This window comes from Acidovorax sp. (assembly GCF_046291265.1).
Lineage (GTDB): Bacteria > Pseudomonadota > Gammaproteobacteria > Burkholderiales > Burkholderiaceae_C > Acidovorax.
Genome location: NZ_JBKBTV010000027.1, coordinates 10949 through 60840 on the forward strand (window position 1 = coordinate 10949; position 49892 = coordinate 60840).

General features: G+C 60.4%; 44 protein-coding genes. 37 read left to right on the forward strand and 7 right to left on the reverse strand.

Annotated elements, in window-relative coordinates; all coding sequences use genetic code 11:
• Positions 1 to 147: 147 nt before the first annotated feature.
• The 3 genes from lnt (at position 148) to fabB (ending at position 3692) form a co-directional block, all read left to right on the forward strand.
• Complete coding sequence (lnt, locus tag ACK41V_RS12150; protein WP_409782593.1) at positions 148 to 1779, forward strand: apolipoprotein N-acyltransferase; 1632 nt, start codon at positions 148 to 150, stop codon at positions 1777 to 1779.
• A gap of 159 nt (positions 1780 to 1938) precedes the next feature.
• Positions 1939 to 2481, forward strand: a complete 543-nt coding sequence (fabA, locus tag ACK41V_RS12155) for a 3-hydroxyacyl-[acyl-carrier-protein] dehydratase FabA (protein ID WP_409782595.1) — start codon at positions 1939 to 1941, stop codon at positions 2479 to 2481.
• Positions 2478 to 3692, forward strand: coding sequence for a beta-ketoacyl-ACP synthase I (fabB, locus tag ACK41V_RS12160; RefSeq protein ID WP_409782598.1), 1215 nt, complete (start codon positions 2478 to 2480; stop codon positions 3690 to 3692). Before fabA ends, fabB begins: the two co-directional genes overlap by 4 nt.
• Positions 3693 to 3781: 89 nt before the next feature.
• Here the strand turns inward: fabB and ACK41V_RS12165 are convergent, their stop codons facing one another.
• On the reverse strand, positions 3782 to 4702 hold the full coding sequence (locus ACK41V_RS12165) for a LysR family transcriptional regulator (RefSeq protein WP_409782601.1): 921 nt from the start codon (positions 4700 to 4702) through the stop codon (positions 3782 to 3784).
• A gap of 186 nt (positions 4703 to 4888) precedes the next feature.
• Between ACK41V_RS12165 and ACK41V_RS12170 the strand changes: the two genes are divergently transcribed.
• From ACK41V_RS12170 to ACK41V_RS12200, 7 genes are all read left to right on the forward strand, one after another.
• A complete protein-coding gene (locus ACK41V_RS12170; protein WP_409782604.1) occupies positions 4889 to 5959 on the forward strand; it encodes a type II asparaginase in 1071 nt (356 codons plus the stop codon).
• 554 nt (positions 5960 to 6513) lie between these two features.
• Positions 6514 to 7419, forward strand: a complete 906-nt coding sequence (gene glyQ, locus ACK41V_RS12175; protein ID WP_409782608.1) for a glycine--tRNA ligase subunit alpha — start codon at positions 6514 to 6516, stop codon at positions 7417 to 7419.
• 11 nt (positions 7420 to 7430) lie between these two features.
• Positions 7431 to 9647 (forward strand): glycine--tRNA ligase subunit beta, encoded by a 2217-nt coding sequence (gene glyS, locus ACK41V_RS12180; RefSeq protein WP_409782611.1) that lies wholly within the window; start codon positions 7431 to 7433, stop codon positions 9645 to 9647.
• 52 nt (positions 9648 to 9699) lie between these two features.
• A complete protein-coding gene (gene gmhB / locus ACK41V_RS12185) occupies positions 9700 to 10314 on the forward strand; it encodes a D-glycero-beta-D-manno-heptose 1,7-bisphosphate 7-phosphatase (RefSeq protein WP_409782614.1) in 615 nt (204 codons plus the stop codon).
• Positions 10315 to 10389: 75 nt separating this feature from the next.
• Positions 10390 to 11175 (forward strand): lysophospholipid acyltransferase family protein, encoded by a 786-nt coding sequence (locus ACK41V_RS12190; RefSeq protein WP_409782617.1) that lies wholly within the window; start codon positions 10390 to 10392, stop codon positions 11173 to 11175.
• A 9-nt stretch (positions 11176 to 11184) separates the two neighbouring features.
• On the forward strand, positions 11185 to 12180 hold the full coding sequence (locus tag ACK41V_RS12195; RefSeq protein WP_409782707.1) for a M48 family metallopeptidase: 996 nt from the start codon (positions 11185 to 11187) through the stop codon (positions 12178 to 12180).
• A gap of 69 nt (positions 12181 to 12249) precedes the next feature.
• The gene (locus tag ACK41V_RS12200) at positions 12250 to 12669 is read left to right on the forward strand and encodes a rhodanese-like domain-containing protein (RefSeq protein WP_409782620.1); all 420 of its coding nucleotides are present in this window, start codon (positions 12250 to 12252) and stop codon (positions 12667 to 12669) included.
• A gap of 209 nt (positions 12670 to 12878) precedes the next feature.
• Here the strand turns inward: ACK41V_RS12200 and lysM are convergent, their stop codons facing one another.
• The gene (gene lysM / locus ACK41V_RS12205; protein WP_409782623.1) at positions 12879 to 13364 is read right to left on the reverse strand and encodes a peptidoglycan-binding protein LysM; all 486 of its coding nucleotides are present in this window, start codon (positions 13362 to 13364) and stop codon (positions 12879 to 12881) included.
• 179 nt (positions 13365 to 13543) lie between these two features.
• On the opposite strand from lysM, the gene ACK41V_RS12210 reads away from it, so the two are divergent.
• Complete coding sequence (locus ACK41V_RS12210; protein ID WP_409782626.1) at positions 13544 to 14332, forward strand: type III pantothenate kinase; 789 nt, start codon at positions 13544 to 13546, stop codon at positions 14330 to 14332.
• Between the two features lie 46 nt (positions 14333 to 14378).
• Here ACK41V_RS12210 and ACK41V_RS12215 read toward each other — a convergent pair whose 3' ends face one another.
• The 3 genes from ACK41V_RS12215 to ACK41V_RS12225 all read right to left on the reverse strand — a co-directional run bounded on the left by ACK41V_RS12215 (position 14379) and on the right by ACK41V_RS12225 (position 16748).
• The gene (locus tag ACK41V_RS12215) at positions 14379 to 15155 is read right to left on the reverse strand and encodes a tetratricopeptide repeat protein (RefSeq protein ID WP_409782629.1); all 777 of its coding nucleotides are present in this window, start codon (positions 15153 to 15155) and stop codon (positions 14379 to 14381) included.
• A 62-nt stretch (positions 15156 to 15217) separates the two neighbouring features.
• On the reverse strand, positions 15218 to 15880 hold the full coding sequence (locus ACK41V_RS12220) for a TetR/AcrR family transcriptional regulator (protein ID WP_409782632.1): 663 nt from the start codon (positions 15878 to 15880) through the stop codon (positions 15218 to 15220).
• A 277-nt stretch (positions 15881 to 16157) separates the two neighbouring features.
• Complete coding sequence (locus ACK41V_RS12225; RefSeq protein WP_409782635.1) at positions 16158 to 16748, reverse strand: phasin family protein; 591 nt, start codon at positions 16746 to 16748, stop codon at positions 16158 to 16160.
• A 225-nt stretch (positions 16749 to 16973) separates the two neighbouring features.
• Here ACK41V_RS12225 and ACK41V_RS12230 point away from each other — a divergent pair, with 225 nt between their 5' ends.
• The 5 genes from ACK41V_RS12230 (at position 16974) to rfbC (ending at position 22494) form a co-directional block, all read left to right on the forward strand.
• Positions 16974 to 18959, forward strand: coding sequence for an SDR family oxidoreductase (locus ACK41V_RS12230; RefSeq protein WP_409782638.1), 1986 nt, complete (start codon positions 16974 to 16976; stop codon positions 18957 to 18959).
• A gap of 109 nt (positions 18960 to 19068) precedes the next feature.
• The gene (gene rfbB, locus ACK41V_RS12235) at positions 19069 to 20157 is read left to right on the forward strand and encodes a dTDP-glucose 4,6-dehydratase (protein WP_409782641.1); all 1089 of its coding nucleotides are present in this window, start codon (positions 19069 to 19071) and stop codon (positions 20155 to 20157) included.
• Positions 20154 to 21044 (forward strand): dTDP-4-dehydrorhamnose reductase, encoded by an 891-nt coding sequence (gene rfbD / locus ACK41V_RS12240; RefSeq protein WP_409782644.1) that lies wholly within the window; start codon positions 20154 to 20156, stop codon positions 21042 to 21044. The genes rfbB and rfbD overlap by 4 nt, the downstream gene beginning before the upstream one ends.
• Before the next feature lie 12 nt (positions 21045 to 21056).
• Positions 21057 to 21941: a glucose-1-phosphate thymidylyltransferase RfbA gene (gene rfbA, locus ACK41V_RS12245; protein WP_409782647.1), complete on the forward strand. Its 885-nt coding sequence runs from the start codon at positions 21057 to 21059 to the stop codon at positions 21939 to 21941.
• Between the two features lie 7 nt (positions 21942 to 21948).
• Positions 21949 to 22494 (forward strand): dTDP-4-dehydrorhamnose 3,5-epimerase, encoded by a 546-nt coding sequence (rfbC, locus tag ACK41V_RS12250; protein WP_409782649.1) that lies wholly within the window; start codon positions 21949 to 21951, stop codon positions 22492 to 22494.
• A gap of 26 nt (positions 22495 to 22520) precedes the next feature.
• Here the strand turns inward: rfbC and ACK41V_RS12255 are convergent, their stop codons facing one another.
• Positions 22521 to 24425 carry a hypothetical protein gene (locus ACK41V_RS12255; protein ID WP_409782652.1) on the reverse strand — a complete coding sequence of 635 codons (1905 nt, stop codon included), beginning with the start codon at positions 24423 to 24425 and terminating at the stop codon, positions 22521 to 22523.
• Positions 24426 to 24666: 241 nt separating this feature from the next.
• On the opposite strand from ACK41V_RS12255, the gene gspE reads away from it, so the two are divergent.
• From gspE to ACK41V_RS12355, 20 genes are all read left to right on the forward strand, one after another.
• Positions 24667 to 26397 (forward strand): type II secretion system ATPase GspE, encoded by a 1731-nt coding sequence (gene gspE, locus ACK41V_RS12260; protein ID WP_409782655.1) that lies wholly within the window; start codon positions 24667 to 24669, stop codon positions 26395 to 26397.
• Positions 26390 to 27646, forward strand: a complete 1257-nt coding sequence (locus ACK41V_RS12265) for a type II secretion system F family protein (protein ID WP_409782658.1) — start codon at positions 26390 to 26392, stop codon at positions 27644 to 27646. The genes gspE and ACK41V_RS12265 overlap by 8 nt, the downstream gene beginning before the upstream one ends.
• A gap of 23 nt (positions 27647 to 27669) precedes the next feature.
• Positions 27670 to 28134, forward strand: a complete 465-nt coding sequence (gene gspG, locus ACK41V_RS12270) for a type II secretion system major pseudopilin GspG (RefSeq protein WP_409782661.1) — start codon at positions 27670 to 27672, stop codon at positions 28132 to 28134.
• An 85-nt stretch (positions 28135 to 28219) separates the two neighbouring features.
• Complete coding sequence (locus tag ACK41V_RS12275; RefSeq protein WP_409782664.1) at positions 28220 to 28663, forward strand: Tfp pilus assembly protein FimT/FimU; 444 nt, start codon at positions 28220 to 28222, stop codon at positions 28661 to 28663.
• Entirely contained in the window at positions 28660 to 29112 is a 453-nt protein-coding gene (locus ACK41V_RS12280; RefSeq protein WP_409782667.1) for a type II secretion system protein J, read from the forward strand. The genes ACK41V_RS12275 and ACK41V_RS12280 overlap by 4 nt, the downstream gene beginning before the upstream one ends.
• Before the next feature lie 32 nt (positions 29113 to 29144).
• Positions 29145 to 29828, forward strand: coding sequence for a type II secretion system protein J (locus tag ACK41V_RS12285; protein WP_409782709.1), 684 nt, complete (start codon positions 29145 to 29147; stop codon positions 29826 to 29828).
• 95 nt (positions 29829 to 29923) lie between these two features.
• The gene (locus ACK41V_RS12290; RefSeq protein WP_409782670.1) at positions 29924 to 30739 is read left to right on the forward strand and encodes a type II secretion system protein GspK; all 816 of its coding nucleotides are present in this window, start codon (positions 29924 to 29926) and stop codon (positions 30737 to 30739) included.
• Between the two features lie 15 nt (positions 30740 to 30754).
• A complete protein-coding gene (locus ACK41V_RS12295) occupies positions 30755 to 31942 on the forward strand; it encodes a PilN domain-containing protein (RefSeq protein WP_409782673.1) in 1188 nt (395 codons plus the stop codon).
• Entirely contained in the window at positions 31939 to 32502 is a 564-nt protein-coding gene (gene gspM, locus ACK41V_RS12300) for a type II secretion system protein GspM (protein WP_409782676.1), read from the forward strand. The genes ACK41V_RS12295 and gspM overlap by 4 nt, the downstream gene beginning before the upstream one ends.
• Entirely contained in the window at positions 32499 to 33140 is a 642-nt protein-coding gene (locus ACK41V_RS12305) for a hypothetical protein (protein ID WP_409782678.1), read from the forward strand. The genes gspM and ACK41V_RS12305 overlap by 4 nt, the downstream gene beginning before the upstream one ends.
• A gap of 51 nt (positions 33141 to 33191) precedes the next feature.
• A complete protein-coding gene (gene gspD, locus ACK41V_RS12310; protein WP_409782681.1) occupies positions 33192 to 35582 on the forward strand; it encodes a type II secretion system secretin GspD in 2391 nt (796 codons plus the stop codon).
• 80 nt (positions 35583 to 35662) lie between these two features.
• The gene (locus ACK41V_RS12315; RefSeq protein ID WP_409782684.1) at positions 35663 to 36067 is read left to right on the forward strand and encodes a hypothetical protein; all 405 of its coding nucleotides are present in this window, start codon (positions 35663 to 35665) and stop codon (positions 36065 to 36067) included.
• Between the two features lie 263 nt (positions 36068 to 36330).
• On the forward strand, positions 36331 to 38109 hold the full coding sequence (locus ACK41V_RS12320; protein WP_409782687.1) for a cell surface protein: 1779 nt from the start codon (positions 36331 to 36333) through the stop codon (positions 38107 to 38109).
• Between the two features lie 211 nt (positions 38110 to 38320).
• The gene (locus tag ACK41V_RS12325) at positions 38321 to 39208 is read left to right on the forward strand and encodes a peptidylprolyl isomerase (protein ID WP_409782713.1); all 888 of its coding nucleotides are present in this window, start codon (positions 38321 to 38323) and stop codon (positions 39206 to 39208) included.
• Positions 39209 to 39378: 170 nt separating this feature from the next.
• Positions 39379 to 40182, forward strand: a complete 804-nt coding sequence (locus tag ACK41V_RS12330; RefSeq protein ID WP_409782689.1) for an ABC transporter permease — start codon at positions 39379 to 39381, stop codon at positions 40180 to 40182.
• The gene (locus tag ACK41V_RS12335; protein ID WP_409782716.1) at positions 40179 to 41462 is read left to right on the forward strand and encodes an ABC transporter ATP-binding protein; all 1284 of its coding nucleotides are present in this window, start codon (positions 40179 to 40181) and stop codon (positions 41460 to 41462) included. The genes ACK41V_RS12330 and ACK41V_RS12335 overlap by 4 nt, the downstream gene beginning before the upstream one ends.
• Positions 41463 to 41524: 62 nt before the next feature.
• Positions 41525 to 42415: a class I SAM-dependent methyltransferase gene (locus tag ACK41V_RS12340; RefSeq protein ID WP_409782692.1), complete on the forward strand. Its 891-nt coding sequence runs from the start codon at positions 41525 to 41527 to the stop codon at positions 42413 to 42415.
• Between the two features lie 57 nt (positions 42416 to 42472).
• Positions 42473 to 43333, forward strand: coding sequence for an SAM-dependent methyltransferase (locus ACK41V_RS12345; protein WP_409782694.1), 861 nt, complete (start codon positions 42473 to 42475; stop codon positions 43331 to 43333).
• A 5-nt stretch (positions 43334 to 43338) separates the two neighbouring features.
• On the forward strand, positions 43339 to 44394 hold the full coding sequence (locus tag ACK41V_RS12350) for an acyltransferase family protein (RefSeq protein ID WP_409782697.1): 1056 nt from the start codon (positions 43339 to 43341) through the stop codon (positions 44392 to 44394).
• A 185-nt stretch (positions 44395 to 44579) separates the two neighbouring features.
• Entirely contained in the window at positions 44580 to 45671 is a 1092-nt protein-coding gene (locus ACK41V_RS12355) for an acyltransferase family protein (RefSeq protein WP_409782700.1), read from the forward strand.
• A gap of 53 nt (positions 45672 to 45724) precedes the next feature.
• Here ACK41V_RS12355 and ACK41V_RS12360 read toward each other — a convergent pair whose 3' ends face one another.
• Positions 45725 to 49522 carry a methyltransferase domain-containing protein gene (locus ACK41V_RS12360; RefSeq protein WP_409782702.1) on the reverse strand — a complete coding sequence of 1266 codons (3798 nt, stop codon included), beginning with the start codon at positions 49520 to 49522 and terminating at the stop codon, positions 45725 to 45727.
• A 63-nt stretch (positions 49523 to 49585) separates the two neighbouring features.
• Here ACK41V_RS12360 and ACK41V_RS12365 point away from each other — a divergent pair.
• Positions 49586 to 49892, forward strand: a 307-nt coding sequence (locus ACK41V_RS12365; RefSeq protein WP_409782704.1) for a glycosyltransferase family 2 protein, incomplete at its 3' end; no start/stop codon positions are given.

The following is a 49892-nucleotide window of genomic DNA, read 5'->3' on the forward strand; positions in this document are numbered from 1 at the left end:
TAGTGTCGTGTTTCATGTTATCTGGCACATAAAAAGGCGTCTTTTCGCCTCTGGCTGCGTTGCAAATCCTCGCGATACACCCGGTATCGCTCCGGTTTTCGCCTTGCCAAAGCCAAAAATCCAACCTTTTTATTTGTGCCATCAAGCGTGAAACACTGCACTAGAACCCTGGCAGGGCCGCGGCTTGCCCTGCAGGTGCCGCTGGCCGTGGTCGCCGGTTTGGCGCAGGCCGCATCGCTGGCTTGGCCGTTTAATGGACAACCCCTGTGGTGGCTGCAGCTGGTCTCGATGGCGGTACTGGCGTGGCTGGTGCGGCCGCGTGCGGACGAGGCCGTGGGCTGGCGGCGCGGCGCGCTGGTCGGTGGCGTGTTTGCCACGGCATGGCTGGCGAGCACCTTCTGGTGGCTGTTCATCTCCATGCACAACTACGGCGGCTTGCCCGCGCCGCTGGCCGTGGCGGCGGTGTTGGGGCTTGCCGCCTTTTTGGGCAGCTATTACGCCTTCGTAATAGGGCTATTTTGCCGTCTGGCGCCCGCCAATAAAGCACTGACTGCTCTGCTTTTCGGAGCGCTCTGGTTGCTAGCCGAGCTGGCGCGTGGTACCTTGTGGACGGGATTTCCGTGGGGTGCGGGTGGCTATGCGCATGTGGAAGGGCCGCTGTCTGTGCTCGCCCGCAGCGTGGGCGTGTATGGATTAGGCGCTGTGGCAGCCATCTTGGCCATGGGGGCGGTGCAGCTGCGAAGTGCCGATCTGCGCAGTGGGCGCACCTGGGCGCTCGCGCTGGTGGGCTGTGCCGTGCTGGTGATGGCCTCGCTGCAGCGCATGTGTGCCGTCGATCTGTGCCATACGCCGTCGCAGCGCCCGGCGCCCGCGCTGACTTTGGAGCTGCTTCAGGGCAATATCCCGCAAGACGAAAAATTTCAGGCCGGCAGTGGCGTGCCGATGGCGCTGCAGTGGTATGCCCAGGCCCTGCGGGATGCCAAGGCCGATCTGGTCGTCGCGCCCGAGACGGCGATTCCGCTGCTGCCCCAGCAACTGATACCGGGCTACCTGGAAGGCATCCAGACCCGTTACACCCAAGGGGCCCAGGCCGCGATGCTGGGCATTCCGATGGGTGATGAGGCATTGGGCTACACCAATTCGGTACTGGGCATGGCGCCGGGGAGTGGCGTGGAGCGGTATCGCTACGACAAGCACCACCTGGTCCCGTTTGGCGAGTTCATCCCGCCGTTCTTCAAGTGGTTCACCGCCATGATGAACATCCCGCTGGGCGACTTCAACCGGGGCGCCGTCGGGCAGGCCTCGTTTGCCTGGGCGGGGCAGCGCATTGCACCCAACATCTGCTACGAAGATCTTTTTGGCGAAGAACTGGGCGCACGGTTTGCCGACCCGGCCCAGGCGCCCACCGTGTTCGTCAACTTCAGCAACATTGGCTGGTTTGGCAACACCATCGCGATTGACCAGCATCTACACATCAGCCGCATGCGCGCGCTGGAGTTCGAGCGGCCCATGGTGCGTGCCACCAACACCGGCGCCACGGCCATCATTGACCACCGGGGGGTGGTCACGCACCAGCTGGAGCGCCACACCCGTGGTGTGCTCAAGGGCGAGGTGCATGGCCGGGGGCTGGATACGCAAAGCGGCTGGGCAATCACTCCTTATGCGTGGTGGGTGTCCCGCTGGGGCCTCTGGCCGCTGTGGATATTGGCGGGGTTGACGTTGTCGGCCGCCCTGTGGGCCAAGGTTGCTCAGAGGGGCGGCAGGGGCGGCCTCTCTTGATCCAGGTCACGCATCTCTGGACCCGCGCAGGGGGCTTGGGGCCACATTGTTTAGAGTTGACTCCCTATGCCTTGATAATGGAGCCCCGCAACCGGGGCTTGTGTTGCGTACAACGATGATTTGCAGCGGGCCCACCGCTGTTCTGGAGCACGACTGAAAATGGCAGATTCCTTTTCCTACGAACAACTGATCGCTTCGGGCGAGGGCCGGCTGTTCGGCGCTGACAGCGGGCGCCTGCCGCTGCCGCCCATGCTGATGTTCGACCGCATCACCCACATCGACAGCGATGGTGGTGCGCACGGACTGGGAAAGATCCGTGCCGAACTGGATGTGCGTCCCGACCTCTGGTTTTTTGACTGCCACTTCCAGGGCGACCCGGTCATGCCCGGCTGCCTGGGGCTCGATGCCATGTGGCAGCTCATCGGTTTTTACCTGACTTGGCTGCGCTTGCCGGGCAAAGGCCGCGCGCTGGGTGCGGGCGAGGTCAAGTTCACGGGCGAAGTGGGCCCCAACGTGAAGCTGGTGACGTACGAAATCGACATCAAGCGTGTGATCAAGCGCAAGCTGGTCATGGCCATTGGCGATGCGCGTCTGCTGGCCGACGGCCAGGAGATCTATGTGGCCAGTGACCTGCGCGTCGGCTTGTTCAAGCGCGAAGAGGTCGCCGCACCTGCCGGAGCCGAACAAGGAGCAGCAGCATGAAACGCGTGGTGATCACCGGCACGGGCATTGTTTCGTGCATTGGCAACGACATGGCCACCGTGTCGCAATCTCTGCGCGAAAGCCGCTCCGGCATCCGCGCGATGCCGCAGTTTGCCGAGCTGGGCATGCGCAGCCAGGTGGCGGGCGTGCCGCAGATCAACCTCGAAGAACTGATCGACCGCAAACAACTGCGCTTTATGGGCGATGCCGCGGCCTACGCCCACATCTCGCTGGCCAACGCGATTGCCGAAGCGGGCTTGACGCCCGAACAGGTGTCGCACCCGCGCACCGGCCTGATCATGGGCTCGGGCGGCGGCTCACCCGCCAACCAGATCGAAGCGGCCGACATTCTGCGCAGCAAGGGCATTCGCCGCGTGGGGCCGTACCAGGTCACGCGCTGCATGAGCTCCACCGTGTCTGCCTGCCTGTCGACCAACTTTGGCATCAAGGGCATCAACTATTCCATCACCTCGGCCTGCAGCACGTCGGCGCATTGCATTGGTGCAGCCGCCCAGCAGATCGCCTGGGGCATGCAGGACGTGATGTTTGCCGGTGGCGGCGAAGAAGTCACCTGGGGCATGGGCCTGCTGTTTGACGCCATGGGTGCCATGTCCAGCGCGTACAACGACACGCCCGAGAAGGCATCCCGTGCCTATGACGCCCACCGTGACGGCTTTGTGCTGTCCGGCGGCGGCGGCGCTGTGGTACTCGAAAGCCTGGAACACGCCCAGGCGCGCGGCGCCACCATTCTGGGTGAAGTGATCGGTTTTGGCGCCACGTCCGATGGCGCCGACATGGTCGCTCCGTCGGGCGACGGCGCGATTGCCTGCATGCGCCAGGCGATTTCGACGGTGACCGAACCCATCGACTACATCAACACCCACGGCACCTCCACCCCCGTGGGTGACGTGCCCGAACTGCGCGCCATTCGCGAAGTGTTTGGCGACGCGATTCCTCGCTTCTCCTCCACCAAGTCGCTCACCGGCCACTCGCTGGGCGCCACGGGTGTGCAGGAGGCCATCTATTGCCTGCTGATGCTGCGCGAGGGCTTCATCGCGGGTTCGGCCCACATCGAAACACTGGAACCCGCTGCCGAGGGCATGCCCCTGGTGCGCGAAACGGTGGATGCGCCCATTCGCACGGCACTGTCCAACAGCTTTGGTTTTGGCGGCACCAACGCCAGTTTGGTGCTCCGCCGTTGGGACAACTGATCCCACATTGACGCCTTGTGCGGCCCGCTGCCCTTTGGGTGGCGGGCCGTTTCTTTTTGCGCGGTGGGCGCTGGGGGCGCTCTGGGCGCTCAACGCAACGGTTGCCCGCCCGCGCGGGGCGACAACGCCTCGTGCAACAGCCCCGGCAACATCGCCAGCATGCGCGTGGCTTGCAGCCCCGGCGGCGACGATCGCGCGTGGTAGCTGTACAGCGAAATGGGTGGCAGCTCATGCAGCTCCAACGTCACCATGGTCGCGGGGTCCAGGTGCGTGGCGGTCAAGAAGTCCACCACGGTCCAGCCCATGCCCAGCCGCACCAGCTCCAGCGCCAGTTGGGACGTCTGCACCTGCATGCCGGGCCCTGCGGGCGTGCCCAGGCGCTGGGCGATGTCATCAATGGACTGCCGCATGGGGTCGTCCCCCACCAGCCGGATCACCGGCACCTGTGCCAACCGCGCGCTGCGCGAGCTGGCACGCGGCTGGCGCATCCACACCGACTGCGCCACGGCCAGGTACATGCGCCCACTCACCAGCAGATCACTGCCGATTTGCGGATGCGGGTGTTTGTAGAAACCCAGGCAAAAATCCACGCTGCGGGTGAGTAGAGCCTGTGTCATCTGATCTTGGTGGATGGTGCGTACTTCAATGCCTACCTGGGGGTAGCGCAGCGCATGTTGCTGCAGCAGGTGCGGCAGAAACTCGTGGCTCACCGCCGGTATGGCGGCCAGGCGCACATCGCCTGTGTCTGCCGCCGCCAGGTTGCGCGCGGTGCGGCGCAGTGCATCCAGCTGGCGGTGAATGCCGGTGGACTCTGCCGCCAGCACCTGAGCCTCTGGCGTGGGGGTCAGGCCTGCCGGGGTGCGCATGAACAGGCGGTAACCCAGCTGCAGTTCGGTGTGGGCCATCGCCTTGCTCACGGCGGACGGGGTGATGCACAGCAGGCGCCCTGCAGCGCTCATGTTGCCGGTCTGCAGCACTGCTTGAAAGACTTCGAGCTGTCGCAGGTTCATAGCCGATTCCTTCAAAACAATGGTGTGAGTGAAATTCACAAGGGATGGTTAATTATTCCGCATTGATGTGCATTGATCTCTCATAGGATGCCGCACCGCCGACAACAGGGCGGGCGCAGGATAAGCAAAAAAATGCGGGCCATCCGCCCCTGCGAAATTCAAAACACCTTTCAGGAGACTTCTTCCATGCGAATTTCACAACCTGCCCACCGCTGGCTCGCCGGCCTGCTGCTGTCCGCAGCCTCCGCCGTCGCCATGGCCCAGGCGGCCAAGCCCCACGTGGTAGTGCTGGCCACCGGTGGCACCATTGCCGGTGCGGGCGCATCGGCCGCCAACAGCGCCACCTATGCCGCTGCCAAGGTGCCCGTCGACAAGCTGCTGGCGGGTCTGCCAGAGTTGGCCAATGTGGCCAAGGTGTCTGGCGAACAGGTGTTCCAGATCGCATCGGAGAGTTTTACCAACGAGCATCTCTTCAAGCTGGGCCAGCGCGTCTCGGCCCTGTCCAAGCAGGCCGATGTGGACGGCATCGTCATCACCCACGGCACCGACACGCTGGAAGAAACCGCGTACTTCCTGAACTTGGTCGTGCGCACGAACAAGCCCATCGTGGTGGTCGGCTCCATGCGCCCCGGCACGGCCCTGTCGGCCGACGGCGCGCTGAACCTGTACGACGCCGTGAGCGTGGCGGCCAGCAAGGACGCCGTGGGCAAAGGCGTACTCGTCACCATGAACGACGAGATTCAGAGCGGCCGCGATGTGAGCAAGACCATCAACATCAAGACCGAGGCTTTCAAGAGCCAGTGGGGCCCGCTGGGCATGGTGGTCGAAGGCAAGAACTACTGGTTCCGCGCGCCGGTCAAGCGCCACACCGCCAATTCCGAGTTCAACATCGACGACATCCAGTCCCTGCCTGCGGTGGACATCGTCTACGGCTACAGCAACATGAACACCACGGGCATCGAAGCCTACGGCAAGGCGGGCGTCAAGGCTCTGATCCATGCCGGCACGGGCAATGGCTCGGTAGCAGCACAGGCGGTGGATTCGCTCAAGGCGCTGCGTGCCGCAGGCGTGCAGATCGTTTGCTCGGCCCGTGTGCCGGATGGTTTTGTGCTGCGCAATGCCGAGCAGCCCGACGACAAGTACGACTGGGTCGTGGCCCATGACCTGCGCCCGCAAAAGGCGCGCATCCTGGCCATGGTGGCCCTCACCAAGACCAACGACAGCAAAGAGCTGCAACGCATCTTCTGGGAATATTGAGCGCCCCCTGAGTCGCTTCGCGCCTTCCCCCTGAGGGGGACGCACCCGGTGGACTGGCGGAGCCAGATCCACGGGTGCACTGGTGGAAGATGCGCCCCGTGGAGGCGCAACGGGCGCGAACCGGGTGTGATCCGTGCAATGAACAACTGAAACGAGACTTGGCGCACGACACATGCGCCGACGGGCTGCCCGCAAAGGTGGTCACCGGTACGCACCGGCTTATAGCTCGCGTGACTGGTTGGGAAGGCTGGGGCTCCAAAAGGGCTCCGGCCTTTTTTCATCGCCGGGCCGCCCCAAGATGAAAAGCACCCCCTTGGGGGGCAGCGACCACACGAAGTGGGGAGCGTGGGGGCCTTTTTTCATGGGCTTGAGGGCCTGTTGCACCGTTTCCAGGGCGCCCCGCCGCAGCGCCGTAAAATGACCGGTTGCGCGCGCGATGCCCGCCCTGGTTGCCTTTGTGGGCTGCGGGCGCCGGGCTTGGCACGCACACCGCCTTTTTCTTTCCCCCTTTACTTGCCCGGCCCTGGCTTGCCAGTGCCTCAGCCACAGACGCCATGTTGACATTCCAGCAAATCATTTTGAAGCTGCAGTCCTATTGGGACGCGCAGGGTTGCGCCCTTTTGCAACCCTATGACATGGAAGTGGGCGCAGGCACCTCGCACACCGCCACCTTCCTGCGCGCCATTGGCCCTGAGCCGTGGAAGGCCGCCTACGTGCAGCCCAGCCGCCGCCCCAAGGACGGCCGATACGGCGAGAACCCCAACCGCCTGCAGCACTACTATCAGTACCAGGTGGTCCTGAAGCCCGCTCCTGCCAACATCTTGGAGCTGTACCTGGGCAGCCTCGAAGCGCTGGGCTTTGACCTGAAAAAGAACGACATCCGCTTTGTGGAAGACGACTGGGAGAACCCCACACTCGGCGCCTGGGGCCTGGGCTGGGAGGTGTGGCTCAACGGCATGGAAGTCACGCAGTTCACCTACTTCCAGCAGGTCGGCGGCATCGACTGCAAGCCTGCCACGGGCGAGATCACCTACGGCCTGGAGCGCCTGGCCATGTACCTGCAGGGCGTGGACAACGTCTACAACCTCAAGTGGACCGACACCCTGAGCTATGGCGATGTGTACAAGCAAAACGAGGTGGAGCAGTCCACCTACAACTTCGAGCACAGCGACGCCGACTTTTTGTTCACCGCCTTCAATGCGCACGAAAAGCAGGCGAAGTACCTGATGGAGCAGCAGCTGGCCTTGCCCGCGTATGAACAAGTGCTCAAAGGTGCGCACAGCTTCAACCTGCTGGATGCACGCGGCGCCATCAGCGTGACCGAGCGGGCCGCCTACATCGGCCGCATCCGCAACCTGGCCCGCGCCGTGGCGCAAAGCTACTACGAGAGCCGTGAGCGCTTGGGCTTCCCCATGGCGCCGCGCGAGTGGGTGGAACAGATGACGAAGAAGGCTGCTTGAGAAAAATGACGATGACCACCCAAAACCTCCTCGTTGAACTGTTTGTTGAAGAGCTGCCGCCTAAGGCGCTCCAGAAGCTGGGCGATGCCTTTGCCACCGTGTTGGCCGACCAGCTCAAGGCCCTGGGCCTGGCGTCCGCCGCGTCAGTGGTCACGCCCTTTGCATCGCCCCGCCGCCTGGCCGCGCATGTGACCGCCGTGGCCGACAAAGCGGCCGACAAGGCCGTGCAGCAAAAGCTCATGCCTGTGACGGTGGGCCTCGACGCCAGCGGCAACGCATCGCCCGCGCTGCTGAAAAAGCTGCAGGCGCTGGGCGCTGACGTGTCCGACCCGGCAGCCGCCGTCGCCGCACTCAAGCGCGCTCAGGACGGCAAGGCCGAAGCCCTGTTCTACGACAGCGTGGTGCCCGGCGCCACGCTGCAGGAAGGCCTGCAAAAGGCCTTGCTCGAAGCCCTGGCCAAGCTACCCATCCCCAAGGTGATGAGCTACCAGCTCGAAACCGACTGCGAACTGCCTGGCTGGAGCAGCGTGAACTTTGTGCGCCCCGCACACGGCTTGGTCGCGCTGCACGGCAGCACCGTCGTGCCGGTGAAGGCGCTCGGCCTCACGGCGGGCAACAGCACACAAGGCCACCGTTTTGAAGCCGCCGTGTCGCCCGTGGTGCTGGCGGATGCCGACAGCTACGCCGCCACGCTCAAGAAGGACGGCGCCGTGATCGCCTCCTTTGCCGAGCGCAAGGCCGAGATCGCCCGCCAGCTGGCCGCTGCCGCCGCCCAGGTGGGCAACGGCGCGCGCCCCATCGAAGACGAGGCATTGCTCGATGAAGTGACCGCGCTGGTGGAACGCCCCAACGTGGTCACCTGCTCGTTCGAGACCGAGTTCCTCGGCGTGCCGCAGGAATGCCTCATCCTCACGATGAAGGCCAACCAGAAGTACTTCCCGCTGCTGGACGCCGCGGGCAAGCTGACCAACAAGTTCCTGGTGGTCAGCAACATCAGCCCCGAAGACACGAGCTTTGTGACCGGCGGCAACGAGCGCGTGGTGCGCCCGCGCCTGGCCGATGCCAAGTTCTTCTTTGACCAAGACCGCAAAAAGACCCTGGCATCGCGCGTAGAAGGCCTCGGCAAGGTGGTCTATCACAACAAGCTGGGCACCCAGGGTGAACGCGTGGAGCGCGTTAGGTCAATAGCCAAAGCCATTGCCACGCAATTGGGCGACGCTGCCTTGGTCGCAGATGCCGACAAAGCCGCGCAACTGGCCAAGACCGACCTCGTGACCGACATGGTGGGCGAGTTCCCGGAGCTGCAGGGCATCATGGGCGGCTACTACGCGCTCAACGACGGTCTGGGCGAGACCGTGGCGCACGCCATCGAAGACCACTACAAGCCCCGTTTTGCGGGTGACACGTTGCCGCGCAACACCGCCGGCGTGGTGGTGGCGCTGGCCGACAAGCTCGAAACCCTGGTGGGCATGTTCGGCATCGGCAACCTGCCCACCGGCGACCGCGATCCGTTTGCGCTGCGCCGCCATGCGCTGGGCGTGATTCGGATGCTGGTCGAGAAGGACTTGTCTCTGGACCTCGGTGTGCTGGTGCAACTTGCTATCGGATCTTCGGACCAACTGGGACTGAAGGTAGGCGGGTCCGACGCAATTTTGGTGCGCGGTACAGGAGCGGTTGTCAGTGACATCATTCCTCTGCGACCAGATACCGCATCGCTCCTTGCGGATTTCATCTACGACCGCCTGGCCGGCAGCCTGCGCGAGCAGGGTTACAGCGCCCAGGAAGTCGACGCCGTGCTGGCCCTGCGCCCGCAGCGCCTGGCCTTGGTCGAAAAGCAACTCGCCGCCGTGCGCGCCTTCGCCGCACTGCCCGAAAGCCCGGCCCTGGCCGCTGCCAATAAGCGCGTGGGCAACATCCTCAAGAAGGCCGAGGTCGAAGGCGCCGTGGACGCCCACGTGAACCCCGATCTACTGCAGGAAAAAGCCGAGCAGGACCTGTACGCCGCGCTGCAGCGCTTTGTGCCCGAGGCCAATGCCCAGTTCGACGCGGGCGATTACACCGCCAGCCTGCAGACGCTGGCCGTGCTGCGCGCCCCGGTGGACGCATTCTTCGACGACGTCATGGTCAACGCCGAGCAGCTGGATGTGCGGATGAATCGCCTGGGCTTGCTCAAGATGCTGCACAACGCCATGAACCGCGTGGCCGACCTCTCGCGCCTGGCGGTTTGACCGGTTTGCACAAGCTGATAGGCTGGCGCTTCTCACAAGGCACACCGACCCTATGAAACTCGTCATCCTTGGCCGCGACGGCACCCTCAATCCGGTGGCGGACGACTACATCACCTCGCCGGACGAGTGGAGCGCCATGCCGGGCGCACTCGAAGCCGTGGCGCGGCTCAACCACGCGGGCTGGCATGTGGTGGTGGCCACTAACCAGCCGGGGCTGGGGCGGGGTTTGTTTGATGTGATGGCGCTCAACGCCATTCATACCAAGATGCACCGCCAGGTGGCAGCCGTGGGCGGGCGCATTGATGCGGTGTTTTATTGCCCCCATGCCGCTGACGAAGACTGCACCTGCCGCAAGCCTTTGCCCGGTTTGCTGGAGCAGATTTGCGATCGCTACGGGGTGGAGCGCCATGATGTGCAGGTGGTGGGCAGTAGCTCAGCACATTTGCAGGCGGGGGCCGCGATAGGTGCACGTCTGCACCTGGTGTGCACGGGTCAGTCGGCGCAGGTGGTGCCAGGGGGCGCGCTGCCCGCCGGGTTGCCGCCAGGTACCCGGGTGCATGCCAGCCTGGGCGATTTTGTGGACCAGTTGTTGCCCGTGGTGCTGGCGTCGGCCACCCCTGCGCCCGTGCATGCATCGGTGCCTGTGCCTGGCGCCGTCATCGTCTGATGTTTGGCGTCGCTATTTAATTGATAGCTGTTGGCGCTTAATATATAAGCGCTAGCGGCCAAAAACACTATAAAAATGGCTTTTCTCCGCTCTGTCATTCACTTTCTCTGGATGGGCATCACCGTGGTGCCCTACACCTTGGCCATCATGCTGGGCTCGTTGTTCGGCATGCGCGGCCGGCCGCTGTACCGCATTGCGCGGGCGTGGCTGTCGCTGTGCATCAGCAGCGCCCGGATGCTTCTGGGCGTGCGCGCCAACGTGATGGGCATGGAAAACCTGCCCCAGGGCGAGAACGCGGGGGCCGTGCTGCTGGTCAAGCACCAGTCCACGTACGAGACCTTTTTGATGCCCGCGATCATGCCGCACCCCCTGGCGTACGTGTTCAAGAAGGAACTGCTGCACGTACCGTTTTTTGGCTGGTCCATCGGGCGGCTGGACATGATCCACATCGACCGTGACCAGCGCACCCAGGCTTTCCACAAGGTGGTGCAGCAGGGCAAGGACCTGCTGGCCAAAGGCGTCTGGATCATCATGTTCCCCGAAGGCACACGCATCGAGCGCGGGCAAAAGGGCAATTACAAGACCGGCGGCACGCGCCTGGCCATCGACACCGGCGCGCCGGTGGTGCCGATTGCCGTGACGTCTGCCAAAGTCTGGCCGCGCAAGGCTTTCATCAAGCGCCCGGGCGTGGTGGATGTGTCCATCGGCAAACCCATCTCCAGCGTGGGCCGCAAGCCCGATGAGCTGATGCGCGAGGTGGAAGCCTGGATCGAGGCCGAGATGCGCCGCCTGGACCCGGATGCGTACCCCGCCGTGGTCATCCCGGCCGCCAGAAACACCGAAGCGCCCCACGGAAAGTAGCCCATCGTGATGCAGCGGCTTGTGCAGTTGGCGCTGGACCTTTTCGATCCGCCTCCCTCACCGGCGGCGGCATCGGCACCCGCCCCTGCACCCGTTGTAGTGCCGGGGGGCAATGTTGCAGATTTCAAGCCAAAAGTGCCTCTAGCGCTTGATGGTCAAGCGCTGGTAGCTCCTAAAACCGTAGTGAATCGACCCACGGCACCCGCCGTGCCGTTGCCATCGCTGCTGTCCCCCGCCGAGTTCCGCCACCCGCAAGCCAGCCGCGAAGTGTTGCTGGGCGATGCCGTGGTGGCCTACGCACTGCAGCGCGCACGGCGCCGCACCATCGGCTTCACCGTCGGTGCCGATGGACTCGCGGTGCGCGCGCCCAGCTGGGTCACGCTGGGGGCTGTGGACGCCGCACTGCGCGAGAAGTCCGACTGGATTCTGCGCAAGCTGTCAGAAGCGCGCGACCGCCAGCAGCGCATGGAAGGTGGCCGCATTGTCTGGGCCAATGGCGCCGTGCTGCCCTATCTGGGCGAACCGTTGACTGTGGTGCTGGACCCCAGCCACGGGTTCGCTGGCAAGGGCGGGGCGCTGGTCGCAGCGGTGGAGCAGGGCAGTGGCTCTACTACACGCAGCTTGCACATTGGCCTGCCCCACAGCGCCAACCCCGCCCAAATCCGCGACGCCGTGCAAGCCTGGCTGATGCGCGACGCGCGCCGCCACTTCACCACGCGGCTGGACCACTTTGCCCCGCTGCTCGGCGTGCGCTGGGCCAGCCTGCGCCTGTCGAGCGCCCAAACCCGCTGGGGCAGCGCCAAGGCCGATGGCTCCATCCGCCTGAACTGGCGCCTGCTGCACTACCGCCCGGCCGTCATCGACTACGTGGTGGCGCACGAGCTGGCCCACCTGCGCGTGATGGACCACAGCCCGCGCTTTTGGGACACCGTGGCCACGGTGGTGCCGGACTATGCGGAACTACGCAGCCGCTTGCGTGAAGAGCCCGCCCCGCTGTGGGAGTAGGCGCCCCGCAGCGAACGCGCGGCGCGCTGAGTGACCGACTGGATGCGAAATGACAAAGAGGAGACTGGAATGAACACCCCCCAACCCGTGACCCCCGCCGAAGGCTATGCAGGAGACATCACGCCCCAACAGGCCTGGCAATGGGTACAGGCCGGCCAAGCCGTGCTGGTGGACGTGCGCACCGATGCCGAACGTGAATGGGTCGGTCACGTACCTGGCGCTGTGCCCGTGGCGTGGAAACAGTGGCCGGGCATGGCCATGAACGCGGAGTTTGATGCGCAGATGCGTACGGCTGTGCCTGACGGCGCGCGCGCTGTACTGCTGTGCCGCAGTGGCGTGCGCTCCATTGCCGCTGCACGCCGTGCCACCGAGCTCGGCATCACGGCGTACAACATCCTCGAAGGTTTTGAAGGCGACGCCGACGCGACGGGCCAGCGCGGCAAGAAGGGCGGCTGGCGGTTTCACGGCCTGCCGTGGAAGCAGGGTTGATGCTCACAAAAAATAGCTGCTAGCGCTTATTGGGTAAGCGATAGCAGCCGATTTGTTCAAAATTTTTCCTCCCCGCGCGGGCCCTGTGTCCAGTTCGTCGCGGTCCTTGCACCTCCACGGCCCAAGTCAGTGCACCCGTGGAACCGGCTTCGCCGGGCCGCCGGGTGCGTCCCCCTCTTGTGGGATGGCGCCGCAGGCGACTCAGGGGGTTACTTAGCCTGCGGAATGCGGAGTTTCTGGCCTGGGTAGATCTTGTCAGGGTGCGACAACATGGGCTTGTTGGCCTCAAAGATCGCGGGGTACTTGTTGGCATCGCCGTAGAACTTTTTGGCGATGGCGCTCAGTGTGTCGCCGCGCACCACGTCGTGGTACTGGGCTTCGGGCTCGGGGTTGGTCACGTCCATCTGGTTGTCGACGCTGGTCACGCTGGCCACGTTGCCGCAACACAAGGTGATTTTTTCCTTGGCGCCCTGCGTGGGGGCTGTGCCCTTCACGGTGACCTTGCCTTCAGGGCCTTCAAAGGCAACCTGCACGTTGCTGGCGCCCAGGTTCTGCGCCGTGATGTAGGTCTCGATGGCTTTGGCGGCCTTGGCGTTGAGTTCGTCTTGCGTGGGGGCTGCGGCAGTGGCTGCCTGTGCCTCTTTGCCGCCGAACAGCTTCTCGCCGGCTTCCTTGATAAAACTGAAAAGACCCATGTCATACCTCCTGATGTTGCAGAAACAAGGAAGACCACTGTAGCGGCAAAGCCTGTCGACGACGTGTCGGACAGGCGCGCGAAACGATTTTTCACAATGTTGGGGCGTGTGCCTGCTGTGGGGCCTGGCTTGTCGCCGCCGATTCAGTCCCTTGAACAAAACTCGGGATAATCCGCCGCATGACTTTCTTGGCCATCGACGTCGGTAACACCCGTCTCAAATGGGCGTTGTACGACGCTCCCCGCCCCGGGGCTGCGCTCATTGCGCATGGCGCCGAGTTTCTCGACCACATTGACCGGCTGGCCGAAGGCAGCTGGGCGTCGCTGCCCCACCCGGAGCGCATGTTGGGCTGCGTGGTGGCGGGCGATGCCGTCAAACGCCGCGTGCAAGAGCAGATGGAACTCTGGGATGTCACCCCCTCGTGGGTGGTGTCATCGGCGCAGGAGGCGGGGCTGACCAACGGCTACGACCACCCCTCGCGCCTCGGTTCGGACAGATGGGTGGCCATGATCGGCGCGCGCCACCATGTGCTGGCTCAAGGCCCCGCACGGCCGCTGGTGGTGGTGATGGTGGGCACGGCGGTCACGGTGGAGTGCATTGACGTGGATGGACGCTTTATGGGCGGGCTCATCCTGCCGGGCCACGGCATCATGCTGCGCGCCCTCGAGTCCGGCACCGCGGGCCTGCATGTGCCCACGGGCGAAGTGCGCATGTTCCCCACCAACACCAGTGATGCGCTGACCAGTGGCGGCACCTACGCCATTGCGGGCGCTGTGGAGCGCATGGTGCAGCACGTCATCCAGCACTGCGGCGAAGAGCCCGCGTGCCTGATGACCGGCGGCGCGGGCTGGAAGATGGCGCCCAGCATGACACGGCCGTTTGAGTTGATGGACAACCTGATTTTTGACGGCCTGCTAGAGATTGCATCGCGGCGCTTTGCTGACACGCCAGCCGCTGCGGCCACCTAGAAAACAAGGTTTAGGCCGAGCCAGGCGGCGGTAGCCCGAGGGCGTGTTACTCCTCTTCGAGTTCGGCACGCGCCATTTCTACGTCGAGCCGCTCCATGGCGTCGGCGGGCTCGCTGGATGCAGCTTTTTCGTACAGTACGGTGGCCTCCTGCATCTTCTTGTCGCCTTCGAGCATGACGAGGGCATTGGCGTACTCGATCATGCCAATGGCCGAGCCCGGGTTGAGTTTCAGCGCCTCCTGGAACAGCTTGAGGCCGGTGTCCTTCTTGGCGCCGTATGTCATGCCACCAATCAGCGAGCCCACCTTGTCGATCACTTCGGCATGGAATGCGCCCAGCGCAATGCGGGCGTCTGCGTGTTTGGGGGACAGCGCAATCGATTTTTCGAGCGACTCTTTCACTTTGCCCCCCAGCCCTTGGGCTAAGGCCTTGGCGACGCTGATGCCTTGGCTGTAGCGGCCTAAAGCGTAGGCGTGCCAATACCACGCGTTGGCGTTGTCGGGTTCGCTCGCAGCCTGGGCCTCTGCACGTTCTGCCACCTGGGTAAAAAGATCCAGCCGTGTTTTCTCTTTCTGCTCCAGGTAGTTGGCGTAGATGGAGGTGGCCTTGTTCGCGACGGTGATGCCCGCACCACCCGCAGCCAGGCCCGCGGCAGCGGCCTTCTCGAAATCTCCGTTGTGGAACAGCGCCCAGGCGTCCAGCACGGCGGCATCCTTGGGGCAGGGCTCGGCATCGCCACTGTGCAGTCGCGCCCATTGCTTCTTGATGCTGGCAGCATCAAACGCGTAGTCGCCTGCGTGGGGGAAGGGGGTCCATTTGGCCATGGTGTTTGTCTCCTGAGGTTCTTGTTGGCTTGTGTGGCGCGTGACGCGTGGCGGGGGCTGGGTCAGGTGGGTACTGGCGCATAGGCGCCCACCAGTTCCAGCAGATGGGCACGCTGGCCACTTTCGAGGTAGGGCATCAGCAGGTTGAGCACGTGATGGGCGCCGCGCAACAATGCTGCCTGGGCGCTTTCAGGCTCCAGTGCACGGCGTGGGTCGCGCACATATTCGAAGCTGAGCCAGTAGGTCAGCACGACCACCATGCTGGTGGCAATGGCCTCCAGCTCGCGCGAGTCGATGTGCAGGGTGTCCGCGCGGCCCATGCCGTCGAGCATGGTGCGCACGGCGCGGGTCTTGTTTTTGAGGATGGCCTGAAAGTGTGTCTCCAGACGCCGGTTCTTGGAGAGCAGATCGTTCAGGTCGCGGTACAGAAAGCGGTACTGCCAGATCAGCTCGAACAGCGTGTGCATGAAGAACCACGCGTCCTCCACATTGCGCACACCATCGGCGGCGGCCAGAAGCTCGGTGAGCGAGGTTTCGTAGCGATCAAACAGCGCGTTGATCAGCTCGTCTTTGGCCGGATAGTGGTAGTACAGATTGCCAGGGCTGATGCGCAGCTCGGCCGAAATCAGGGTGGTGGAGACGTTGGGTTCGCCGAACCGGTTGAACAGGTCCAGCGTCACTTCCAAGATGCGTTCTGCGGTGCGGCGTGGCGCTTTCTTCACCATGTGTGCGGGCCCCTTCGCGTCGTTGTAGGTCGTTGTTTCGATGTCTCTGGGGGCTACTCTAACCCACGCAGAAATGCTGCAGTGCGACATGAGGCAGGGTGTGGGCCTCCAGCGATTCGCGCCAGATCGTTCCTTGCCTCGCTGCTTACATGACTGCTTGTATCGCAGCCCGTAGGCTTTCGCAAAATAAAAAAAGGCCGACACGCTGTGGGCGTGTCGGCCTTTGGGCATGGGGCCATGTAATGCGGGCGGGGCCCGAACGGCTACCGGTGCGCGATCAGCTGGCCGAAGGGGCGTTGGTGCCCGTGGCTGCTGCACGGGTTGCGGGCTTCTTGGCGGCAGCCTTCTTGGCCGGTGCTGCCTTGACGGCGGGCTTGGCTGCGGGCTTGCGAGGAGTGGCTACCTTAGCGGCCGACTTCTTGGCGGGGGCTTTGGCCGCAGGCTTGGCTGCCGCTTTTGCCGGGGCCGACTTGCCCTTGGACAAAGCGTCAACGCGGGCGCTCAGTGCTTCCAGGTCGCGTGCAGAAGGAACGCCCAGCTTGGACAAGGCCTTGGCTACGCGGTCTTCAAAGATGTTTTCCAGCTTGTCCCACTGACCTTGGGCCTTGGAACCAATGTCGGTGGCCATGTTGGTCACGCGGCTGGTGGCTTCAGAGATTTTCTCTTCGGCAACGGCCTGGGTCTTGCGTTGAATGGTCAGGCCTTCCTTGACCAGAGATTCAAATACCTTGCCGCCTTCTTCCTGGGCTTTGGAGAAAGCACCCAAGCCAGCCAGCCAGATCTGCTGTGCGGAGTCTTTGACGGTGCTGGACAGTTGGGCGTTGCTCTTTTTCTTGTCGGCGCTGAGTTTCTGCAGTTTCTTGACCATGGGGCCTCCGGTGTGCGGGTGGGTTGGGTTTGCCAGGGCGGGCCGCCTCTGACGCATGGCCGCACTTTACGCCGCGATGCGCCGCGGGTGTAGGCGCACGCTCCTAAAACCGTAGAGCGTCGCACCTAGCCGAAAGCAGGCGAGGGCTTCAAACTGCGCGGGTTTGTGCTGAATCGGTGCGGCGACGCCTTGCGCAAGAATCAAGAAATCTCAGAGGAGTTTTCCATGCAGTATTTCGTGACGGGAGCAACGGGGTTCATTGGCAAGCGGCTGGTCAAGAAGCTGCTGGAGCGCAAGGGGGCCACTGTGCACTTCCTCATCCGCAGGGAAAGTGCGGACAAGGTGGCCGATCTTCGCAGCTTCTGGGGTGTGAGTGCGGCCCGTGTCTTGCCGGTGTTTGGCGACCTCACGGCAAAGAAACTGGGCGTTGCAGGTGAAGACGTCAAAAAGCTCAAAGGGCAGATCGACCATTTCTTTCATCTGGCGGCGGTGTATGACCTGGGTGCCGACGAAGAGACACAGGCCGCCGTGAACATCGAGGGCACGCGCAACACGGTGGACCTGGCCAAAGCCATCGACGCGGGGCATTTTCACCATGTCTCGTCCATTGCGGCTGCCGGCCTGTACGAAGGCGTGTTCCGCGAAGACATGTTCGAGGAGGCCGAAGGCCTGGACCACCCGTACTTCCAAACAAAGCACGAGAGCGAAAAGATTGTGCGCAAGGATTGCAAGGTGCCCTGGACGGTGTACCGCCCGGCCATGGTGGTGGGCGACAGCACCACGGGCGAGATGGACAAGATCGACGGGCCTTACTACTTCTTCAAACTCATCCAGCGCCTGCGCCAGTTGCTGCCGCCCTGGATGCCCACCGTGGGCCTGGAAGGCGGGCGTGTGAACATTGTGCCGGTGGACTTCGTGGTGAACGCGCTCAACGTCATCAGCCACCAGCAGTCCATCACCAAGAAGTGTTTTCATCTAGTGGACCCGGTGGGGTACCGCGTGGGCGACGTGCTGGACATCTTCAGCCGTGCTGCGCACGCGCCGCGCATGAACCTGTTCATCAATGCCGCACTGTTGGGCTTCATCCCCAAGAGCGTGAAGAAAAGCCTGATGGCCATGGCGCCGGTGCGCCGCGTGCGCAATGCCATCATGAAGGATCTGGGCCTGCCCGAGGAGATGCTCACTTTTGTGAACTACCCCACGCGCTTCGACTGCCGAGAAACCCTGGCGGCGCTCAAGGGTTCGGGCGTGACCTGCCCCAACCTCAAGGACTACGCCTGGCGCCTGTGGGACTACTGGGAGCGCAACCTCGACCCTGAACTGTTCATCGACCGCAGTCTCAAGGGCACGGTGGCGGGCAAGGTGGTGCTGGTCACGGGGGGCTCCTCGGGCATTGGCTTGGCGGCCGCCCACAAATTCGCCGAGGCGGGCGCCACCACCGTCATCTGCGGGCGTGACCAGGTCAAGCTCGACGAGGCCTGCGCCGAGGCCAAGGCCAAGGGCTACGAGTTCATCGCTTATGCCGCGGACATCGCCGATATGGTGGACTGCGACCGCTTCGTGCAATTGCTCATCGACAACCACGGCGGTGTGGACTTTTTGATCAACAACGCGGGCCGCTCGATCCGCCGCGCCATTGAATCGAGCTACGACCGCTTCCACGACTACGAGCGCACCATGCAGCTCAACTACTTTGGCTGCCTGCGCGTGACCATGGGCTTTTTGCCCGGCATGGTGGCCAAGCGCAAGGGGCATGTGGTCAATATCAGCTCCATTGGTGTGTTGACCAATGCGCCGCGCTTTTCAGCATATGTGGCCAGCAAGGCGGCGCTCGATGCCTGGACACGCTGCGCATCGAGCGAGTTCGCCGACCAGGGCATCACCTTTAGCACCATCAACATGCCGCTGGTGCGCACGCCCATGATCGCGCCCACCAAGATTTACAACAACGTGCCGACCCTGGCGCCCGAGGAGGCGGCAGACATGATTGCGCAGGCCTGTATCTTCAAGCCCGTGCGCATCGCCACGCGGCTGGGCATTACCGGGCAGGTGTTGCATGCGCTGGTGCCGCGCGTGGCGCAGATCGCCATGAACACCAGCTTTCGCATGTTCCCGGATTCGACGGCCGCCAAGGGTAGCAAAGATGCGAAACCGCAGCTGTCCGCAGAGGCCGTGGCCTTGCAGCAGATGATGCGTGGCATCCACTTCTGACGCGAAATCGAGCCCGCACCGGCTGTTGGACTCTGTTACGACACCGCCGTCGGGCCGGGGTGGGATAATTGCAGGCTTTGCCGCAAGGCATTTCAAAACGGCCCACCCCATGATTTTGGTTACCGGCGGCGCAGGTTTCATCGGCGCCAATTTTGTACTTGACTGGCTTGCTGCATCGAGCGAGCCCGTTGTCAACCTCGACAAGCTCACCTACGCGGGCAATCTGCACAACCTGGACGGGGTCAAGGGCGATGCACGCCACATCTTCGTGCAGGGCGATATTGGCGACACCGCCCTGGTGGCCCGCCTGCTGGCCGAGCACAAGCCGCGCGCCGTGGTGAACTTTGCGGCCGAATCGCATGTGGACCGCTCCATCCACGGGCCCGAGGATTTCATCCAGACCAACATCGTCGGCTCGTTCCGCCTGTTGGAGGCCGTGCGCGCTTACTGGGGCGCACTGCCCGAAGGCGAGCGCAAAGCCTTCCGCTTCCTGCATGTCTCCACCGACGAGGTGTATGGCTCGCTCGCACCCACGGACCCGGCCTTTGCCGAGACGCGCGGTTTCGAGCCCAACAGCCCCTACAGCGCCAGCAAGGCGGCCAGCGACCACCTGGTGCGCGCCTGGCACCACACCTATGGCCTGCCGGTGCTGACCACCAACTGCAGCAACAACTACGGGCCCTACCACTTCCCCGAGAAGCTGATTCCGCTGATGATCGTCAACGCCCTGGCCGGCAAGAACCTGCCGGTCTACGGCGACGGCATGCAGGTGCGCGACTGGCTCTATGTGAAGGACCACTGCAGTGCCATCCGCCGCGTTCTGGAAGCTGGCACGCCGGGCCAGACCTACAACGTGGGCGGCTGGAACGAGAAGCCCAACATCGAGATCGTGAACCAGGTGTGCAGCTTGCTCGACGAACTGCGCCCTCGCGCCGACGGCCAGAGCTACATGGCCCAGATCACGTACGTGAAGGACCGCCCCGGCCACGACCGCCGCTACGCCATCGACGCGCGCAAGATCGAACGCGAGCTGGGCTGGAAGCCTGCCGAGACCTTCGACACCGGCATCCGCAAGACCGTGCAGTGGTATTTGGACCATGCCGACTGGGTGGCCAGCGTGCAGACCGGCTCCTACCGCGACTGGGTGCAGACCCAGTATGCGCAGGAGTCTGCGGCTGTGGCGGACGCCAGCGCATGAACATCCTGCTCTTCGGCAAAGGCGGCCAGGTCGGCTGGGAGCTGCAGCGTAGCCTGTCGGTGCTGGGTACGGTCACGGCGCTGGACTTTGATAGCACCGAGCTTTGCGGTGACTTTTCAAACCCGGCCGGCGTGGCCGAGACGGTGCGCACCCTACGTCCCAACGTCATCGTCAATGCCGCAGCCCACACCGCCGTCGACAAGGCCGAGGGCGAACCTGAGTTCGCCCACGCCCTCAATGCGACCACCCCCGGCGCCATCGCGCAGGAGGCTGCGAAGCTGGGCGCTTGGCTCGTGCACTACAGCACCGACTATGTGTTCGATGGTAGTGGCACCCGTCCTTGGGTGGAAACCGATACGCCTGCGCCCCTGAGCGTCTATGGCCGCACCAAGCTCGAAGGCGAACAGCTCATCCAGCAATCGTGCGCCCAACACCTCATCCTGCGCACCAGCTGGGTCTACGCTGCGCGCGGCGGCAACTTCGCCAAGACCATGCTGCGTCTGGCACAGGAGCGAGAGCGCCTGACCGTGATTGACGACCAGTGGGGTGCCCCGACTGGGGCTGATTTGCTGGCAGACGTGACCGCCCACGCGCTGCGCCATCTGCAGCAGCGCCCGCAGGACGCGGGTCTGTACCACTGCGTGGCAGGCGGCGAAACCAACTGGCATTTGTATGCAAAAGAGGTGCTATCGCTTGCTGCACAAGCGCAACCAGCTATCAATTTAAAAGCGACTGAAGTTGCCGCTGTTCCCACCACGGCGTTTCCAACGCCCGCCGCGCGCCCGCACAACTCGCGTCTGGATACGACCCACCTGCAGAACACTTTCGGATTGCGTCTGCCGCCATGGCAAGTGGGTGTCGCGCGCATGCTTACCGAAATCCTTTGAATGGCCTCTGACATGACCCAACGCAAAGGCATCATCCTCGCCGGAGGCTCCGGCACCCGACTGCATCCGGCAACGCTTGCCATCAGCAAGCAACTCCTGCCGGTGTATGACAAGCCGATGATCTATTACCCGCTTAGCACCCTGATGCTGGCAGGCATCCGCGAGATCCTCATCATCAGCACCCCGCAGGACACGCCGCGGTTCGAGCAACTGCTGGGCGATGGCAGCCAGTGGGGCATCCGCCTTGAATACGCCATACAGCCCAGCCCCGATGGTCTCGCGCAGGCGTTCCTCATCGGCGAACAGTTCCTGGGCGATTCGCCCAGTGCGCTGGTACTGGGCGACAACATTTTCTACGGCCACGACTTCCATGAACTGCTGGGCAGTGCGATGGCCCGCACTGAGGGCGCCAGCGTATTTGCCTACCACGTGCAAGACCCAGCGCGCTACGGCGTGGCGGAGTTTGATGCGCACGGAAAGGTGCTGTCGCTGGAGGAGAAACCGCAGTCGCCCAAATCAAGCTACGCCGTGACGGGCCTGTACTTTTACGATAACCAGGTGGTGGATCTGGCCCGGGGGCTCAAACCTTCAGCGCGGGGCGAGTATGAGATCACCGACCTCAATCGCCTGTACTTGGAGCAGGATCAGCTCAATGTGGAGATCATGGGGCGTGGCTACGCGTGGCTGGACACCGGTACACACGAGAGCTTGTTGGAAGCGGGGCAGTTCATCGCCACGCTGGAACACCGCCAGGGGTTGAAGATTGCGTGTCCAGAAGAGATTGCTTGGCGGTATCAGTGGATTGACAGCGTGCAGCTGGAGCGTTTGGCCCATCCGTTGATCAAAGGCGGCTATGGTCAGTATCTGCTTCGGGTGCTCAAAGAAAAAATTTATTGATTCCTGTATGCAAGCAACTCCTCTCGCTATCCCTGAAGTAGTACTGATTGAACCCAAAGTGTTTGGGGACTCGCGCGGTTATTTTTACGAGAGCTTCAATCAGGGTGCTTTCAACGAAGCCACCGGTACGCGCCATCAATTCGTTCAAGACAATCACAGTCGCAGCGCTAAGGGCGTTTTGCGAGGGTTGCACTACCAAATTCAGCAACCACAAGGAAAGCTGGTGCGTGTTGTGCGTGGCGCTGTGTTGGATGTGGCTGTAGATTTGCGCAGAAGTTCGCCAACCTTCGGCAAGTGGGTAAGTGAAGAGCTGAGTGAAGACAATAACCACCAACTGTGGGTACCCCCGGGCTTCGGCCATGGTTTTGTCGTACTCAGTGACGTGGCTGAGTTCCTGTACAAAACCACGGATTACTACGCACCTGCCCACGAACGCTGTGTCGCTTGGAATGATCCGGCACTTGCCATCGATTGGAAACTACGGCAGACACCGACGCTTTCAGCGAAGGATGCGCAAGGCGCCTTGTTGTCGAATGCAGAACTATTTCCCTGAGTTTCTTCTTTGTACCTTGCCTTGCGTCAGCGATATTTTTTTGGTTCTGCCAAGTGAACCTGCATCGCTTTGTACAGCTGATCAGAGCCAAATTTCGAGTTGCTGGGATCAAAGGAAAAAATATTGTGGCCTCGGTCCACAATTTGCCCTTGCCAGTAGGGCTCCACAAAAAATGACACAAAACTTGCGCCTCGGCGCGCGTGAAGGTCAAGTGTCTGGCTCAAATCTTTTGCGCTCATGCCCTTGAGTGGATGGAATTCGGTGACTCCGTAGTTTCGATGGCCCGTAGACGAGTACCACTTGCCAAATGAGGTCCCGTAAGACGCGTCACCGTACAAACTGACGCCGAGCTGAATGTTCTGGGTGTCCAGCACTTTCAGCGAAGACCCGATCGCGAATTTGTTTTCGTCCCAGCTGGGGTTGGTGAATGGAATGATCTGGTGTGTGTAATGCGGCGTGGTGGACAAGCAGGATTGGCTCACCAGATTGTCAAAAAAGTGCAGATAGTCCACCACCTGCCTAGCCCTAAACGAGTGCCAAAAAGGCACTAGAGGGTTGTAGTAGTAGGACGCTTGGCTTCGTGGCTGATCGATATGTGCCTGTATGGATCTGCTAAGTGGCGAATGCATTGGAAGCGGCTTCTGGGGCACTAATAAGGGCGTTTTTTGGTGTTTGTCCATCACCGATATTTCTCGCGCGCCCAGCGCGGACAGCTGACCGGGCGAGGATTCCAGAAAAATATCAATGCGGTGCAGACCCGGCTGCAGGCGCCGGAAATCCAGATCCACTCGCCAGCCAGTGTTGGCGGAGCCAAACTCCGGTTTTGCTAGCAAGACATCTTGTCGGCCTTTGTCAGTAAGTGTCTTTTGGACGAAGGTGCCGTTCAGATAGACATGCACCCATGCAGGTGCGCTGCCCTTGGGTGAGTCGACAAATGTCCAGCCTGAAACGGGCAAAGCTCCGTGCGCGAACGAATCAATGTGTTCTGTGTAGCGCTGCAGGGGCTCTGAACGAATATCGCGGGAAGGGGGGTGAATATCTTCAAACGACCTGTAGTCACTGGCAAGCACCCGGTTTAGATGCTCTATGCGGCGGAAGTCTCCTTTGAGGAAATTTCGGAAGCCTTTTATGGACGCGGGGCTGTAGTCGGTGGTTCGATAAGGAAGGTCAAACCCCATGCCTGCTTCGAAATCGGGAAACAGATGATGAAGCTCGCCCAGCAAGCTGACGCCCTTGATTTTTGCAAGATCGTGATCTGGAAGTCGACACAGCTCGGTCAGCAATGCCTGAACTGCTTGTGTGCGCCGTGTTGTGATATCTGTTTGCGTGTCGGCAAATGTCCAGTTGTTGATCGCAGAGTCGTAGTAACGGCTCTGCGGCATGGGGCCGTCGCGCGTTTGAGCCAAATTGCTGGGGTCTTTCGCAAGCTCGATTTCAAGAGGTGCGTCGGTTGCAAAATGGGTAGAGAACAGATAGAGGATGACTGGCCGGTTGGTATCTCGTATGGTTCGCACGATCCGTTGGACCCGTTCCGTGTCGATCACCCAACTCCTACCCTCTCGGCGAAACAGTTGCAGCAGTGGTGCGGGCAAGGTGTAACCCAATGACGCCGCCGATTGCTGTGTTCCCCCCGGCTGCAGGGTCGTCAGTGTCGACTCTACTAACTGGGCCGCAGATCCTTCTGGGCGTGTGCAGGACAGCGTCAGCGAATCTGCTCTAGCGTCTCCGGAGTGTGTGGATTGTGTTGGAAGCAATATGCAAGGATCGACCACGGAAACCATCGGGGCCAGCAGCATTCCATCTGGGTTGCGAAATTGCGCGGGGGTATGTGCCGCCAACAATTTCGCGCCCCACCATCCTGCTATCAATACTGAGCCTCCCGCAACCAGGGCTGCTAGGGTGGTCGCTCGGCGCGGCAAAAGTGTTCTCATCGTTGTAAGGAACTCAGCGGTGGCTAATCTGGTGACTGTAAAGGACTGGCGGATGAAGAACTGACAGCGCCCCAGCAGAAATCTGCAGCTCGCAACGAGTTGGGTTCTGGCAATTGCTCGCGCCATTACCTGAAAGGGGGCTCACAGCCCCCGGCTACACTCTCGACCATTCTGTTTGAGCCATCGAAGGCGCTTGAGGGTAGTTCACTCGACCACTTATCGCGCTGCAATCTAAGCATCCATGACCATCAACACACTTTCGTCAGTAGCTGAGGCACTGGGTACGGAGGCCAACGCGCGAACGCGCATTGGCGATCTGCTGGTACAGGCCGGAAAATTGAGCGCTCGCGATCTTGAACGTGCCGTGTCTGCGCAACAGGAAATGGGCGGCATGCTGGGGCGTGTGCTCGTGAGGCTGGGGTTAGTTTCAGAAGCGGATGTGGTGGGGGCGCTGTCGGCGCAGTTGGGCATATCCATTGTTACGGCAGATGCCTTTCCTGATCTCATGCCGGATGTCAAAGGGCTGCTGCCGGAGTTTCTTCAAGCCAATGCTGTCTATCCACTGCGCTTTGAAGACGGGCGACTCCATGTCGCGATGGCTGTCCCGCAGGATTCTTTTGTCACCAAAGCATTACGCTTGGCAACGGGCTATGAAATACAGCCGCACTTAGCGCTAGAGTCAGACATTGAGAAGGCTCTGATGGAGCCCGTTGAAGAAGCTACAAGTGATGAGAATGACGGCTTTGGTGATGGATCCGACAGCGGAGATTTTGTTGAGCATCTGAAGGATCTCGCGAGCGAAGCGCCCGTCATTCGGTTGGTCAACACCATCATCGGGCGCGTGACCGATCTGCGTGCTTCCGATATCCACCTGGAGCCGTTCGATGACGGGCTTCATGTGCGTTATCGGGTTGACGGTGTCATTCACGCTGGTGAGGTGGTGCCGCCCCGCCTCAGTGCAGCAGTTAACTCTCGTGTCAAGCTGCTGGCACATTTGGACATTGCCGAGAGGCGGCTGCCGCAGGACGGTCGTATAAAAACGCGTGTCAAGGGACGGGAGCTGGATTTGCGTGTTTCCACGGTCCCCACGGTGCATGGTGAAAGCGTAGTCATGCGTGTGTTGGATCGCGCTAGTGTGCGTCTGGACCTAGAGAAGATGGGCTTTGCACAAGACACATTGGCGCGCTTTAACAGCCTGTTGGCCAAACCACACGGCATTCTTCTAGTCACAGGGCCAACAGGTTCAGGCAAAACCACCACGCTATACGCTGCGCTGTCCAAGATCGATGCTGAGGCGAACAAGATCATCACCGTTGAAGATCCAGTCGAATACCAACTCGAAGGCATCAATCAGATTCAGGTTCACCCTCAGATTAACCTGACGTTTGCGAATGCACTGCGTTCCATTTTGCGGCAGGACCCCGACATCATCATGATTGGGGAAATGCGGGATGGCGAGACCGCCCAGATTGCCGTTCAGTCGGCACTCACCGGCCATTTGGTGCTCTCTACGCTTCACACCAATACGGCAGCAGGCGCTGTAGTCCGCATGCAGGATATGGGGGTGGAAAGCTACCTAATTACCTCATCTGTGAACGGCGTGCTCGCGCAACGCCTTGTGCGCACTTTGTGCGGCAACTGCAAAGAGCCTTACGACCCTGGCTCCGACGTTCTGGAGCGTACGGGCCTGCATCGTTTTACTGCGCCAGGACAACAAATTTACCGTGCGCTTGGTTGTGATCAATGTCGCGAGACGGGGTACCGAGGTCGCACAGGCATCCATGAGCTCTTGACACTTGACGAGCCTATGCGTCGGGCAATCATCGATGGCCGTGATGCCAATGCGCTGAACGCGCTAGCAGCGCAGGGCGGAATGGTGAGCCTCTACGAAGACGGTTTGCGCAAGGTTGCGGCCGGGGTTACGACGCTGGATGAGCTTGCTCGCGTGACACAGGATCAATCCGATGCCTGATTACGTTTGGCGCGCAGCATCTGCTAACGGGAAGGTTGCCGAGGGGCGCACCACTGCGGGCAGCGAAGCGGCTGTATTGAAGCAATTGCACGAACAAGGGCTCACGCCACTTGGAATCAGTGAGGGTGCTTTCAGTGCCGCTACCCGGACGTCCGCAGCGGCCAGTTCTTCCGGGGCTTTAATTGCACAGCCTAAGCTGCGGGCTGTTAAAGGGCCTGTGAAGACGGCAGATGTTCTGGCGCTGACTTCTGAACTCTCAATCATGTTGAGGGCTGGGTTGGCGCTCGACAATGCCCTGCGCGTGCTCATCGACATGAGCTACAAACCGACCGTTGCCGAGTTGTTGCAAGGTGTGCTTGAGGCTGTCAAGGGCGGAACACCTTTGAGTCGTGCATTGGGTGCTCATCGGGAGCTGTTCGGCGATTTCTATATCAACATGATTCGTTCGGGAGAGGCAAGCGGGCAGATGTCCGCCGTTCTGGAGCGACTCGTGGAGCACATGGAGCGCCAACGCGCCTTGAGAGAAAGCGTGGTGTCCGCAACCATATATCCAGCCATCCTCCTGGGGGTTGCTGTGTTGTCGCTGGTTGTCATGCTTGGCTTTGTCGTTCCTCAATTCGAGAAGTTGTTCACAGATATGGGAGATGCCCTGCCTTTGCCCACGCAGTGGGTCATGGCTTTGGGCCATGCTTTCAAAAGCTACGGGCTTGTGATTGCTGTTGCTTCATTTGGGCTGGGGTCACTTCTGCTGCGCTGGCTCCGTTCTCCTGGCGGGCGGCGATGGTGGCAAGCGCGTTTGCTCAAGACGCCTTTGATTGGACGGCTGGCGCTGAAGTATCAGCTCACGCTGTTTTCCCGCTCGTTGGGAACTCTGCTGGGTAACGGTGTTCCTATGCTGACTGCGATTCACATTGCAACGGAGACGGTGGGCAATGTCGTTTTGCAACAGGCACTCGTGAAGGTCGCGCCTATTGTCAAAGAGGGGGGCAAAGTCGTTCAAGCCATCAGTGCTACCGGAATCTTTGAGCCCCTCGCAATCAATTTGATTCGTGTAGGGGAAGAGACGGGTCGCATTGGGCCAATGATGTTGGAGCTGTCCAATATATTGAATCGCGAAGTCGAAATCGGCATCAAACGACTGCTCACTTTGGTAGAGCCGGTACTTATTTTGGTTTTGGGCATTTTGATCGCCGCGATCATCGTGTCGATCCTGCTGGGCATTCTCTCTGTGAATGACTTGGCCGTATAATTTTTTGTTCTGGAGGTAAGTCGATGTCCCAACAACCTGCTCGGTCAGGCGCCTATCTGCGTAAGCCAAGCAACACACGTAAAAACAGCCTTCTGAAAGGTTTCACGCTGATTGAGTTGCTGGTTGTTTTGGCTATTCTCACCATGCTGGCTGGCCTTGTAGGTCCAAAGGTCCTTGGTTCTTTGGGCGGAGCCAAGTCGAAGACTGCAGCTGTTCAGATTTCGGATTTGGATAAGTCGCTTGAATTGTTCAAATTGGATGTGGGGCGCTACCCCAGCACTGAAGAGGGTTTGAACGCACTGGTCGCAAAACCTCCGGCGGCGAATGGCTGGAATGGGCCTTACCTGAAGGGGGGATTGCCCAGCGACCCGTGGGGCAATGCCTATCGGTATAGCAACGTGCCCCCAGGAGTCGAAATAATTTCCCTTGGTTCGGACAACGCTGCTGGCGGTGAAGGTGAAGCGGCTGACGTGCGCAATACCAAATAATTCTTCGGGCTCAGTGCAGCGCTTGTGCGCACTGGTCTGGGATTACCAAATCTAAGCAATAGCAGTGGCATACGCTCGGCGCCGCGTGAGCGGCTTCACCTTGATTGAGCTATTGGTTGTCTTTGCAATCATCGCGCTGGTTGTTGGTTTGGTGCCCGTGGCAATGGATCGTATGCGGGATGGCGCTCAATACAGAGATGCCGTGCGCACCGTCTTGAATCAGTTAAAGGCTGCGCGAGAACAGGCCGTTGCTTCGGGGCGTGACGCCAGTTTTGTGATGGACTTGGCGCAGCGCCAGTATGGTCTTCAGTCCGGTGCTTTGAGCACACTGCCTGAGTCATTGCAGATGAAGGCCGTGGTTGCCGAGCTGGAGGGAGGACAAACCTCCGAGCTATTGACCATCCGATTTTTGCCATCGGGTGGATCATCTGGAGGCAGTGTTGAAATACTCAGATCCGTGGGAAACGGGGTGCGACTGAGGGTTGATTGGTTGTCCGGGCGCGTTACACAAGAGGCGCTGCTTCCATGAGCACGAAGATCCGTGGTGGAAGGCGTGCGTCTTTGAGCGCTCGCTCTGTCGCAGTGAGATCGGTTTCGGGTTTTACGCTATTGGAGCTTTTGGTCGCCTTTTCCATCATGGCGCTCGCACTCGGAATGTTTTATCGCGCGCTGGGCGGCAGCGTCAGGGCCGTCGATCAGTTTCAGCGCCACCAAGGGGCGGTCATTCTTGCCCAGTCACTTCTCAACCTGAGAGATTCTGTCCCTGCAGGGGGGTGGAACGAAGAGGGGGACAGCGCCGGGTATCACTGGCGAGTTCAATCCCAGCCCTACAGCACTGATGTTCAAGGTCCTAGAGTTCCGCCGCTGTACGAAGTGTCCGTTGCAATCCATTGGGGTGAAAGTGGTGGGGAAACACGCACGTTTGAATTGACGACACTCAGGCCTGAGCGCAATCCGCCGCTGGAGCTTCGTCCGTGATGCAAAATTTTTGCGGATTGTCGGCATCTCAAATGGTCTCAAGCTCTTTGAATGCACCGAGGCTTCGATCCTTGGGCTTTACTTTGCTGGAATTGTTGGTGGTCATGTCGCTCATGTCGCTGTTGGTGCTAGCGATGGCCTCCGCCCTGCAAACAGCTTCGCAAACGAGCGAACGTGTAGATGAAGCGCTTGTGCGCACTGACGATCTGCGAATTGTCTCTGGATTCCTCCAATCCACGCTGAGTCGTATATCCCTGCAGAGGCGAGCGCCTCCATTGAGGGAGGGCGCAAATCAGTATTTTTTTGAGGGCGAGGAATCACAAGTGATGTGGCTCGGCGTCATGCCTGCGGGGTACGCCACCGGTGGGCGCACCCTTATGCGGCTAAAGCAGGCGACGGATGAGCAAGGGGAGTCTGCCTTGTTGCTGCAGTATTTGCCGTGGAATGGTGTCACTACTGAGCCAGATTGGTCCCAAGCGACTACCCACGTTTTGCTCAGCGGAGTGAGCCAACTGCAAATAAGGTATCAAGATGCCCGCCCCGAGCCCACGGTTTGGGCATCGCGTTGGAGTTCGCCCGATCAGGTGCCTCAACGCATACGGCTTATTGTGCACACGGCCAGGGGCCCTTTGCCAGACTTCATTATTGCGATGCGCCCTCTCGCTGCCAGCGACCCTCGTGCGCGTGGTGCGGTGTTTGGGGGGGATATACGATGAGGAGCGTTCCTGTAATTACTGTGCAAGTCCGGCAGGCTTCGCATGGGCGACTGAGCTGTATGCGCCCTTCGGGGCGATCAGGTGGCATTCGAGGAATGGCTTTGATTGCCGTGCTCTGGCTGGTGGCTGCATTGAGCATCATGGTCGCAAGTCTTTCCACCAGTATCCGTCAGGAGGCACGAACTTTGTCCGGCAAAAGGGATCTGGTTGCGGCCCAGGCGGTGGGAGATGCGGTGGTGCAGCTAGTGCTCCAAAAAGTCCGTGCGGCAGAACGCGTTCCCGATCAGTGGAGTCAGCTGAACGTAGCTTATTCAGGGCAGACGGTGGTGGCGCAAATTACTCCTCTCACCGGCCTTATTGATCTGAATCAGGCGGATCTTCCACTGCTGTCACGCTTGTTGACCGTGGCTGGAGAGTTGGCGCCTGAGCGTGCGGCGGCTCTTGCACAAACCATTATTGATACTCGGCAACAGCGTGATAGCCGAGGTAGTGTGATGCGTTTTGAGGCGGAGGAAGACCTGCTGAAAGTGCCCGGGGTGACCTATGACCTGTATGCTAGACTGGTTTCTCTTGTGACGCTGGAGGGCCGTGGTTCCAGCAGGGTAAATGCGAAAGCAGCCCCTCTGCCTGTGCTTTTGGTGCTGGCCAATGGCGACGCCCGCACAGTTGAAATGATCCATGCCAAGCGACTCAGCGGGGATGTTGGAATTGATATGTCTGGCTTAGACACCGCTCTCACAGACAGTTCATCTTCAAATCGCCTCAAGATCACTGCCATAGTGCCTATTGATACAGGCAAATCTATTCATGTATCTCGCAGTGTCGATGTCATGGCGTCGGCGCCTGACGGCACACCGTGGTCCACGTACCGCACATCCTCCAGCATACAGGCCACGACGTCTGAGAACTGAATATAGACACTTCACATGCCTGCTTTTTCTTCTGAGGCCCGTTTTCTTGGGATTGACCTGAGTGCTCTGGTGCGAGATACCCGCAAGGCTTGGGCGCGAGCTCAAAATTGGCCTTTTTTCTCTTGGTTAACGCCATCATTGTCTGTTCATGTGCTGCACGCAGACGGCACTCAGTCCTATCGCTACGGTGATCGTTCATTTGAAGCGGTGCCGGATCGGATTGGTGGGCGTGAGAGAGGCGGGTTCGTAGCTCTGGAGCTGCCTGCCGACATGGTGCTCAACCGCACGGTGCGACTGCCCGCCGCGATGAGTAGTGCTGACATTGACAATGCTCTTGCATTGCAAGCACGTACTTTTAGCCCCTTCTCTGTGGACGATCTCATTTGGGCTGGTGAGCGCCTGCTGCCAGACGATCCGGCAGGGGGGCCAAACTTTGCGCTCGTTTTGGCGTCGCGCAGCCAGGTTGAGCAATATGTAAATGGCTGGCGCGAAAAACAGCTCCCCGTTCTGAGCACTCCGGAAATCTGGGTCGCCATCGCACCGCAGCGGTATGTTTCTTTGCCAGGTTGGGGCTTGGATCGTCGTCAGCAAGTAATACGGCGCAGGCGCATGCTGGGCTATGCCCTCGTTTTAAGTGCGTTGGCATTGTTGGTTGTGATTGCGTTGACTCCCACGCTGAAACTGCGCATGCAAGCCTTGCAGGCTGTCGCTGCTTATGAGGAGACGGTGCGCCGCACCACCCCTGTGGTTCGTGATCGAGAGCAGGTGGTGCAGGCGTCCGTCAAATTGAACGCCTTGTCGGAAGTGTTGAGTGAGCGAATTGACCCTTTACGCGTTATCGACACCCTCACGCAGGTTTTCCCAGATGATGCAGCTATTCAAGCCTTGAATCTGACGGGGACCAAGGTGTCCCTGAGCGGACTCACCACCGACACGGCCTCGCTGATGCAAAAGCTGGGTCAGCAACCTGGCTTTCGCGACGTGAAGGCTCCAGCTGCAGCGACTCGTCTCAGCAACTCCGCTAAAGAAAGTTTCAGCATCGAATTCATGGTGGATCCCAAGGTCTTTGGCGTTTCGGGTCAAGACCGCATACCAACGGCACAAGCGGCTGCGGCTGATTCTGTAGATGCTTTGACCGCACTTGGTGCGGCATCTGCCGCACCAAGTGCGCCTGCTGCATCCGTCTCGGGGGCTCGTCGATGAAGCCTTTCCGTTTTTCTAGGGATGCCGTTCTCGTAGGTTTTTCCATGCTGCTGGCAGTGGTGCCTTTAGCGTTGGGTGGGCTCTATGTTTACAACAAACATCAGTGGGCAAAAGACTTGATGTCTCAGCTTGAGCCTCGTTACGCTCGTCTGATGGGGCTGGAACGGCAAAAGACCGAACTCGACCAAGCGCGCCAGCGTGTTCTGCAAGTGCAGACGAAGTATGTTTACCCGGCCAGCATGGACGTGAGTCAGGCGGGCAATGCTGCTCAGCAGCATGTGCGTGAGATTTTTGCAGCAGCGGGGCTGCAAATCAGCAGCAGTCAGGTGTTGCCGCCGAAAGATGAAAAAGGGTATGACCGTATTGCGCTCAAGGTGCAGGCGGATGGCGAACTGCTTGCGCTCCAGAGCGTGCTGACTGTTCTGGGTAGTCAGACGCCGGTCATCATCATCGACGCGCTCCAAATTCAGCTGATAGGGGGGCTTACCACGGGTAACCCGAAAGCACCCCTGCGACTGACGACGCAGTTTTCACTGAGCGTGCTGAAAGACCGAACATGAAAATTCGTGCTCTAGGCGTGCTGTCTGTTTTGAATCTGGCGCTGTTGTTTGGGCTTGCTCTGATGTGGGTCCAGCCTGACGGAACGCCGCGTGATGTTCGCTGGCAAGAACCAGCGCCGCTGCCTGCTGACCTCAGCAGTCTGGTAACTCCGTTGATGCCAGACAAAGCGGTTGACGCCAGTCGCTTTTTGGCCATGCTCGAGCGGCCCTTGTTCTCCTTGACGCGCAGGCCACCGCCACCCCCCCCACCAGAGCAGCCACCGCCACCGCCAGACCACCTCAGCGGCGCGCGTTTGACAGGCATCGTGACGGGCAATGGCGTGGGATACGCGATTGTGCTGATCAATGGTAAACAGCGTCGCATTCAGCAGAACCAAAGTGTCGAGGGATGGACTCTGAAAAGTTTCGCTGACCGGCAGGTCATCTTCGTGCGCGGTGATCAGTCGCAAGCACTGACGATGCAGCGCGCAGATGTGAGCAAGTTCAGTGGCGTTGCTCCGCCACCACCAATGCCTTCGGCCGTCCCTCGGCAGGACGATGGCCGCAACACAGTCAACAGAAACACTGATACGGGATCTGTAGCGGTTCCAGCGCCAGCACCGGCTCCACGCCCGGCACCCCCGCGCTTCGGGCCCTGACAGGCAAGATCGTCCCAGTCAATGCAGAACTAATCGTAGGCTTTTCAAAAAATGAATTTTTCTCGCTTCGGCTATTCTTTGCTCGCTTGGACTGCTTTGCAGGGTCTAAGCGCCGCTTCATGGGCGCAGGCCGGTCCCGATGGCGCCACATCCCCCCCTGTAAAGGCGTCTGGAGCGTTGTCCGGCTCTCCCGGCGCAGCGGCTGCTGTTGCTTCGCCAGTACCGGCAAGCGACGCGAACTCGCAGGATGCTGTGAACAAGCCGCGCATCATCCAGGGCAACGATCAGGTCATTGCGCCTGCTCGGCCCGTGGTCGTGCCTTCGGGCGCGCCGTTGACCTTCAGCTTTGAAGATGCTCCTGTGGCTGATGTGGTGCGCACCGTCCTTGGCGACATCATGGGCGTGCCCTACGTGTTGCATCCCCCCATTGCGGGCACTGTGACTTTGGCGAGTCGCACAGCCATCCCCCCAGACCAGGCAGTGTTCCTGCTCGAAAGCGCGCTTCAGGCCAATGGATTGGCGTTGGCTCGGGATGCCCGTGGCACCTACCACGTGGGCCGTGCAGACATGCTGCGCAATGTTGGGTCTGACGTACGGCAGGCCAGTCCCCGTGTGCCTTTGGCGCCTGGCTACGGCGCTATCGTTATTCCACTCAAATACATAGGCGCCGGAGAAATGGCCTCCATTCTTCGGCCCATGGTGTCGCAGGACGCCATTGTCCGTGTAGACACCGTGCGCAATCTTTTGGTGATGAATGGAACCCGCACCCAGGCAGAGGGCTGGCTGGAATTGGTGAACACCTTCGACGTCGATTTGCTCAAAGGCATGTCCGTGGGTGTATTCCCGCTCAAGCACTCTACCGTCAAGGAGATCGAGGCTGCTCTTAGGCTGGTAAGCGGTGGTGGGGCGGCGCCGACTACAGGCGCGGCTACTGCGACGCAGAGCGCCGTAGCCAGCGCAGCGAACAGGGCGCAAGCTGGCGGTGCCACTCAGGCCGCATTGGGAGAGGCGAACCCGTTGTTTGGGGCGCTGCGCATCATGCCCATAGAGCGCATCAACAGCATTTTGGTCGTCACGCCACGGGCAGCTTACCTTGAAGAGGCTCGAAAATGGATTGAACGCCTTGATCAGCCCAGTGACAACGGTGGCGAGCCTCAGCTTCACATTTACCAAGTGCAAAACGTCAACGCACGCCATTTGGCGGGCGTGCTTGGCGGTATCTTTGGAGGACAAGGCGCGGCAGCAGGGGGCACCGCCAACAGCGGTGTGGCTCCGACCCTGTCCACGACGACCGGAAACTCCTTTGGGCAGTCCGGCATGAGTGGCGGTGGTTTGGGCACTAGCAGTGCCTTCTCTGGCTCTGGCGGTGTGGCGGGGGGCGCTTTTGGGAACAGGACCGGGACGCAGAGTACGGGCTTGAACAACCAAAGCAATCGCGCCAACCAGACTGGCGTTGCGCAACAAGCAGCAAGCGCCACCAGTATCGGCAGTATCCGCATCATGGCGGACGAGTTGAACAACTCGGTATTGGTGTGGGGTACTCGGTCGGAATACACCAAAATAGAATCGGCTCTCAAGCGGCTGGATCTGCCGTTAACCCAGGTTCTTATCGAGGCCAGCATCGTGGAGGTCACTCTTACGGATGACCTGAAGTACGGACTCCAATGGGCATTCAGTGACGGGCGCTCCAATGGCTATACAGGACAGGGGCAGATCAGCGGGCTCGCCAACGGTGCGCTGGGAACAATAGCTCAAGGCTTCACCTATTCGTTAAGCAACTCGGCCGGCACGCTCAAGGCGGTCCTCAACGCATTGGCAACCAAATCGCTTGTGAAAATGATTTCCAACCCGTCCCTCATGGTGTTGGACAATCATTCGGCCAACATTGCCGTAGGGAACCAGACTCCTGTACGCACCAGTACGACATCATTTGTAGACAACGCCAATGTGACTACCAGCACCATCCAGTACAAGGACACGGGGGTGAATCTGTCCGTAACCCCATCGGTGAACGCTGGCAATATTGTCGCGATGCAGATCGATCAGTCGGTGACTGACGTGGGGGAGGTCGATGACGCCAGTGGCCAGAGGGCATTTCTGCAGCGCCAAATCAGCAGCAAAGTCGCCGTCAGATCGGGCGAATCGATTGTCCTTGGCGGTTTGATTAAAGACAACACAACCACCGGCAAGACCGGCGTTCCCCTGCTGCAGGACATTCCTCTTGTAGGGAATCTGTTTGGGACCAACACAACCAACGGGAACCGAACCGAGTTGCTCGTCATCATCACCCCGCGTGTTGTGCGCTCGGACGTTGACATCCGGGAGGTGAGTGAAGATCTGCGAGACCGCCTCAAGGGCCTCAAAGTAATCCAACTACAGCCGGATGTGCCCACAAAGAGCAACCAAGTCACGCCGATCAGTGCACCCGTGCCGACGCAGTGAACTTGCATCGCAACACCGGCATCGCCTGTATATGAGAGCGCAGTGCTCAATCTAAGTGTTTTTAGCAGGAGTTTTTACTTATGACGATTCTTCAATGGGGTGCCGCCGCCGTCGCGTTTTCGGCACTGGCGGGATGCGCCACAATGGGCAACCAAACGCCTGAGCAGCAGGTCGAGGCGCGCGCCGCGGCATATTGGAAGGCCCGGGCCACTTCAGATCATAAAACGGCCTACTCGCTGTTGGCGCCTGCCTACCGCAACCTGGCCAGTGAGCAAGACTTTGTCAAGCTGCACGGTGCAGGTGCCAACGTCAAAGAGACGGGAGTAGCCAAGGTGACGTGCGAGGCGCAAGATCGATGCACCGCCCGCGTTAGCCTCACCGCCAAGCCCATGGTGCCCGGCTTGAATCTGCCGTTGGTGACCACTTACATGGACGATACGTGGGTGTTGGAGCAGGGGCAATGGTGGCGGTTTCAGGCTCCGTAAGTCCAGCACTTGGCCGAATAGCAACACTTTGGAAGAAGCTCATTTGTTTTCCTCTGCCGCGGGGTGAGTTTGTGTATATTCACCGTTCGCGATTGCTTTCGGCGCGGCGTCATACACCTGGTAGGTCAGGGTTTTTGTTGTGTTGTAGCAACTGATTGAGCGAAGGATTGAGGCCCCGGTGGCTTTTTAAAAAGGCTGTGCTAGGATTCTCATGCGTAATCAATCGTGGTAGTTGCGCTTATTTTTTTAACTGGAGTTAAAGCATGAAAAAGAATGTATTGGCACTGAGCATCGCTGCCATGGTTGGTGGCTTCGCCGGTGTTGCCCAAGCGGACGTGTTTGCGCCCGCTGTAGCTACGCCTACTGGTGCTGTGCTCGGCACGAACGTGGCAGCTACGCCTGATACCGTCGGTGCAAATGCCGCAAACGCAACGATCTTGGAAGTGAATTCCAACAACGTTGGCCACATGCTGGTGGTGCCTTACTACACGGCTCAAAACGGCAACATGTCCGTGATTCACCTGAGCAACACCGACCGTGCCAACGGCAAGGCTGTGAAGATCCGCTTCCGCGGCGCTGCTAACTCGGACGACGTCAAGGATTTCCAGATTTTCATGTCGCCTGGCGATGTGTGGACTGGTGCGGTTCTGCAAGGCGCTGATGGCGCAGCTGTGCTGTACTCCAACGACAAGACCTGCACGGTTCCAGCAATTCCTGCTACTGGCACCCCTTTCGCTACGGCACGCCTGAACACGGCTGCTAACGTGAACGGTACCCGTGAAGGCTACGTTGAAATCTTCAACATGGCTGACATCCCATCCGTGAAGCTGTACACCGCTACGACGCCTGCTGGTGGTGTTGTGCTTGGTGCCGCAGGTACTGCAGCATCGCCCCTGTACACTGCTACCAAGCACGTGAACGGTGTTGCTCCTTGCTCGGTGGCTGGCTCTGCTGCCCGCTCGTTGCTGGACGAAATCGCTCTGACCAGCTACACCAGCGGCCCTCACGCAGCGTCGGTTGGTTTCGCTGGTTCGACGACAGGTCTTTCGGCTGACTGGTACATCCTGAACCTGGCTCAAACCACTGCCTTCTCTGGCGAAGCAACTGCTATCGAAGCACGCGTCGCCGCAGCTGGTGCTGCTGGTGCCGCCAATTTTGTGCACTTCCCACAAACGGATGCTGGTTCCGCCGGGTTCTTCACGGGCTTCAAGACCGCTGACACGTACACTGCAGACCCACTGCTGCGTACCAACGTTCACAACCAAGCCAAGGCTGCCGTTGTTGGTCCAGTCGTGACGCCTTTGTTCATCGACCTGCCAGACATGTCGACGCCTTACCTGCCAGGTTCCGCTCCTGCTGGCGCGGCTCCTGATGCCAACCTGCCTAAGGTGCAAGCTGTTGCTCTGACCTCCGCCCTGTCGCGTACGTCGGTGTCCAACCAGTTCGCTCTGGACGCAGGTATCACGGCTCAGACCGACTGGGTGTTCTCCATGCCTACCCGTCGTTACAGCGTTGCCGCCAACTACAAAGCTGCTACGACTGCTGCTGATGCGTACCGCCTGTACTCGGACTTGAGCGTTGCTGCTACTGCAGCTGGTACGCCAGCTCTGACCGGTCTTGTGGATGAGTGGTTCCACCCAGCCAACACTTCGGTGGACGCTCGTGGCAACATCTGCGTGAACGCAGACAGCATCCGTTTCTTCGACCGTGAAGAAACCACCACAGGCAATGCACCGATCTTCTCGCCAGCAGTGGCAGGTCAGCTGAGCTTCTGCGGTGAAACCAGCGTTCTGTCGCTGTCCACTGGCAAGGTTCTGAGCTCCAGCAGCGATCTGACGGCTAGCACGACGACCGCTCCTTACACCAACGGCTGGACTCTGGTGACAACCACCAACGCCTTCGTGGGGGCAGCTAACACTGTCGGTTTCACCGGCGGCCTGCCAATCCTGGGTGACGCCTTCATCAAGATGAAGAACGACTCCGCAGGCCAAGGCTTTGCTTCGACGTTCGGTCTGACCTGGGGTCACCGTTACGGCCGTTAATTCGGCGGTTGAACTTTTCGCAGCAATGCGAAACCAAAAAAAGGCGGGGCAACCCGCCTTTTTTTTTGTATGGCGCCGACTGTTTTGCGATCACAGGTGCCCTCACATTTCATATTCATCCATGCATATCACCAAAATTTCTCAGAACGTTTTGAACAGTAGGCCTCACCAAGTGGCTGCATATCGCCTGTGGAGGCAGCATTTGGCTGCTGTGTTGTTGGCTCCCTGCCTTGTGGTGGCTGCACATGCTGCCGATCCCGTGCTGGCCAAGGGCTCGGTACAAGGCGCGGGCGAAGTGCAAGTGACTGCGGCAGATGTGACCGCTGACGTGCAGCGTATTCCTCTGGATGTGCGCCCTCAGGTGCTCACACAGGCCCGTACCATGAACCAACTGGTGACCAACCTGTATACCCGCCGTGCTCTTGCGCAGCGTGCGGACGCCCAAGGTTTGGCGAAGTCACCCGAAGTGGCGGCGGCTCTGGCGCTGGCGCGCGACAAAGTGCTTTCAGACGCTTTGTTGGTGCAAGTAGACAAATCGAATACGCCATCGGATGCGCAGGCCCTGGCCATGGCCCGCACGATGTACCAGGCACAGCCCGCCGACTTCGAGCAGCCCGAGCAGGTGCAGGTGCGCCACATTTTGGTGGCAGTGAAAGACCCTGCGGAAGACCCAATCGCAAAGAAAACTGCAGAAGATTTGCTGGCGCAGGTTCGTGCTGGTGGTGACTTTGCTGCACTGGCTCAAAAGCATTCTGCAGACCCTGGCAGCGCGGCCAAGGGCGGCGATCTGGGCTTTTTTGTGCGGGGCGGCATGGTGGCTGAGTTTGAAACCGCTGCTTTTGCCATGCAAAAGCCGGGAGAGATCAGCAATTTGGTCAAGACCCAGTACGGTTATCACATCCTGCAACTCGTGGCACGCAAGTCCAAGGGACCAAAACCTTTTGATGAGGTGAAGGATGCGCTGATTGCCAAAGTGAAGCAGTCTTCGCAACAAAAGGGTCGCAACGACTTGGCCAAATCGCTGGAAGACACCGTCAAGCTGGATGAGCCTGCAGTCAAGGCCACGGTTGAAAAGCTGGTGGGGCCCGCCAAGCCCTAACTTAACGCGCCATTGGGTCAGTTGATTGCAATGCGTCCGGCACTGCCTGTCTGTGGCATGTCGGCGCTGGTTGGCATACGGGGTGCCAGCATGCGGCAAAACGTGGTACGTTACCCGGCTTTGTCTTTGATAGGGTTGGCCCATGAACAGGTGGGCCCACAACAATAAACATGCTGCATGCGTTTCGCAACGAACTGCGCTCCGTCTGGAGCGCGCGTTCTTTGGTTTGGGTGCTCACCCGCCGAGAGGTCGCGGCCCGCCATGCAGGCACGGCCGCTGGAATCGTGTGGCCCTACCTGCAGCCGCTGCTCACGGTAGCGGCTTACTATCTTGTGTTTGACGTGGTGTTCGCCATGCGTTTGGGTGATGGCGCTCCCACCCATGCGGTGGGCACTTTTTTGGTGGTGGGTGCTTTGCCCTGGATGGCCTTTTGTGATGGCCTTTCACGCGGCATGAACAGCCTGCTGGAAGCAGGCGGGTTACTGCATAAAAACCCACTGCCTCCCGTACTTTTTGTCGTGCGCTCGGTGCTCGCCAGCGCAGTGGTGTTTGCGCCGCTGCTGCTCGTGCTGGCGCTGGCCTACACCCCGCTGCACCGATTCGCATTGCCGGTATTGGCGTTCCCTTTGCTGCTGCTGCTGCAGTGGGTGGTTTGCATGTTGCTGGCCTACGTGCTGGCTATATTGGCGGCAGCGCTGCGCGATACGGTGCAAATGGTGGGGTTCTTGCTTTCAGTCGGTATCTACTTGTCGCCCGTGCTGTTTCCAATGACGCTGTTTCCGGAGCAATGGCGGTGGGTGTTGTGGCTCAACCCTATTACTGCGCCCGTACAAGGCTATCAACAGGTCTTGCTGTTGGGTGCTTGGCCGCCTCTGAGTGTGTGGTGGGTGTTGCTGGCTTGGGCGGGTTTGCTCGTGTTGGCGCTCAATGTGCTGATTGCACGAAGCCGCGACCAACTGGTGGACTGGCTATGACCGCGACGCTCCCATCGACCGGATCAGAGGGTGCAGCACGCCATACCGTGTTGAGCGTGCAAGGCGTTTCCAAGGAGTACAAACTTTACCCGTCCCCGCGAACGCGGCTGAAGGCGTTGTTGACAGGGCGCGCCACCCACCAGAGCCATTGGGCATTGCGGGACGTTTCGTTCGAGCTGCAGCGGGGCGAGTGTATCGGCGTGATTGGCGACAATGGCGCCGGCAAAAGCACGTTGCTCAAGCTGCTGGCGGGCACTTTGCAGCCCAGCCAGGGGCGCATTGATCGGGTAGGGCGTGTAACCGCCATTCTGGAACTGGGTGCGGGCTTCCATCCTGACTTCAGCGGGCGAGACAACCTTTTCTTTGCAGGCAGCCTGATTGGGATTGACCGCGACGAAATGCTCCGGCTGGAGCCGGAAATCATCGACTTCTGCGAACTGGGTGAGGCACTGGACCGACCTGTCAAAACCTATTCGTCGGGCATGACGGTGCGCCTGGCGTTTGCGCTGGTCACCGCCGTCCAGCCAGATGTGCTGATCATTGACGAAGCGTTGGCGGTGGGAGACCAGAATTTTCAGAAAAAGTGCGTGGAGCGCATCACGGCGTTTCGCAACAACGGCTGCACCATTTTGTTTTGCTCTCACAGCCCGTATCACATTCGGCACCTCTGCGATCGCGCTGTGTGGCTCAAGGGCGGGCAGGTCGAGCAATTTGGCGGCACAGAGGCCGTGCTTGCCGCCTATGACGTACATACGCGGTTGCGGGATGCAGCGGCACAAGAAACTGCGCAGCCCACATCGCCCGTGGCCGATGGACCGGCACAGTTGGGTGACGACGCGGCACCGGGGCGTATGGCAGCTGGAGAGGGGGGCAGCGCATGCCTGTTGGATGTGGACATTGCGCATCTGGGTGAGGCGCAGGATGGACACCCCCCTGTTTTGCACAGCCAGGATCTTGTGGTGACCATCACTGCCCGGGGCCGGGGGAGCGAGCGCCCGCATATCGGCTTCATGATCGAGCAGTCAAAAGGGGTCGGAATCACGTCACTGGCGACGCATGAGGACGGTGCCGCCCCGCTGCTGTTGCCCGATGGGACCTGGCGCTCGGTTCTCAGCTTTCCCGACCTGCCTCTGCACAGTGGCGATTATGTGATCAGCGCTTTCCTGTTTGATGAAACGGGCCTTGCCGTGTACGACGAGTGGTTCCAGTTTCTGCATTTCCGTTTTATTTTCCCCAAACCGCTCCCGGGCCTGGTTCGCTTGCCGCACCACTGGAGTTGAGGTTGATCGCGCGCTTTGCGCCTGCAGAGCGTTGCCGCGCCGACTGGATAATCCGTACCCATATGACAACGATCTCCACTGAAACCACCCTGGGTCAGCAATTGCTGGCAGAAGGACAGGGCTTGCTCTCTCAAGGCGATAGAACCGGTGCAGCGCAGGTGCTGGCCAGAGCGAGAGATGAGCGTGACACCCTCCTTGCCGCGCACGCACTCATTGAAACGAATGGCCTGGTAGGGTCTTACTCCAACGTCATGGGACTGGATTGCACGATCTCTGCCCAGGACGATATTTTTGGATTTTTCGCAGGCCATCATTCCAGTCGGAATCCTCTTCGGGACTACCTCGCTGATGGGTGGCGAACACTTTCTGAGTTGATGTTACTGCTGGAGGCCGTGGACCAGCCGCTGCTCAAAACACCGCGGGTGCTGGAGTTCGCGAGCGGGCACGGCCGCTTTACCCGCCACTTGGTGAAAGCACTGGGCGCCCAGCGCGTGGTGGTGTCCGATGTGGTGCAAAGTGCGGTGGCGTTTTCTCGCACTACCTTTGGCGTGGACGGGTTTCCTTCTGCGAGCGTTCCCGAGAAGGTGGAGTGGCCTGGCCGATACGAGCTGGTCTTTGTTCTTTCACTGTTCAGCCACCTGCCGCGCTCTACGTGGTCTCGCTGGCTCACGGTGCTGTACGACGCCGTGGCACCTGGTGGCCTGCTGGTTTTCAGCACCCACGGTATCAAGGCGGCCAACTTTGATCATGTGGCGCTGGATGATGACGGCTACTTCTTTGCCGCATCCAGCGAATCCACTGCGATCGATGAGCAAGAGTATGGAACCACGTTCACCTCCGAGGCATTTGTCATGGCGCGCATTGCTGAAACCGTGGGCGCTGACAAACTCGTGCACAAGATGCCTGTGCACTTCTGGAATCATCAGGATGCTTATGTGCTGCGCAAGCCGTAAGGGCGAACTGGTGGGCAGGGTGATGGTGTTCGCATCTGTGCCGAAGGCAGGATCGCAATGAATTGGATGCTCAAGCTGCAGGAGCGGGTTTCCGGGTTGGCGCCCTGGGACGCCAAGAGGATCACTGACGAATGGTTTCGCGCGCATTTCGACTATGCGGCAGATGTGGTTCACCATTGGATCGGGGACGTGCTGGACGTGCGTACGGCCAAGTTCCTGAACTTTGGGTGCGGCGACGGCATTACGGACCTTTCGCTCGTCCTTCGGTATGGGGCGACTGCCATCCACGGCGTGGATATTCGCCGCGAGTACGCCAAGCTGCCCCGCATAGCGCGTGAGCAGTTGGGGATGTCGCGCATTCCGTCTGCGCTGACGTTTGAGACCATCAAGCCCAGTGCCTCTCTGGCCGGCAAACATCCGCTGGTGGATGGAATCATGAGCTGGTCCACCTTTGAGCACGTGCAGCGTGACCAACTGGCGCCCATTCTGGCGGACTTGCACGCCTGCCTGAAGCCGGGGGGATACTTCTTCATCCAGATCGAGCCGTTGTTCTATTCGCCTTATGGCTCGCATTTGCGCCGCTATGACGAAATGCCTTGGCATCACTTGCTGGCGTCTGAAGATGAGCTGTGGAAGATCATTCAGGCGCATGTTGGCCCTATCGATGCTTCAGAAGTCGATTTCGGATTTGCCGACTTTGGTCCTGATGGCTACAAGCAGTTTGTTTTCAAGGAGTACCAGGCGCTGAACCGCTTGACGGCGGATGAACTGGTGGAGTTTGCGCTGGGGGCAGGTTTTCGGTTGGAGCGGCAAGAGCGGCGCAATGTGGAGATAGACGTGCCCGCTGCGTTGTTGGAGCGCTATCCGCGGGAGTGGCTGGTCAACAACGAGATTTTTCTATTGCTTCGCAAGGAGTGAGGCCCATGGGTGCGCGATCGCTCAGCGAGCCTCAAGACAATGCCTTCAACGCGCTGCGCATCGCTGCCGCGTCGGCTGTGATCTTCAGTCACCATTTCCATATCACTGGCACGCGACCGCCGGCCTGGCTGCATTCAGACATGGTGGGCGGCGTCGCGGTGATGACTTTTTTCACCATCAGCGGCTACTTGGTGACATTGAGCTGGCTGAGTGATCCGCGTGTCATCGCGTTTGTCGGCAAGCGTCTGTTGCGGCTGTGGCCTGGCATGTTGGTGGCGGTGTTGGCAGACGTATTTTTGTTTGGCGCTGTGTTCACCAGGTTGCCGTTGCGTGAGTTCTTGACCCATCCAGAGACGCTGGAGCATGGGCTCAATCTGCTGCTGGTCGAGGCCTATGTGAACTTGCCTGGCGTGTTTCCCGCGAATCCCCTGGTGGGTCTGATGAACGGACCACTGTGGACGATTCCAATGGAGTTGATGTGTTACGCGGCGTTGGCGGCCCTTGGTGTGGTGGGCGTGTTTCGCTGGCGTGTGTTGGCATGTATGGTGGTGCTGGGGTATCTCGCGTTTTTTTTGACCATGCGCAATGCTGACCTCTCGGGCACCATGCACCACTGGTTTGAGTACCCGGCGTACTTTGCCTACGGCGGTTTGATTGCGCTCTTTCGTGATGCCTTCATGGCCTACGGGCGGACCGTGGTTGTGGCACTGATTCCGGTGGCTGCCACGCTTTTCTTTGGCGCCAAGCTGGAACACTCGGCGGGGCTGTTGTTGCTGCCCCCCCTGTTGATTTATCTGGGTACGCGCACAGCGCCTGTTTTCAAATGGCTGCATCGGTCAGGCGACCCCTCGTACGGTATCTACATACTGGGTTGCCCCATTCAGCAGGCCGTACAGGCGACCTTCCCGCAGTGGCCGTTTATGGCCAGTTTGTTCCTGGCGTTGTTCTTGGCGGTGGTGGCGGGCTATGTGTCGTGGCATGCGGTGGAGGGACCTGTACTGCGCCTCAAGCGCCTGCTTGTCGGCTCTGCCAGCGAGACGGTGCGAATGGGTGGCCAATGATCGCGATGGGGTGCAACTCTGTAACTGTCAATTTGCTATATAAATAGCAGCAATAAGTGCTTATTTAATAAGGGCTAGGTGCCATTTTTCCTTAAAAACCACCATGAAGTGTTTTTCAAGCCGGTTTCCGATGTTCCGGTTGCTGCGGCACCAGGGCGATTGGGCGCCATCCTGCTGGACATGCCATGTCGGACATTGATCGCAGCAACCGCTTCAACCTTCTGCGCCTGATGGCAGCTCTGGCAGTGTTTGCGGCACATGGAGATTTTCTCTATCGGCTGCATCTGCCGGTGCCTCTGCCCGGCCACAGCTTGGGCTCGCTAGCTGTCTACGTGTTCTTCTTCGTCAGCGGCTATCTGGTGTGTCAAAGCTGGGAGCGTGAGCCAGACTGGTTTGCGTTTTGGTCCAAGCGTGTGTTGCGAGTGTTCCCCGGGCTCATTGTTGCTGTGGCTTTCTCAGTGTTTGTGGTGGGCTGGGCGGTAACCACGCTGCCTTCGACGGCCTATTGGTGGGCCCCGGGAACATGGGTCAATTTCATCAACAACGCCGCTGGGCTTGCTACGGTGCAGACGCTTCCCGGGGTGTTTGAGTCCAATCCGTTTGCGCGGGCAGTCAACGGTTCGTTGTGGACCATTCGCTACGAGTTGGCGATGTACCTGTTGCTGGCTTTAGTAGCTTGGGGGGCTCGCGGACGTCGCCTTGTATATCCGGTAGTGGCGGCGTCTCTCGCCATTCTTTGGGAGGCAGCGCGCCTGGGGCTGTGGGATGCGCGTTTGGAGGCGGCTGGAGGGCCTTTGGCGGATGTGTTTCGGTGGCGTGATTTTTGCGGCTTTGGGGTCTCATTCTTTGTAGGCAGCACTGTGGCTGCCTATGGACTGCGTGCGCGCCCCTGGATGGGTGGCGTGGCACTGGCAGCGGCTGTCGTGGCGTTTTACGCCCCCGGCGCGCTACTTATCCAGTTGGCCGTGTGGGTCATGATTGCTTTCGGGACTTTTTTTATGGCGCACGTGGGCAACCCTGCGCCTGCAGAAGCGGGCCGCGCGCCGGTCGATATTTCGTACGGCGTCTACATCTATGCGTTCCCTGTTCAGCAGGCGGTCACCATGTTGTGCCTGCGAGAGGGATGGTCCTTGGCGGTCTGCATGTTGTTATCGCTTGTGCCGGTTGTGCTTCTGGCCCTGCTTTCGTGGCACGGGGTGGAGCAGCCCGCCATTCGAGCGGGCCGCCGGTGGCTGGCGGCAGCGCGACGGCGTCCTGGTCGGCCCGTCGGCGCTTGACGCTTTCAATGTGTAGGCGGGCGTGTGGCGCCGCGCGGCGATTTAAGTCGCCATCAAGCGTGGAGCCAGTTTTTCACCTTGGTTTGCCAGCGTTGGGGGATGCGCTGTGCAACGCCGCGCAGCAGGGGGTGCGAGCGCAGCCTGACGATTCCGTTGAGCAGCACTGAGCGCGCGCCCGTTTGCAATGCCGTGGGTGCGCGGTGGGCTTGCAGAAACTCCAAAGACAGTGCGATGGGGTTCTGTGCAGCGGTGCTGGTCACGCCGCTCAGGTAGCTGTCCCGGTAGTGCCAGATTACGCCTGACGCCTTTGCGGCCTGAAGGGCTTGCGCAATGGGTGCCGGTATCACCACAGGAGCGGGGGGCTGCGTGCGTGCAAAGTTCTCTGCACGCATCTTCAAGAAGGTATTCAGCCACTGGGCCGGTGTTTGGTCCCAGCGCTCCACCCAACTCCAGTCCCGTTGGTCCAAACGCTCGGCGAACGCACCAATGTCGGGGGCTGCGACGGGGAGTCCAGCCTCCAGGCAGGCGCTGAGGGTGTAACTGTAGGTCTCGGGCCATTGGGCAGGGAACCACGCGACATCAGGCTGCAGCCACTCCAGCAGGCGAGGGAGATCCTTGTCCTCGTAAGCTCCGTGCACGGTAAGGTGCGCTCGCGGCTGCGTTTGGAGATGGCGGTAGCCGTAACCCAGCAAATGAAACTCAACAGGTGCGTTGCGGCGCGCGGCTTCAATGGCGAGGGCTTCCAGCATATCCGCGCCCTTGATGGCGCTGAGTGCACCCAGCACTACCACTTTCAGGGCTGCGCCTTCGGGTCGCACGTGCGGTGTGGGAGTGGGCAGCGCGGCATCGCTGCCAAGGTCGGTGTGTGGCACTACCCGCAGTTTGGCGCCCGGAGCGAATCCCGCTATGCGTTGGCCAGTGTCTTGGCTGGGCGCAAAGACCTGCCGTGCCGCCGTCAAAAAGTGCACATTGCGGTGGCGCCACTGGCTGACGGTGCCACTGTGCGGCGCAGTGCTATCCGATGGGCAGCATGCGCATTGGCCCGGGGCCACTTCGCCCGCATAGCGGTTGTCGAGGCCGGTCAGGGAGATGTGGGTGCAGTAGCTGTAGTAATCGTGCGCGGTGAAGTCATAGCCCACACCCAACTGATGGGGCAGGTCGAGAATGCTTGCGTCGTGCCCGAGCAGATGGTGGTAATGAATGTGCGCCACACCCAGCTTGCGCAGGGCTTCGAGCATTTCTGCCGACTGGCTTTCAAGGCTGAACTGAAGAAGGAAGCCCTCAGCTTCATGGGCCCATTGCAGTCGCACCGATCGGCCGGGCGCTGGCGTGAGTGTGAGGAACTGCGCTTGATTGGAAAGGTGGGTGGCGAGTTCTCTCACGTGCCGCAAGGTACCTCCTGCGCGGTCATGCAGTACGGCAAGGACTACTTGAACGCCGGCCTCTTCCTGGGCTTTTCGCATGCGTGCAACGTCCAGGGCCATGCGGTACGGCTGCCCCGGATCGTCCTGCACAAACGCCAGCACGTCGAGCTCGTAGCTTGGGTGCAAGCGACGCAGGGTCTCCATGGCGGCACGCTCCCGAGGGCTTTTACTATCGCCAAAGCTTACGCCCCCGGTATGCAAAACAAAGGTATCCAGAAGATGCAGGTTGCGCCAGCCGGATGCGGCTGCACGCTGGCAGAAATCATTCTCTTCGCCGTATCCTTTGCCAAAATTTTCGGTGTCAAACAGTCCCACGGATATCAGGCAGTCTCGCCGGATGTACATGCAAAAGCCTACGCCGGTGGGCACGTCCACCACCGCACCAGCGTTGGTCTGCGCGCACAACGCATCAAGCCTTGCTGTGTTGTAACCCCCAGGCAGGGGGTTGTCTTTGCAAAACCTGGGGTAGCTGCAGATGGTGGCGTTGTTGGAGAACGGCGTAACAGAAGCCACCTTCTGATCGCTGTAAGCTGCGCGGTGGATGCGGTCCAGCCAGTCATTGGCAACTTCGGTGTCGCTGTTGAGGAGCAAAACATCGTTGCTGTCGCTAAGCGCCATGCCTCGATTAACGGTGCCGACGAAGCCGAGGTTTTCCGGGTTCTCTAACAGGGTGATGCGGTCATCTTGCTGGGCTCGCTCGCGCAACCATGCTGTCACTTCGGGCTCGGGGCTGGCGTCGTTGATCACGATCAGCCGCCAAGGCGTCTGGCATGTGCTGGCCAGGGCTGAGTTAATGCAAAGCTGGGTGTCTGCCAACCCACGATAGACCGGCACGATGACATCGACGGGGTGGGGCGACGGGGTCATGGCAATCGCTGCAGGTTTGGCTTGCGACGCAGCAGCAGGGGTGCGGCCGAGCAGTCGGTCCACGCGCATCTTGGCGTGAACCAGGGGGCGGGTGGCTCGGAATACGGTGGAAGTCTCGATGGTCTTAAGGTGTGAGGCCAAGGCGTTGTAGTCCTTCTGAAGGCGGGTGGCCTCTTGGTGCCACATGGAACGTTGCTGCGCCAGCGCCTTGTTACCTTCTTCAAGCACGCTGTTGCGCGCGCCAAAATTGGAAAGTGTTTGCTGCGTCTGGCTCAGTTGTTCTTGCAGGCGTGCTTGTGTTTCGCGGGCGCTCCGCTCCAACAGGTCGATGCGGTCACCCAAGGGCCGCACGGTGCCCGCTAGCGCCAGGTAGTCTGCAGACATTGGCCAGCCCAGTTCCACATCCAACGAGGTTGGCGTACCGTCAGCCGTTGCGAATACCTCTGTGGGGATGGGCAGTTCCAGCCAAGGGTCTGTGCCCGCAAGGAGCAGCAGACTGGCGCCGGAGGCAGGGGGCATAGGGGCTTGCCACGCAATCTGGCTGTGGGGCGCAGCCGCGAGCAGGGAGCGTGTGGAGGCATCGGCCTGCCATTGCCACAGAGGCCGCTGTGCTTGGTCGCGCAGGGTAAGGCTGTAGAGATGCAGGAAACCTGGGCGATCGGCCGGGTCAAGTCGCAGTTGGGTGAGTGGCTCCGTTGAAGCCGGAATCTGAAAACGTACTAGTTGTCGCTCGTCGCCAATGATCCCGGTGGCAGTGAGTTTCTCTTCTTCGGCATAGCGCCCGCTACGTCCCAGATAAAGCTGCGCGGTAAACCGGGCATGCGATTCATCGGTATTGGCGGACTGGTGCGCGGCAGTTGGCACATGTTCCACAGGGCGCGCCACGCAGATGAACTGATAGGTGAGCGCATCGGGAGCGCTGAGCAGGTGGCGTGCCACCGTAGGCGGCAAACTGTCGAACGCCACCTGAAATTCGGATTCCGGTAGCTCGCGCGTGATGGTATCCACGGCGTCCAGCTCCCAGCGTTGTTCGGCCATGAACCGAACCAGTGAGCGGCGGGTGAAGAAGCGCAGATGGGTGCGATCCAGCAGGCCCTCTTCGCGGTAGCGAAACTCGCCCTCCAGCAACTCGGCCAGCAGCCCGGAGTAGGCGGCGTTGGGAACGGAGATCAGTAGCTTTCCGTCGGGCGCCAGAAGCTCGCGGCATACCTGCAGGACGTTTTCGGGGCGCCGCAGGTGTTCGAGCACGTCGGCGCATACGATGTAGTCATAGCGCCTGGAGGCGAACATGCTGCGCAGATCGGCAGTTTCCAGATCGGCCACCTCTACGGTGCGGTAGTGTGGCTGGGCGTGGGCGGCCTCGGCCTCACTGAGGGTGACACCGTCGGAGGTGCAGTCGCGCGTTTCTTTCAGGAACTGGCCCAATGCGCCGCTGCCGCACCCGAGGTCCAGCACGGTGGCTTCGCGGTGGACCAAGCCTGCCAGGACCGACAGCGAAGTGCGCTCTCCCTCGGCAATAGAGCGCAAATACACATGCAGATCGTCAATTGAATTCGTCATCCACGGATTATGACGGGGCCAAACCGGAGGCAAGACGGGCCGCGCGGGGGACAATAGCGGGCGATGTCTGTCTATTCTTCCACGCTCGGCCCCTGTCTGGTGGTCTCCATTGTTAGCCACGGGCACAGCGCACTGGTGCAAGACTTGCTGCTGCAACTGGCACGGTGGTCGGCCTCTTCGATTGCTCGGGTCGTCCTGGTCCAGAATCTCCCAGAGCCTGCGCCCGCCGCTCCATCTAAGGGGTGGCCGTTTGATCTAAAAGTGATAGCAAATGAAACACCGCACGGTTTCGGCACCAACCACAACCGTGCGCTGAGTGAGGCGACGGAAGAGTTTGTTTGTGTACTCAATCCAGATGTGATCCTGGTGG

What these genes read in the sequence shown, in the direction of transcription:
- ACK41V_RS12215 (WP_409782629.1), bottom strand. Translation starts at nt 15,155, where the DNA reads ATGGCCAAATGGACCCCCTTCCCCCACGCAGGCGACTACGCGTTTGAT.
- ACK41V_RS12200 (WP_409782620.1), top strand. Translation starts at nt 12,250, where the DNA reads ATGAACACCCCCCAACCCGTGACCCCCGCCGAAGGCTATGCAGGAGAC.
- ACK41V_RS12360 (WP_409782702.1), bottom strand. Translation starts at nt 49,522, where the DNA reads ATGACGAATTCAATTGACGATCTGCATGTGTATTTGCGCTCTATTGCC.
- ACK41V_RS12355 (WP_409782700.1), top strand. Translation starts at nt 44,580, where the DNA reads ATGTCGGACATTGATCGCAGCAACCGCTTCAACCTTCTGCGCCTGATG.
- gspD (WP_409782681.1), top strand. Translation starts at nt 33,192, where the DNA reads ATGAATTTTTCTCGCTTCGGCTATTCTTTGCTCGCTTGGACTGCTTTG.
- gspG (WP_409782661.1), top strand. Translation starts at nt 27,670, where the DNA reads ATGTCCCAACAACCTGCTCGGTCAGGCGCCTATCTGCGTAAGCCAAGC.
- ACK41V_RS12230 (WP_409782638.1), top strand. Translation starts at nt 16,974, where the DNA reads ATGCAGTATTTCGTGACGGGAGCAACGGGGTTCATTGGCAAGCGGCTG.
- ACK41V_RS12195 (WP_409782707.1), top strand. Translation starts at nt 11,185, where the DNA reads ATGCAGCGGCTTGTGCAGTTGGCGCTGGACCTTTTCGATCCGCCTCCC.
- ACK41V_RS12225 (WP_409782635.1), bottom strand. Translation starts at nt 16,748, where the DNA reads ATGGTCAAGAAACTGCAGAAACTCAGCGCCGACAAGAAAAAGAGCAAC.
- ACK41V_RS12165 (WP_409782601.1), bottom strand. Translation starts at nt 4,702, where the DNA reads ATGAACCTGCGACAGCTCGAAGTCTTTCAAGCAGTGCTGCAGACCGGC.
- ACK41V_RS12335 (WP_409782716.1), top strand. Translation starts at nt 40,179, where the DNA reads ATGACCGCGACGCTCCCATCGACCGGATCAGAGGGTGCAGCACGCCAT.
- fabA (WP_409782595.1), top strand. Translation starts at nt 1,939, where the DNA reads ATGGCAGATTCCTTTTCCTACGAACAACTGATCGCTTCGGGCGAGGGC.
- fabB (WP_409782598.1), top strand. Translation starts at nt 2,478, where the DNA reads ATGAAACGCGTGGTGATCACCGGCACGGGCATTGTTTCGTGCATTGGC.
- rfbD (WP_409782644.1), top strand. Translation starts at nt 20,154, where the DNA reads ATGAACATCCTGCTCTTCGGCAAAGGCGGCCAGGTCGGCTGGGAGCTG.
- ACK41V_RS12340 (WP_409782692.1), top strand. Translation starts at nt 41,525, where the DNA reads ATGACAACGATCTCCACTGAAACCACCCTGGGTCAGCAATTGCTGGCA.
- ACK41V_RS12255 (WP_409782652.1), bottom strand. Translation starts at nt 24,425, where the DNA reads ATGAGAACACTTTTGCCGCGCCGAGCGACCACCCTAGCAGCCCTGGTT.
- ACK41V_RS12190 (WP_409782617.1), top strand. Translation starts at nt 10,390, where the DNA reads ATGGCTTTTCTCCGCTCTGTCATTCACTTTCTCTGGATGGGCATCACC.
- ACK41V_RS12295 (WP_409782673.1), top strand. Translation starts at nt 30,755, where the DNA reads ATGCCTGCTTTTTCTTCTGAGGCCCGTTTTCTTGGGATTGACCTGAGT.
- ACK41V_RS12280 (WP_409782667.1), top strand. Translation starts at nt 28,660, where the DNA reads ATGAGCACGAAGATCCGTGGTGGAAGGCGTGCGTCTTTGAGCGCTCGC.
- ACK41V_RS12315 (WP_409782684.1), top strand. Translation starts at nt 35,663, where the DNA reads ATGACGATTCTTCAATGGGGTGCCGCCGCCGTCGCGTTTTCGGCACTG.
- ACK41V_RS12350 (WP_409782697.1), top strand. Translation starts at nt 43,339, where the DNA reads ATGGGTGCGCGATCGCTCAGCGAGCCTCAAGACAATGCCTTCAACGCG.
- lysM (WP_409782623.1), bottom strand. Translation starts at nt 13,364, where the DNA reads ATGGGTCTTTTCAGTTTTATCAAGGAAGCCGGCGAGAAGCTGTTCGGC.
- ACK41V_RS12170 (WP_409782604.1), top strand. Translation starts at nt 4,889, where the DNA reads ATGCGAATTTCACAACCTGCCCACCGCTGGCTCGCCGGCCTGCTGCTG.
- ACK41V_RS12210 (WP_409782626.1), top strand. Translation starts at nt 13,544, where the DNA reads ATGACTTTCTTGGCCATCGACGTCGGTAACACCCGTCTCAAATGGGCG.
- ACK41V_RS12265 (WP_409782658.1), top strand. Translation starts at nt 26,390, where the DNA reads ATGCCTGATTACGTTTGGCGCGCAGCATCTGCTAACGGGAAGGTTGCC.
- glyS (WP_409782611.1), top strand. Translation starts at nt 7,431, where the DNA reads ATGACCACCCAAAACCTCCTCGTTGAACTGTTTGTTGAAGAGCTGCCG.
- gspM (WP_409782676.1), top strand. Translation starts at nt 31,939, where the DNA reads ATGAAGCCTTTCCGTTTTTCTAGGGATGCCGTTCTCGTAGGTTTTTCC.
- ACK41V_RS12290 (WP_409782670.1), top strand. Translation starts at nt 29,924, where the DNA reads ATGGCTTTGATTGCCGTGCTCTGGCTGGTGGCTGCATTGAGCATCATG.
- ACK41V_RS12305 (WP_409782678.1), top strand. Translation starts at nt 32,499, where the DNA reads ATGAAAATTCGTGCTCTAGGCGTGCTGTCTGTTTTGAATCTGGCGCTG.
- gspE (WP_409782655.1), top strand. Translation starts at nt 24,667, where the DNA reads ATGACCATCAACACACTTTCGTCAGTAGCTGAGGCACTGGGTACGGAG.
- ACK41V_RS12330 (WP_409782689.1), top strand. Translation starts at nt 39,379, where the DNA reads ATGCTGCATGCGTTTCGCAACGAACTGCGCTCCGTCTGGAGCGCGCGT.
- ACK41V_RS12320 (WP_409782687.1), top strand. Translation starts at nt 36,331, where the DNA reads ATGAAAAAGAATGTATTGGCACTGAGCATCGCTGCCATGGTTGGTGGC.
- ACK41V_RS12285 (WP_409782709.1), top strand. Translation starts at nt 29,145, where the DNA reads ATGGTCTCAAGCTCTTTGAATGCACCGAGGCTTCGATCCTTGGGCTTT.
- ACK41V_RS12345 (WP_409782694.1), top strand. Translation starts at nt 42,473, where the DNA reads ATGAATTGGATGCTCAAGCTGCAGGAGCGGGTTTCCGGGTTGGCGCCC.
- rfbB (WP_409782641.1), top strand. Translation starts at nt 19,069, where the DNA reads ATGATTTTGGTTACCGGCGGCGCAGGTTTCATCGGCGCCAATTTTGTA.
- ACK41V_RS12220 (WP_409782632.1), bottom strand. Translation starts at nt 15,880, where the DNA reads ATGGTGAAGAAAGCGCCACGCCGCACCGCAGAACGCATCTTGGAAGTG.
- gmhB (WP_409782614.1), top strand. Translation starts at nt 9,700, where the DNA reads ATGAAACTCGTCATCCTTGGCCGCGACGGCACCCTCAATCCGGTGGCG.
- glyQ (WP_409782608.1), top strand. Translation starts at nt 6,514, where the DNA reads ATGTTGACATTCCAGCAAATCATTTTGAAGCTGCAGTCCTATTGGGAC.
- rfbA (WP_409782647.1), top strand. Translation starts at nt 21,057, where the DNA reads ATGACCCAACGCAAAGGCATCATCCTCGCCGGAGGCTCCGGCACCCGA.
- rfbC (WP_409782649.1), top strand. Translation starts at nt 21,949, where the DNA reads ATGCAAGCAACTCCTCTCGCTATCCCTGAAGTAGTACTGATTGAACCC.